General features: G+C 53.8%; 57 protein-coding genes, 1 pseudogene and 1 riboswitch (2 of these 59 running past the window's edge). Of the genes and pseudogenes, 38 read left to right on the top strand and 20 right to left on the bottom strand.

The window, feature by feature from the left end:
• On the bottom strand, nt 1-276 hold the 5' portion of the coding sequence (pyk, locus tag J2X61_RS23135; RefSeq protein ID WP_274472089.1) for a pyruvate kinase. Its footprint begins 1137 nt before the window's first position; only the first 276 of its 1413 coding nucleotides appear in the window; it begins with the start codon at nt 274-276; its stop codon lies beyond the left edge, outside the window.
• Nucleotides 277-396: 120 nt separating this feature from the next.
• Here pyk and J2X61_RS23130 point away from each other — a divergent pair, with 120 nt between their 5' ends.
• Complete coding sequence (locus J2X61_RS23130) at nt 397-1179, top strand: AraC family transcriptional regulator (RefSeq protein ID WP_310190912.1); 783 nt, start codon at nt 397-399, stop codon at nt 1177-1179.
• 7 nt (nt 1180-1186) lie between these two features.
• Here J2X61_RS23130 and J2X61_RS23125 read toward each other — a convergent pair whose 3' ends face one another.
• Nucleotides 1187-1918, bottom strand: a complete 732-nt coding sequence (locus J2X61_RS23125; RefSeq protein ID WP_274472091.1) for a DUF3105 domain-containing protein — start codon at nt 1916-1918, stop codon at nt 1187-1189.
• Between the two features lie 149 nt (nt 1919-2067).
• Between J2X61_RS23125 and J2X61_RS23120 the strand changes: the two genes are divergently transcribed.
• The 4 genes from J2X61_RS23120 (at nt 2068) to J2X61_RS23105 (ending at nt 6662) form a co-directional block, all read left to right on the top strand.
• Nucleotides 2068-3549, top strand: a complete 1482-nt coding sequence (locus J2X61_RS23120) for a methyl-accepting chemotaxis protein (RefSeq protein WP_310190907.1) — start codon at nt 2068-2070, stop codon at nt 3547-3549.
• Nucleotides 3550-3603: 54 nt separating this feature from the next.
• A riboswitch (TPP riboswitch) is annotated at nt 3604-3714 on the top strand.
• A 98-nt stretch (nt 3715-3812) separates the two neighbouring features.
• Complete coding sequence (locus tag J2X61_RS23115) at nt 3813-4400, top strand: ECF transporter S component (protein WP_310190904.1); 588 nt, start codon at nt 3813-3815, stop codon at nt 4398-4400.
• 5 nt (nt 4401-4405) lie between these two features.
• Nucleotides 4406-5893 carry an ABC transporter ATP-binding protein gene (locus tag J2X61_RS23110; protein WP_310190901.1) on the top strand — a complete coding sequence of 496 codons (1488 nt, stop codon included), beginning with the start codon at nt 4406-4408 and terminating at the stop codon, nt 5891-5893.
• The gene (locus J2X61_RS23105) at nt 5868-6662 is read left to right on the top strand and encodes an energy-coupling factor transporter transmembrane component T family protein (protein WP_310190899.1); all 795 of its coding nucleotides are present in this window, start codon (nt 5868-5870) and stop codon (nt 6660-6662) included. The genes J2X61_RS23110 and J2X61_RS23105 overlap by 26 nt, the downstream gene beginning before the upstream one ends.
• A gap of 14 nt (nt 6663-6676) precedes the next feature.
• On the opposite strand, the gene J2X61_RS23100 is transcribed toward J2X61_RS23105, so the two are convergent.
• Both J2X61_RS23100 and J2X61_RS23095 read right to left on the bottom strand, forming a co-directional pair.
• Nucleotides 6677-7162, bottom strand: coding sequence for a YuzC family spore coat inner layer protein (locus J2X61_RS23100; protein WP_274472096.1), 486 nt, complete (start codon nt 7160-7162; stop codon nt 6677-6679).
• Between the two features lie 134 nt (nt 7163-7296).
• Nucleotides 7297-8901 carry an S-layer homology domain-containing protein gene (locus J2X61_RS23095; RefSeq protein WP_310190894.1) on the bottom strand — a complete coding sequence of 535 codons (1605 nt, stop codon included), beginning with the start codon at nt 8899-8901 and terminating at the stop codon, nt 7297-7299.
• Between the two features lie 625 nt (nt 8902-9526).
• On the opposite strand from J2X61_RS23095, the gene J2X61_RS23090 reads away from it, so the two are divergent.
• From J2X61_RS23090 to J2X61_RS23060, 7 genes are all read left to right on the top strand, one after another.
• Nucleotides 9527-10843, top strand: coding sequence for an ABC transporter substrate-binding protein (locus tag J2X61_RS23090; protein ID WP_310190892.1), 1317 nt, complete (start codon nt 9527-9529; stop codon nt 10841-10843).
• Nucleotides 10844-10932: 89 nt separating this feature from the next.
• Complete coding sequence (locus J2X61_RS23085; protein ID WP_310190889.1) at nt 10933-11853, top strand: carbohydrate ABC transporter permease; 921 nt, start codon at nt 10933-10935, stop codon at nt 11851-11853.
• 12 nt (nt 11854-11865) lie between these two features.
• Entirely contained in the window at nt 11866-12678 is an 813-nt protein-coding gene (locus J2X61_RS23080) for a carbohydrate ABC transporter permease (protein ID WP_310190887.1), read from the top strand.
• A gap of 49 nt (nt 12679-12727) precedes the next feature.
• A complete protein-coding gene (locus tag J2X61_RS23075) occupies nt 12728-14551 on the top strand; it encodes a sensor histidine kinase (RefSeq protein ID WP_310190885.1) in 1824 nt (607 codons plus the stop codon).
• A 10-nt stretch (nt 14552-14561) separates the two neighbouring features.
• A complete protein-coding gene (locus J2X61_RS23070) occupies nt 14562-16115 on the top strand; it encodes a response regulator transcription factor (protein ID WP_310190883.1) in 1554 nt (517 codons plus the stop codon).
• A gap of 95 nt (nt 16116-16210) precedes the next feature.
• Nucleotides 16211-17437, top strand: coding sequence for an ABC transporter substrate-binding protein (locus J2X61_RS23065; RefSeq protein WP_274472103.1), 1227 nt, complete (start codon nt 16211-16213; stop codon nt 17435-17437).
• Nucleotides 17438-17641: 204 nt separating this feature from the next.
• Entirely contained in the window at nt 17642-18217 is a 576-nt protein-coding gene (locus J2X61_RS23060) for a nitroreductase family protein (protein WP_274472104.1), read from the top strand.
• 85 nt (nt 18218-18302) lie between these two features.
• Here J2X61_RS23060 and J2X61_RS23055 read toward each other — a convergent pair whose 3' ends face one another.
• The 5 genes from J2X61_RS23055 to J2X61_RS23035 form a co-directional block, all read right to left on the bottom strand.
• Nucleotides 18303-19214 (bottom strand): pseudouridine-5'-phosphate glycosidase, encoded by a 912-nt coding sequence (locus J2X61_RS23055; protein ID WP_274472105.1) that lies wholly within the window; start codon nt 19212-19214, stop codon nt 18303-18305.
• Between the two features lie 2 nt (nt 19215-19216).
• Complete coding sequence (locus tag J2X61_RS23050) at nt 19217-20323, bottom strand: carbohydrate kinase (protein WP_274472106.1); 1107 nt, start codon at nt 20321-20323, stop codon at nt 19217-19219.
• A 135-nt stretch (nt 20324-20458) separates the two neighbouring features.
• Nucleotides 20459-20848 carry a hypothetical protein gene (locus J2X61_RS23045; RefSeq protein ID WP_274472107.1) on the bottom strand — a complete coding sequence of 130 codons (390 nt, stop codon included), beginning with the start codon at nt 20846-20848 and terminating at the stop codon, nt 20459-20461.
• A gap of 103 nt (nt 20849-20951) precedes the next feature.
• Nucleotides 20952-21569 carry a PH domain-containing protein gene (locus J2X61_RS23040; protein WP_274472108.1) on the bottom strand — a complete coding sequence of 206 codons (618 nt, stop codon included), beginning with the start codon at nt 21567-21569 and terminating at the stop codon, nt 20952-20954.
• A 131-nt stretch (nt 21570-21700) separates the two neighbouring features.
• Nucleotides 21701-24292, bottom strand: a complete 2592-nt coding sequence (locus J2X61_RS23035) for an Ig-like domain-containing protein (RefSeq protein ID WP_310190873.1) — start codon at nt 24290-24292, stop codon at nt 21701-21703.
• Between the two features lie 185 nt (nt 24293-24477).
• Between J2X61_RS23035 and J2X61_RS23030 the strand changes: the two genes are divergently transcribed.
• The 7 genes from J2X61_RS23030 to J2X61_RS23000 all read left to right on the top strand — a co-directional run bounded on the left by J2X61_RS23030 (nt 24478) and on the right by J2X61_RS23000 (nt 30687).
• Nucleotides 24478-24693, top strand: coding sequence for a hypothetical protein (locus J2X61_RS23030; RefSeq protein ID WP_310190870.1), 216 nt, complete (start codon nt 24478-24480; stop codon nt 24691-24693).
• Nucleotides 24693-24893: a hypothetical protein gene (locus J2X61_RS23025; RefSeq protein WP_310190868.1), complete on the top strand. Its 201-nt coding sequence runs from the start codon at nt 24693-24695 to the stop codon at nt 24891-24893. The genes J2X61_RS23030 and J2X61_RS23025 overlap by 1 nt, the downstream gene beginning before the upstream one ends.
• Nucleotides 24894-25338: 445 nt before the next feature.
• Nucleotides 25339-26334, top strand: coding sequence for an ABC transporter substrate-binding protein (locus tag J2X61_RS23020; protein ID WP_310190866.1), 996 nt, complete (start codon nt 25339-25341; stop codon nt 26332-26334).
• 68 nt (nt 26335-26402) lie between these two features.
• Nucleotides 26403-27413: a FecCD family ABC transporter permease gene (locus J2X61_RS23015; RefSeq protein WP_310190865.1), complete on the top strand. Its 1011-nt coding sequence runs from the start codon at nt 26403-26405 to the stop codon at nt 27411-27413.
• Nucleotides 27410-28450: a FecCD family ABC transporter permease gene (locus J2X61_RS23010; protein ID WP_274472113.1), complete on the top strand. Its 1041-nt coding sequence runs from the start codon at nt 27410-27412 to the stop codon at nt 28448-28450. Before J2X61_RS23015 ends, J2X61_RS23010 begins: the two co-directional genes overlap by 4 nt.
• A 14-nt stretch (nt 28451-28464) precedes the next feature.
• Nucleotides 28465-29046, top strand: a complete 582-nt coding sequence (locus J2X61_RS23005) for a nitroreductase family protein (RefSeq protein WP_310190863.1) — start codon at nt 28465-28467, stop codon at nt 29044-29046.
• A 96-nt stretch (nt 29047-29142) separates the two neighbouring features.
• Entirely contained in the window at nt 29143-30687 is a 1545-nt protein-coding gene (locus tag J2X61_RS23000; protein ID WP_310190860.1) for a helix-turn-helix domain-containing protein, read from the top strand.
• Nucleotides 30688-30747: 60 nt separating this feature from the next.
• Here the strand turns inward: J2X61_RS23000 and J2X61_RS22995 are convergent, their stop codons facing one another.
• Entirely contained in the window at nt 30748-32037 is a 1290-nt protein-coding gene (locus J2X61_RS22995; protein ID WP_274472116.1) for a glycoside hydrolase family 18 protein, read from the bottom strand.
• Nucleotides 32038-32253: 216 nt separating this feature from the next.
• On the opposite strand from J2X61_RS22995, the gene J2X61_RS22990 reads away from it, so the two are divergent.
• From J2X61_RS22990 to J2X61_RS22965, 6 genes and pseudogenes are all read left to right on the top strand, one after another.
• Nucleotides 32254-33027, top strand: coding sequence for a hypothetical protein (locus J2X61_RS22990; protein WP_274472117.1), 774 nt, complete (start codon nt 32254-32256; stop codon nt 33025-33027).
• Nucleotides 33028-33037: 10 nt separating this feature from the next.
• Nucleotides 33038-33493: a hypothetical protein gene (locus tag J2X61_RS22985; protein WP_274472118.1), complete on the top strand. Its 456-nt coding sequence runs from the start codon at nt 33038-33040 to the stop codon at nt 33491-33493.
• 129 nt (nt 33494-33622) lie between these two features.
• Nucleotides 33623-33820, top strand: a pseudogene (locus J2X61_RS22980) (YiaA/YiaB family inner membrane protein); the annotation flags it as partial.
• Between the two features lie 39 nt (nt 33821-33859).
• Nucleotides 33860-34063 carry a YiaA/YiaB family inner membrane protein gene (locus J2X61_RS22975; protein WP_274472284.1) on the top strand — a complete coding sequence of 68 codons (204 nt, stop codon included), beginning with the start codon at nt 33860-33862 and terminating at the stop codon, nt 34061-34063.
• 89 nt (nt 34064-34152) lie between these two features.
• Complete coding sequence (locus tag J2X61_RS22970) at nt 34153-34650, top strand: CBO0543 family protein (RefSeq protein ID WP_310190856.1); 498 nt, start codon at nt 34153-34155, stop codon at nt 34648-34650.
• Complete coding sequence (locus tag J2X61_RS22965) at nt 34643-35131, top strand: CBO0543 family protein (RefSeq protein ID WP_310190853.1); 489 nt, start codon at nt 34643-34645, stop codon at nt 35129-35131. Before J2X61_RS22970 ends, J2X61_RS22965 begins: the two co-directional genes overlap by 8 nt.
• A gap of 69 nt (nt 35132-35200) precedes the next feature.
• Here the strand turns inward: J2X61_RS22965 and xylA are convergent, their stop codons facing one another.
• Nucleotides 35201-36517 carry a xylose isomerase gene (gene xylA, locus J2X61_RS22960; RefSeq protein WP_274472121.1) on the bottom strand — a complete coding sequence of 439 codons (1317 nt, stop codon included), beginning with the start codon at nt 36515-36517 and terminating at the stop codon, nt 35201-35203.
• Nucleotides 36518-36689: 172 nt separating this feature from the next.
• Here xylA and J2X61_RS22955 point away from each other — a divergent pair, with 172 nt between their 5' ends.
• From J2X61_RS22955 to J2X61_RS22945, 3 genes are all read left to right on the top strand, one after another.
• A complete protein-coding gene (locus tag J2X61_RS22955; protein ID WP_310190850.1) occupies nt 36690-37865 on the top strand; it encodes an ROK family protein in 1176 nt (391 codons plus the stop codon).
• A 162-nt stretch (nt 37866-38027) separates the two neighbouring features.
• The gene (locus tag J2X61_RS22950; RefSeq protein ID WP_310190847.1) at nt 38028-38456 is read left to right on the top strand and encodes a hypothetical protein; all 429 of its coding nucleotides are present in this window, start codon (nt 38028-38030) and stop codon (nt 38454-38456) included.
• Nucleotides 38457-38518: 62 nt separating this feature from the next.
• A complete protein-coding gene (locus tag J2X61_RS22945; RefSeq protein WP_274472124.1) occupies nt 38519-39025 on the top strand; it encodes a Crp/Fnr family transcriptional regulator in 507 nt (168 codons plus the stop codon).
• Here the strand turns inward: J2X61_RS22945 and hmpA are convergent.
• The gene (gene hmpA / locus J2X61_RS22940) at nt 39020-40249 is read right to left on the bottom strand and encodes an NO-inducible flavohemoprotein (protein ID WP_310190844.1); all 1230 of its coding nucleotides are present in this window, start codon (nt 40247-40249) and stop codon (nt 39020-39022) included. The genes J2X61_RS22945 and hmpA overlap by 6 nt on opposite strands.
• Before the next feature lie 188 nt (nt 40250-40437).
• Nucleotides 40438-40713, bottom strand: coding sequence for a hypothetical protein (locus J2X61_RS22935; protein ID WP_310190841.1), 276 nt, complete (start codon nt 40711-40713; stop codon nt 40438-40440).
• 160 nt (nt 40714-40873) lie between these two features.
• Here J2X61_RS22935 and J2X61_RS22930 point away from each other — a divergent pair, with 160 nt between their 5' ends.
• Both J2X61_RS22930 and J2X61_RS22925 read left to right on the top strand, forming a co-directional pair.
• A complete protein-coding gene (locus J2X61_RS22930; protein ID WP_310190838.1) occupies nt 40874-42364 on the top strand; it encodes a dihydroorotate dehydrogenase in 1491 nt (496 codons plus the stop codon).
• A gap of 23 nt (nt 42365-42387) precedes the next feature.
• Nucleotides 42388-43119, top strand: a complete 732-nt coding sequence (locus J2X61_RS22925) for a metallophosphoesterase family protein (RefSeq protein ID WP_274472127.1) — start codon at nt 42388-42390, stop codon at nt 43117-43119.
• 368 nt (nt 43120-43487) lie between these two features.
• Here the strand turns inward: J2X61_RS22925 and J2X61_RS22920 are convergent, their stop codons facing one another.
• The gene (locus J2X61_RS22920; protein ID WP_274472128.1) at nt 43488-44123 is read right to left on the bottom strand and encodes an FMN-dependent NADH-azoreductase; all 636 of its coding nucleotides are present in this window, start codon (nt 44121-44123) and stop codon (nt 43488-43490) included.
• Between the two features lie 235 nt (nt 44124-44358).
• Between J2X61_RS22920 and J2X61_RS22915 the strand changes: the two genes are divergently transcribed.
• The 3 genes from J2X61_RS22915 (at nt 44359) to J2X61_RS22905 (ending at nt 46964) form a co-directional block, all read left to right on the top strand.
• Nucleotides 44359-45393: an agmatine deiminase family protein gene (locus tag J2X61_RS22915; protein WP_274472129.1), complete on the top strand. Its 1035-nt coding sequence runs from the start codon at nt 44359-44361 to the stop codon at nt 45391-45393.
• Nucleotides 45394-45399: 6 nt separating this feature from the next.
• Nucleotides 45400-46275, top strand: a complete 876-nt coding sequence (gene aguB, locus J2X61_RS22910) for an N-carbamoylputrescine amidase (protein ID WP_310190834.1) — start codon at nt 45400-45402, stop codon at nt 46273-46275.
• 260 nt (nt 46276-46535) lie between these two features.
• A complete protein-coding gene (locus J2X61_RS22905) occupies nt 46536-46964 on the top strand; it encodes a DUF1232 domain-containing protein (RefSeq protein ID WP_310190831.1) in 429 nt (142 codons plus the stop codon).
• A gap of 342 nt (nt 46965-47306) precedes the next feature.
• Here the strand turns inward: J2X61_RS22905 and J2X61_RS22900 are convergent, their stop codons facing one another.
• Nucleotides 47307-48377 carry a branched-chain amino acid aminotransferase gene (locus tag J2X61_RS22900; protein WP_310190828.1) on the bottom strand — a complete coding sequence of 357 codons (1071 nt, stop codon included), beginning with the start codon at nt 48375-48377 and terminating at the stop codon, nt 47307-47309.
• A 129-nt stretch (nt 48378-48506) separates the two neighbouring features.
• Here J2X61_RS22900 and J2X61_RS22895 point away from each other — a divergent pair, with 129 nt between their 5' ends.
• Together J2X61_RS22895 and J2X61_RS22890 are read left to right on the top strand one after the other, a co-directional pair.
• A complete protein-coding gene (locus J2X61_RS22895; protein WP_274472133.1) occupies nt 48507-49388 on the top strand; it encodes a LysR family transcriptional regulator in 882 nt (293 codons plus the stop codon).
• Nucleotides 49389-49401: 13 nt separating this feature from the next.
• Nucleotides 49402-50361 carry a TRM11 family SAM-dependent methyltransferase gene (locus J2X61_RS22890; protein ID WP_310190825.1) on the top strand — a complete coding sequence of 320 codons (960 nt, stop codon included), beginning with the start codon at nt 49402-49404 and terminating at the stop codon, nt 50359-50361.
• On the opposite strand, the gene J2X61_RS22885 is transcribed toward J2X61_RS22890, so the two are convergent.
• Together J2X61_RS22885 and J2X61_RS22880 are read right to left on the bottom strand one after the other, a co-directional pair.
• A complete protein-coding gene (locus J2X61_RS22885) occupies nt 50358-50972 on the bottom strand; it encodes a DUF3298 and DUF4163 domain-containing protein (protein WP_274472135.1) in 615 nt (204 codons plus the stop codon). The genes J2X61_RS22890 and J2X61_RS22885 overlap by 4 nt on opposite strands.
• A 536-nt stretch (nt 50973-51508) precedes the next feature.
• Nucleotides 51509-51676: a hypothetical protein gene (locus tag J2X61_RS22880; RefSeq protein WP_274472136.1), complete on the bottom strand. Its 168-nt coding sequence runs from the start codon at nt 51674-51676 to the stop codon at nt 51509-51511.
• A gap of 167 nt (nt 51677-51843) precedes the next feature.
• On the opposite strand from J2X61_RS22880, the gene J2X61_RS22875 reads away from it, so the two are divergent.
• Nucleotides 51844-52413, top strand: a complete 570-nt coding sequence (locus tag J2X61_RS22875; protein WP_274472137.1) for a pyridoxamine 5'-phosphate oxidase family protein — start codon at nt 51844-51846, stop codon at nt 52411-52413.
• 3 nt (nt 52414-52416) lie between these two features.
• On the opposite strand, the gene J2X61_RS22870 is transcribed toward J2X61_RS22875, so the two are convergent.
• Nucleotides 52417-52809, bottom strand: coding sequence for an acyl-CoA thioesterase (locus J2X61_RS22870; protein WP_338000780.1), 393 nt, complete (start codon nt 52807-52809; stop codon nt 52417-52419).
• Nucleotides 52810-53032: 223 nt separating this feature from the next.
• Here J2X61_RS22870 and fumC point away from each other — a divergent pair, with 223 nt between their 5' ends.
• Nucleotides 53033-54421 (top strand): class II fumarate hydratase, encoded by a 1389-nt coding sequence (fumC, locus tag J2X61_RS22865; RefSeq protein WP_274472139.1) that lies wholly within the window; start codon nt 53033-53035, stop codon nt 54419-54421.
• A gap of 279 nt (nt 54422-54700) precedes the next feature.
• On the opposite strand, the gene J2X61_RS22860 is transcribed toward fumC, so the two are convergent.
• Nucleotides 54701-55114 (bottom strand): hypothetical protein, encoded by a 414-nt coding sequence (locus J2X61_RS22860; RefSeq protein WP_310190820.1) that lies wholly within the window; start codon nt 55112-55114, stop codon nt 54701-54703.
• 40 nt (nt 55115-55154) lie between these two features.
• Nucleotides 55155-55904 (bottom strand): YtxH domain-containing protein, encoded by a 750-nt coding sequence (locus tag J2X61_RS22855; protein ID WP_310190817.1) that lies wholly within the window; start codon nt 55902-55904, stop codon nt 55155-55157.
• 230 nt (nt 55905-56134) lie between these two features.
• Between J2X61_RS22855 and J2X61_RS22850 the strand changes: the two genes are divergently transcribed.
• A protein-coding gene (locus J2X61_RS22850) for a PP2C family protein-serine/threonine phosphatase (RefSeq protein ID WP_310190815.1) crosses the window boundary here: on the top strand, nt 56135-56377 show its start. 894 nt of this gene lie beyond the right edge of the window; the window shows 243 of its 1137 coding nt (coding positions 1-243); it begins with the start codon at nt 56135-56137; its stop codon lies off the right edge, out of view.

Here is a 56377-nt window from a genome sequence, read left to right as displayed (position 1 = left end):
AAGGACGAGGCGGTCACCGGTTTTCAAGTCATAAGAAGCATCCTTCAGTTGGCCGATGCGGATCTCCGGTCCTTTGATATCCATCAGAATCGGAACGACAACACCGAGCTCGGATGCCGCTTGACGCACGCGTTGAATGCGCCCGCGGTGCTCATCCAAATCGCCATGCGCCATATTCAAACGGGCAACGCTCATACCGGCGCGAATTAATTCCTTAAGTGTAGGGACGGAATCGCAAGCAGGTCCCATGGTGCAAATGATTTTCGTTTTACGCATTGTACAGGACTTCCTTTCATCATGGACAAATCAATTTTGGCTTCATTATATGCCTAATTTCGACAAACTTCTATGAAATATAGTATTCTATATGTACTATAGTATGTGGGTGATTCGAGGATGAAGCTTACAAGCTTTACTTATGACAAGAGCAGCAATTGGTATTCGGAAGCGCAGGAGGGGGCGGCGGATTGGACGCTTGTCCTTGTTACTTACGGGCGCTGTGTATATTGGATCGAAGAGAAGAAGCAGGTGCTGGAGAAGGGGCAGTGGCTGCTTATACCGAGCCGGACGGCCTACTACGGCAGAAGCGTTCCGACGATGCTGCATGAGAAATATGTTGTCCGGTTTATGCCGGAAGCCGCCGAGGCCGCTTTCCCGCTGCTTCAGGGTACGGGCTTCGCCAGCCGTATAACGGGCAAGTACGAACTCATTGTGGACCGCTTGCGCCATATGCACCAGCAATGGCAGGACGAACAGCCCTATTATCAGGCGCTGTGCGAAGCGCTGTTAACAGAGCTGTTCGTTTATTTACACCGGGAGTGGGATAAGGAGGACGTGCCGGGCGTCACCTCGCAGCTGGTCGAGCAGATGAAAGGTTATATCCAGAATCACTACCGGGAACATGTGACCAAGGAGGAGCTGGGTGCCTGCATCAACCGTTCGCCGAATTATGCGGCCACCTTGTTTCGCAAAGCGACCGGCCAGACGATCAGTGAATTCGTGCATGTTTCCCGGATCAAAACCGCCATTTACATGCTCAAGCATTCGGCGTTGACGGTATCCGAAATCTCCGAATTCATCGGATATAACGATCCGTCCTATTTCTACCGTGTGTTTCGAAGGCTGACGGGTCTGGTGCCGACCGATTTGGTTTCCGACCGCGAGACCGTCCGCAAGTAACCTTCGCTTACATTGTTCCCCCGCCGCGCCGCACTTCGGAAGGAATCTTCTCAGGCCCGTTGTCGATGTTCTGGTAAATGAAAGTGCCGACGCTGGCCTCGTCGAACTTCGGTAGCTGCATCGTCTTGGTCCATGCCGTGACGACAACCTCCATGTCCTTCGGCACGTCCGGATTCGCAACGGCTAATACACCCGCCCCTGCTTTCTTGAAATGACTCAAATACGCCAGCTTATCCTGAAGCTCCTTAGGAGCATCGGGATGGAAATATAGAATAATATCGCCGTGCTCCAGATTATGGACGAGCATCGCGTAGGTCGGACGCTCTGTGTAAAATCCGAATTTCAAATCATGCGGGCTGTGCGTACCCGAGGTCGGAATGGTCATCTCGTAGCTTAGCATGTCTTCGCTATGGTCCCGGCCGTAGTCTTTATCCGTTGTGACTTGGATAGGCGCATTATAGTTCAGCTTCTCGACACTGTATTTGCTGGAGGAGTATTGAATCAATGAGGTCCCAAACGAACAAATGGACAGGATGAGAAGCGTGTGAGAGAGAATCAGCCAGGTTTTAAGCTTTTTCTGCAGCGTTTGCTTTTCCGCTTTCTTCAGCTTGCTTGTGTTGGCTTTGCGCGTCTTAGCGGCAAATACGTAGCCGATAACGGCCAAGATGAAAAGGGCCAGCCCGATGTAGAGCAAGATGGCTATAACGCCGGACCCGTCCTGCAGCGTGGAGTGTTCCATAATAAGATGAGCTCCTTTATGAGTAATCTATTAGACACTACATATTGTAGTTTTAAAATGAACCATAAGTCAAATGCAATATAGGGAATATACAATTTGGCATTAGGCAAAAGAGGATTACGTCGGTATATGTTGAATGATGTAATAAAATGTCTAATTTTGTTTGCGACGAGGGGGAAATGCGTTTGTCGGATCATCTTTTGGAACTACATAGAAGAAACGGGCTGATGGTGAAGCTGCTCTGGGCATGCTTGGCGCTTGGCATGGGAGCGTCTTATCGATTGGCGGACGTGGTGCTGACGTTATTGGCATTCGGAGCGCCTATTGCGCTCGTGTGCACCATTATAATCTGGAGGAAAATCTGGATTTCTTACACGAAATACATCATTGCGATAGGCCTTAATGTGATCTCTTATTTCTTTATGGCTCATAGTACGTCGCTGTCCGGCATGCTGATTCTGTACTTAAGTTTGGCCTTGGTATCCTTGTATATGGATTTCCGTCCACTGCTGCTTACCGGTGTGATCGGGCTAGTGAACATGAACCATTTCTGCAGCACCTTGTCAGGACCTATGGACTATATTTCAATCAATGCTTTCTATGTGCTGACGATTATCGCGCTGATCGGTCAAGGGCAGATCGGCATGCGGATGCTGGCCAGTGTGGCTCGGAGTGCGAAGGAATCCGAAGCCTCTCGCTTGAAGACGGAACAGATGCTGGCAGGGGTGCGGACAACGACAGATGTGCTTGGGTCCTCCAGCACAACTTTGCATGAGAATGCTTCCGTTACCGGCCGCATTACAGAGGAAGTTGTTGCAGCTTTCCAGGAAATTTCGATTGGCATCGAGTCCCAAGCTTCCTCCATTACCGATATTACTTCGGCGATTCAAGAGGTGAACGAGACGGTCGAGCTGACCTCGTCCGCATCGGATACGATGAGCGGCCGGTCCCGGGATACGGCGAACATGACGAACGAAGGCAAGAACCAGATGGGGGACTTGTCGCACAAAATCAAGGACATCACGGAAATCGTCACGGAAACGTCGAGCATTATGAATGAAGTTAACGATGAAAATGTGAAAATCGGCCATATCGTCACCACGATCGCCGACATTGCCAATCAGACGAACCTGCTGTCGCTTAACGCTTCTATTGAAGCCGCGCGCGCCGGCGAACACGGCAAAGGTTTCGCGGTCGTCGCCGGTGAAATTCGCAAGCTTGCGCAGAACGCGCATGTAGCGTCCGCCGATATCTCCGAAATTCTCGGCTCGATTCAGCAGAAGGTGGAGACAGCCGTTGCAAAGGTTGCAGCGGGTAAAACAGCGGTAGAGTCCGGCAAGAAATCAGCGGACAGCGTGGACCTGCTGTTCGAAACCATCAACACGAACACAGCAGAAGTGATGGAGCAAGCGGAGAATTTGCAGCGCATGAATCAGCAGCTTCAGCGCTCCTCGCAGAAGGTTGCGGAGGAAATGACGTCCGTTGCAGCAATTACCGAGCAGTCTGCCGCATCGGTGCAGCAAGTGCTGGCAAGCGCGGAAGTGCAGCAGAAGCGAGTGGAGGATATTGTCGACAGCATCCGGCAGCTGAACGGTTTGGCGCAGGATTTGCAGCACCTGATCGAGAAATAAAATTCGCGAAACCCATTGCCAAATACCGGAGAATGGGCTACAGTTAAGCCAAATGAATAGCAACACGGGTGCTTGATGAAGTCAGGCTGAGATAGCGGCCTTATGCCGCTGACCGTTTAATCTGATCTGGATAATGCCAGCGTAGAGAATTCGAGTGCCTTCGTCTGCACTAATTTTATGCCTGCCGCATTCCGGCGGGCTTTTTTGCGTGTTCGCCTATCTCATTTTACATATTCGATACAAGAGAAGGAGTTGGAAAGCAGATGGCAGCAGGGGTTAAAGGATTGAAATTGACGGATATTCTGGTCACCATCGTGATCGCGGCGGTATTTGGGGTGATTTACCGGATTTGGGGACCGATGTACGATTTGATGAAGCCAATCGGTTTGCATGCGGAGCAGCTCAGCTATGGCATGTGGTTTATGGCAGGGACGTTCGCCTTCCTCATTATCCGCAAGCCGGGGGTCGCTTTGCTGGCGGAAGTTGCGGCAGCGACGATTGAGGCGTTGCTCGGCGGGTCTTGGGGCGTATCGACATTGGTGTATGGGATTCTTCAAGGACTCGGCGCGGAGCTGATTTTTGCACTTTTCCTCTATCGCAAGGTCAACGTCGGCGTGACGGTCCTGGCGGCCTTCGCTTCCGCGGCGCTGTCGCTGCTCGTCGATCAGTACTACGGCTATATCGATCAGTTGACGTTCTGGAACTACTGCTTATTTATCGGACTGCGCCTGGCCGGATCGGCGATTATCGCGGGTGTGTTCGCTTATTATTTGGCAGGAGCGCTCGCGCGTACCGGTGTGCTTAGTCTGGTCCGTCCCGTTTCGAAGAAAGATTACGACGCATTGGGGTAATGGGCATGAGCGGAAAATTCGGCGTTACGAACCTGAAGTTGAAATATCCCGGAGAGGAGGTCCCCCTGTTGTTTCAGGGGGTTTCCTTGTCGGTGAGACCGGGAGAGAAGGTGCTGCTGCTCGGTCCGAGCGGCTGCGGCAAATCTACGCTGCTCCAGGTACTGAGCGGGATCGTCCCCGACATTATCGAACTCCCGCTCAAGGCGGATCATGTTGCGGTGCCCAGCCGGTGGGGCTATGTGTTTCAAGACCCGGATGCTCAGTTCTGCATGCCTTATGTCGATGAAGAGATTGCGTTCGTACTGGAAAATATGCAGGTGCCGAGAGAGGAAATGCCGGCGCAAATCGAACACTATTTGCAGCTGGTAGGATTGCGGCTGGAGGATTCGCATACCTTGATCAGCCAGCTATCCCAAGGGATGAAGCAGCGGCTCGCCATTGCCAGCGTGCTGGCGTTGGAGCCGGAGGTGCTGTTCCTCGATGAACCAACCGCCTTGTTGGATGAAGAGGGCACGCAGCTGGTATGGGAAACGATCCGGTCCGTCAGCGCCGACAAAACGCTGGTCATCGTGGAGCACAAAATTGACGGTATTCTCGATCTGGTCGATCGGCTGATCGTCCTCTCGCCGGAAGGGGAGCTGATGGCGGACGGTTCGCCCAGCGCGGTGTTCTCCACGTACCGGCAGCAGCTTGCCGATTACGGCATCTGGTATCCCGGGGTATGGGACGATATGGGGTACCCTGCGGCGTCGGCCAGATCGGCCGCAAGGGCTGACCATCAGCCGATCATGCGATTGGACGGCTTCATTGGGCTTCGCGGCGGGACCATCAGGACCTCTGTGGATAACTTGAACGTGTATCCCGGCGATTGGATTGCCGTAACCGGCGGCAACGGTGCCGGCAAAAGCTCGCTCCTGCTGGCCATGATGCGCCTCATTCCGACACGCGGCAGCTGCCGCGTCGAAGGCGCGAAGGGCGGCAAGATCGAGCAGCTCGCCGAGCACGTCGGCTTCGTGTTTCAAAATCCCGAATTCCAATTCGTAACGAATTCGGTGGAGGAGGAGCTGGCCTACTCCTTGCCGGAGGGAGGCGGAAGCGCTGCGCAGCAGGCTCATATGCATGAGCTGTTGCGGCAATACGACCTGCTCGGGCTGCGCAAGCGGCATCCGTTCCAGCTCTCGATGGGCCAGAAGCGGCGCTTGAGCGTAGCGACCGCGATGGTGCGCGGCCCCCGCATCCTGCTGCTGGATGAGCCCACCTTCGGGCTCGACGCACACGGCACGATGCGCATGCTGGAGCAGCTGGAACGGCTGCGCGCAGCCGGGACGGCCATCGTGATGGTGACGCACGATGACGAGATCGTGCAGCGCTGTGCGACGCGCGTCTGGCAGGTGGAAGCCGGCCGGGTCACGGAGACGCCTATTATGGCGCCTCCGGTCGCACAGGCCGGGAAAGCGAGGCGATCGTATGCATATAACGTTCACGTTCCGTGAAACTTGGCTGCATCGGGTTAACCCCGGGGTGAAGCTTGTCCTTTCCTTGCTTCTCTTCATCCTGGTCGTCTTCACGCATAATCTGAATACGATGGTGTATTTGACAGCGGGGACGCTGCTGCCGCTGCTGCTGTTCTCGGGGCAGCCGCTGCGCCGGCTGCTGTTATACGCTTCCCCGTTCCTTCTCATCTTCCTCTCGTCGGCGGCGGGGATGATGATGTTCGGAAGCGGGGAGACGCTGTGGTTTCGGGCGGGTATCATCCGAATCACGGAAGAAAGCTTCTACCGCGGCTTGCATCTCGGCTTCCGGGGCTTGCAGGTGGCAGCGGTAGGTTTGCTGTTCAGCTTGACGACAAGGCCCGTATCCTTGTTCTACGCTTTGATGCAGCAATGGAAAGTGGCGCCGAAATATGCGTACAGCTTCCTTGCCGCTCTGCGCATGCTGCCGGTGATACTGGAGGAGCTCCAGACGCTGCGCTATGCGCTCAAGGTGCGCGGCCGCAAGAAGCGCAAATGGTTTAGCGGCTGGTACACGACGCTGCGGATGTATGCCATCCCGCTGCTGGCGCAAAGCATTCGCCGCGCCCACCGCACGGCGGTCGCGATGGAAGCGAAGCGTTTCTCCGCTCAGAGGAAACGAACCTACTATTACTTTTCTTCCTATTCCAGATTGGATGTTTATTATATGGCTTATTGGGGGCTGCTTGTCGCTTTGACCGTGTGGAGCGGGACGGCGTGGCCGATTTGGGATGCTGTGGATGTTCGCTAACCGGGCACCGGTCGTTATTCACCCCATTTGAGCATTAGCGTGATTTCGCAGTAAGGAGTGTTTAACGACCTAGAATCCATTGTGAACTTCACCGAGCTTGGGGAGTACGTAGTGACAACCGCAGCTGAGCATCCGAAGGATTGGACGATGCGGTCCACTTCTTTTTGATTGCCTTGTTGGGCGTTCGCCATCAGACTACGGGCTATTTCGGGATCCTGCAGCTTATGGGTGACAAGCGAAGCATCCTTGAGCAGACTTTGCGAGGCTGCAAGGGAGTGGGAGAGCATCTTGGTATCGACTTTCGGATAGTCGCGCGGCTCCCAGACCTTGTATCCCGCCCCTATGGAATCGTACTGCTCCCATAGATGGCAGTCATTAGTGAAATGGAAGTTGTCTCCTAATCTATGTGTGGAATAATACGGTTGATAATAAGGGGAATAAGCGGGATCATGCAGGCGGATGGGCTGGGAATAACCGTAGTAAGCAGGGTAGCTGAACATCGTGGAACCCCTTTTCCTGGGAAGTTAATCATCGAAGCTGCATTAGCAATATATGTAGAATAGGCGCGAAGGTGCAAAAAAAGGCTATCCCAGAAGCAGCAAACTGCTTCGGGATAGCCTCTTGAAGTTTGCAATTAGCGGGTTAACGTGACGTAGCTGACTGCTTTTTGACCGGATGGCGCTACGGCCGTCAGTTCGAAGGAAGTTACGTTGCCTTCAACATGCACGAGGCCATTGGAGTCGACAGTTGCCGTACCTACCGCACCCAGAGCATCGTTACCATTGATATGACTGATGGTGAACAGAGTGCCTAATGCGAAGTTATAATCACGGATTTCGGTGTTCTCATACTCGATACCGAAGCTGTCAGTCAAAGTCAAATCCATGGCTGTATAGGCATCGAAATCTGCCGTGTAGGTGCTGCCTGATACGGTCATCGCTTTCTTAATCGATGTTTCACCGGCTTTGAATTCTTTCACTGAAATGGCATCATTTGTTACAGTCACTGTGACATGCAATTGCTTCGCGTCGCCGCTGCCGACTTTGACCATTAGCGTAATATCCGCTGTTCCAGCTTTATTACCGATCACGTAAGCGTGGTGGTCTGCGGACAAGCCGACTTTGGCCACTGCAGAATTCGACGAGAATACGGACTGCACGATACCAGGAGTTGCAACAACGTCCCCGTTAGCCGCGGTTACTTTCACTTTAATTTCCTTGGCAAATTTACTTTGCGTAGGATCTTCGGCGATGGCTTTCGTAATTGTACCTGTTGCACTGCCTGTCAAACCGCTGTCAATGACAGCAGCTAGCGTGTAAGGATCGGGTACCGTAACATTGCCTGTGTTATCTGAAGCAATCGTGAAGCTTCCCGTTGCCGTGCGGATCGTAGAAGCATCCAGACCGCCAAGCGTTACCGTGTAATCTCCGGCTGCCAGTGCAGTGTCAACGGCAAGCGTTGCCGTCAGGCCGTCTGTCGACCATGTCGTTTTGGCGGAAACGGCCGTTGTGCCGTTCTTCAATGTCAATGTGGCTTTAGCTGTATCGACAGCTTTGTTAAGGGAAACCGTTACTTGTTTCTTATCTGTTGAAGCTTGAGCCTTCGTGATCGAAATCAACGTTTGGTTGTCATGAGCTTGCTGTGCCGTGTAGGAGCTGGATACCAGATCCGCACGGTTGGCAGGCTGGTCGCCCGATTTACCGGCTGGGTGAATGCCTAGCTCCGTCGCTTGTTTGACGGCATCCGCGTACCAAGGCGAACCGCTTACGTTCACTTTCTTGCCGAGGCCTTTGAGAAGCAGTGTATCCAACTGACCTGCAGTAACAGAATCTCCCGGAACGAAGGTTGTATCCGTCACGCCGTCGATCAGGCCGGCTTTCTTCGCAGCTTCGATGTAAGGAACAGCCCAGCCGTTAGCGGCATCGTCCGCATGAACGTCGGAGAAGCTGGACACCTTAACCGTAAGGTCAACAGGAACGTCATAGATGAGTGTCGCTACTTTGGCGAATTGTGCGCGCGTCATATTTTGCGTAATCCCGAAAGTGGTGTCGGACACCCCTTCGAAAATGTCGGATGCCAGCATGGCATCGATTTTCGTTTTCAGCGCGGCGTCGATGTTCGCGAGATCCGTGAAGTCAGCGCTTGTTTTGCCTGCTGCGGAAGCAGGGTTCGTTAATGCTGTTGATGCGAACAAAGAGAACGCCATAGCGGCTGTTGCGATCATAGTAAGTTTTTTCATGGGTACCTCCTAAGGTAATGAAATTTATCAATGCGATTCTATTAAGCTACCAAACTATCGTGCATTGTGCTGTTGCTATAACTATACCTTGCAATAAAGAGTGTGTCATTGTCAAATTCTTGGCACTCAAGGAATGAGAGTGCTAGTTGAATGCTGTTATTTGCAAAGTGATGCTAGATAGCTTGCCGGTTAGCCTCGTTCCTTTCAATTAGACGCTGATACTCTCGGAAATGTTGCGCTCATTATGACGAGCTTTTCTGACGGACAGAGAAGCCCTTATTTCGAAGGAAAAGGTCCTCGGCGAATATGTAACGGACACCGCCGCCGTTATTTGCTCGTCTTGTGCGGGATCTAGCCTGATATCGGCAAAATAAGGTTTCCTGTGTCCATTAGATCAGGCGTGGGGTTTTCGAAAACCGTACATTTGAACACCTGCCGTAACATTTTCCCCCGCGTTATGCTGAACGCGCTTACATATCGTAAATTTGTTCCCCTAAGATGTGCGGTTTATCGGTTCAGGGCAGTGCTCGGAAGCTGTAAAGTTGTAGACAGGGAGCCGAGTCAGTCATCAAGCATTACGGCTTACCGAATCACATTCATCGTCAGAGAGAGGGTTGTACTTACTATGCAAAAGAAGTTAACAAGCCTGTTAACGGCCAGTGTGGCGCTTGCCCTAGTCGTTGCCGGTTGCTCGAGCACAAAAGAAAGCGCTCCCACGACAGGCGCGGCCTCGGCAACGGAAGCCCCGAAGACCACGGCAGCGGATAAAGCCGCTAGTCCGGTTGAAATCACATTCTGGAATATGTTCGGCGGGGGCGAAGGCGATTTCGTCGACCAAATCATCAAAGGCTACAACGAATCCCAGAAGGAAGTTACGGTGAAGCAGCTGCGTTTGGAATCCAACGAGTACTACGCGAAGCTCAGCACAGCGCTATCTTCCGCCAAAGGACCTGATGTTGCGGTAGCGCATGTCGACCGCATTTCGCCGTTCGTGAAAGCGAAACAAATCGTACCGATCGACCAACTGGCGAATAAAGTCGGCTTCAATCTCAAGCAAATTTCCGATGCGAATATGCAGAGCGTCTCTTACGATGGTAAACCGTACGCAGTTCCGTTAGACACGCATTTCCACATGTTCTATTACAACAAAGACTTACTGAAAAAGGCGGAGCTGCTGAATGATGACGGGACGCCGAAGCTTGGCGAACTGACGCCGGAGGGCTTTAAGAAAACGCTCGCCCAGATCAAAGCCAAAGTACCGGATGTGCAGGCGCTTGCCGTCAATACGCCGTATTTCCAGGAACCGTTCTTGAATCTCTACTACGAAGCCGGCGGAGACCTGCTGAATGCGGAAGGTAATAAAGCGGCCATTAACAATGACAAAGCTTTAAGCGTCCTGAAATTCTATATGGATCTGTATAACAACAAATATACCGATCTTAATGACAAAACGCCGTGGGATTCGTTCCATAACGGTAAAGCGGCGCTGTGGTTCGGCGGCGTATGGGAAGCCGGCCTGCTGCTCGGCGAGAAGTCACCGAATATCGGCGCTATGCCGCTCCCGGCCATTTTCGGATCACCGGCACATTGGGGAAGCTCGCACTTGCTTGTTGTTCCTTCTTATGTAGCGGCTGAGAAGCAAGAGGCTGCGGCGAAATTCATGAAGTATTTCTCCGAGGTCGGCGGTAAGACCTGGGGCCAAGCCGGTCACGTTCCGGCGAACAGCGCTGTAACGGCAAGCGATGACTATAAGAAGCTGCCATACCGCAATTTCTTCGTCGATGCACAGAAAACGGTGAAATTCGCACCGAAAACCGATAAGTACACCACCCTCATCACGACGGTTTCGGAGTCGCTGCAAAACATTATTTTCGGTAAGCAATCCCCGGAAGACGGGCTGAAAACGATGGAGAAACAGATGAACGACATTTTGTCCAACTAGCTAACCATGAAGCGGGCGGGACTGCTTAAGAAAGAGAGAGGGCGGTCCCGGCCAGTTGGATCGGAGCGCAATTCGAAGGAGATTACCTTATGGAGACTAAAGTGAGAAGCCAAGAAAGGACGGGAGTCCTTCGTAAACCATACGCCTTATCATTCATCACGGATTTGAAAGCAATCGTGTACCTGCTGCCGTTCCTTATCCCATTCGGCGTATTCTATCTCTGGCCGGTATGGAGAGGAGCTTGGATGAGCCTGCACGTATGGAACATTCAAGGCATGCAGAAATATGCCGGATTGGTCAATTATAAGAAGATTTTTACGGACTCCGACTTTTATTTGTATATGTGGCATTCGTTTTATTTTGTTCTGCTGTGTGCGCCGACCGTCATCGTACTGGGCTTGATACTGGCGCTGCTGATCAATCAAAATATTGTATTCCGCACGACGATACGCTCGATTTTTTTCTTGCCTTATGTATTGTCCGTATCGGTCATCAGCTTTATCTGGCTGCGTATGTTCGATTCCAAATACGGTCCGGTGCAGGCTTTCCTGAAGCTGATCGGCATCCCTGGGGAAATTCACTGGCTGACCGACAAACATTTTGCTTGGTGGGCCATTACCATAACGACTGACTGGTGGACGGTGGGGTTCGTGATGGTGCTGTTTCTCGCGGGCTTGCAAGAAATTCCGGCCGATCATTATGAAGCTGCGAAAATGGATGGCGCTGGCGCTTGGAAGCAATTTTGGCACATTACGCTGCCAGGCTTGTCCAGAGTCATGAAAATACAGGTGTTTTATCAGGTCATTGCTTGTTTAAAATTGTTCGGCCAGGTGCAGATCATGACCGGAGGAGGTCCGGGCGATTCGACCAACACGATGATCCGTTATATATATGTGACGGGGTTCAAGAAGGATATGTTCGGCTTGGCATCCGCACAGTCCATCGTGTTCTGTCTCATCATGCTGCTGATTGCCCTGATCCAATTCAAACTGACGAACCGTCAAGATTAACGGAGGCTATTGATGAAACGATTCATGCTGAACGCGTGCGCCATCGTTCTCGCGCTGCTGTTTATTTTCCCGCTCATCTGGATGCTCTTGGTGTCCTTGAAGCCGAATGGCGTCAATGTATTCACGCTAGCGGACTGGTTGAAATGGTCCGATTTGACCTTAGCCAACTATGCCAAAGTGATGAAGGATTCGCAGATCGTGAGATGGACGTGGAACTCCGCGATCATCGGTGTGCTGACGACCGTCATCTCGCTTGTTTTCAGCTCGCTGGCGGCGTTCGCTTTCTCCAAAATGCCGTTTAAAACCAAAGGCATATTTTATCTCGTCATCGTATCGGGTTTGCTAATCCCTACGGAGGCGATCCTGATCCCGCTCTACGAAACTGTGCTGCATCTGCGTCTGATCGATAACATTTGGGCGATTATTTTGCCGGGCTTGACGAATCCGATCGGCATCCTGCTGCTCAAGCAGTTTATGGACGGGGTGCCCAAAGAATATATAGAGGCCGCGCAAATCGACGGATGTCGCAGCACCTCCTTATGGCTGCGTATCTGCTTGCCGCTGACGAAGTCGGCGATGGTATCGGTCGGCATTTTCTACTTCATCCTGTCATGGAACAATTTCTTGTGGCCGTACTTATCGATTACCTCGCAGGAGAACATGATTCTATCGGCAGGACTGCCGACCTTTTTGTCGAATAATATAATGTCCTTGAACATGATTATGGCAGCAAGCTCAATAGCGGCCGTTCCAACCATCGCGGTATTCATTCTGCTGCAGCGCCACATCGTGCAAGGGGTGGCGATGTCGGGGATTAAAGGGTAAGAAGGAGTCTTCTTCCCCCTCTTTTGCCAAGACAGAAAGGATTGTCAGCATGAAGCTTTTACCGGGGAAAACAAGCAGAAGATTAGCGATATGGCCCAGCAGCATACGTTACAAATGGATGCTGCTGTTGTTTCTATTCTCCCTTACGCCTCTGTTAGCGATGGGGTTTATTTCCTTTTCCATTTCCAAATCGACGATCAATCAGAAGGCGACGGAGTACTCCGAGCAGTTGTTGAAGCAAACTGCCGATAATATTGATACCCGGCTGGGTATATACAAAGATATGATGATGCAAGTCGTGAATAATAATGAAATCGTTTCCATGCTGCGGACGTTAGATCGGGCGGACAGTACGCAGTACGATCTGGACAGCTTGTCGTTGACGACGAAGCTGTCGACGATTATCGCCATCAATCAAGATTTCCAATCGATCTCGTTTCTGTCGGAGACGCATTACATCAAAGGCATCTATCGCTGGAGCGACCGTTCTGCGGGCATCGTATCCCCGTTTCTCCAGACACTGGAGGACGGCAGCCATTTCCGCTGGTTCCCAACGCGGCTGGGTGCCTATGTCGATAGCCTGAATACGCAGAACGTGCATGTATTTTCGTTGGCCAAGCAAATTTATAAGATGTCCGACGACAGCCCTGTCGGCATCATCGCCGTGCTGGATATTCGCGAGGACGTGTTGAAAGAGATCGTCAGCAAGGTGACGAAGAGATCCTCCGATCTCCAAAGCTTCATCATCGACGAGCAAGGGCGAATCGTTTCTTATCCGGACAATGGGTTCCTGGGCAAGAACGTGCGGGACGTGTTGGGTGAGCAGGGCTCCGCTCAATTGCTGCAAGCCACCGGCGAAACGTACGGGTTCCCGCTAACGCATGCAGGCCAGCATTGGATTGTGGGCGCGAAGAAGCTGCATACGAACGGCTGGACCGTCGTGAATGTGATCTCGGAATCCATGCTGTACAAGGATTCCAATCGCATGCTGCAAATTATTATAGTGATTGCGCTGATTTGCATTGGATTCTCCATTGTAACGGCGCTGTTCTTGACCAATTCCATCTCGAAGCCGATTCTGCGAATGATTCGGTTGATGCGGCAGGTCATGTCAGGCGATCTCAGCGTACGGTTTCAAGCGAAGAGGCGAAACGACGAGTTTGATATATTGGGTGAAAATTTCAATTACATGGTATCCCGGCTGGATGAGCTTCTGAAAGCAGTCTATGAAGAGCAGAACGAGAAGCGCGTGGCTGAGCTGAAAGCGCTGCAGGCACAGATCAATCCGCACTTTCTGTACAATACGCTGGATATTATCAAATGGACCGCTTTGCTGCAGAAGGCGAACAATGCAGCCGAGATGGTCAGCTTGCTGTCCCGGCTCCTGCGGATCTCTCTGGGCAAGGGAGAAGAGACCGTCACCGTCGAAGAAGAGATAGAACACGTCCAGTGCTATCTCGGTATTCAGAAATTCAGGTTTAATTTCGATATCCAAACCTATTTTGACATCGACGATCGTGTCCGCAGATATAAAACGCCGAAGCTTATTTTGCAGCCGATTGTAGAGAATGCCATTCTGCATGCGTTCACCGACCGTGAATCCGGGGGAGACATTCATATCCGGTGCTCGCTTGAACCGGAGGGCTGCCTACGGTTCGTCGTAGCGGATAACGGTCGGGGGATGGATGCCGTCCTCGTGAAGAGCTTGCAAGCGCCGCCTAAGGGGGCGACGGCGGATAAAATGGGCGGAATCGGCTTGGCCAATGTCGATGAGCGGATTAAGCTGATCTGCGGGAAGCCATACGGCCTAGACATCGAGAGCGCTATCGGAGCGGGAACGAGCATCGGGATCCGGCTTCCTGCGATAGAGTAGGAGGGACATCATGTTTCGAGTTGTCATCGTGGAAGATGAATATATCGTCAGGTTCGGGATCCGGTCGATGATCGATTGGGAGAAGCTGGGCTTGACTGTCATCGGGGAGGCCTCCAACGGTCAAGAAGCTTTGGAGCTTATGAGCAAGGAGATGCCGGATATTCTGATTACGGATATCAAAATGCCGCTTATGGACGGAATCGCGCTCATTACGGAGGTTCGCAAGCGGAATCCGCAGATGAAAATCCTCATCCTCAGCAATGTTGAGGATTTCGGTTATGCGAAGGAAGCAATCCGCTATGGGGTCTCGGAATATTTGATCAAATCCGACATGATGCCGCGGGACTTCGAGATGACCCTGTTGAAGGTGAAGGAAGCCATCGAGATCGCTGCACCTGACGGGGCGGTGCTTCAGGAGTTCCGGAAGGGGCCGGTGTGGAAGGAGAAGCTGCTGCAGGAGCTGGCCGAAGGTGCGCAGCGGGAGACGGACCTTCTGCAAAGTGTTTGGAAGGGGGAGGAAGGCGGCTGGCTGTCCTTGCTCCATATTGGCAAGGACGCGCAAGCGCAGGGAACGGCAGACGAGCAGGCCCGCCTGCGCCTAGCGCTGGATGGCTTGTTGACGGCGGAACGGCTCGTCTATGAGATGTTTACCGACCGTCAAGGGGAGATGAATGTCGTCTTATCGACAGCAGCGCCGTCAAGGCGGAGCCAGCAGGCAGTACGCGAGCTCGCCGAGACTTTCCTTGCGTCAGTCGGTCCGGGCTGCACGGTCGGGATCAGCGAGCCTTTCCGGGCATGGGCGGATCTGCATGCTGCCTACGAACAAGCAAGGGCCGCAGTGAAGTACAAAATGTTCGTCGGAACCGGCAGAGCCATATGCTATGGCACGGACGATATGCCTGGGCGGGGCGAGGCTGGGGAGCCGATCAAAATCAGCATGCACCGTATACATTCCATGGTGTATGCGTTTCAGGCGAAGGAACTGCAAAGTTACTTGGAGGGGTTGTTCGGGCAATTAGCCGACCGCAAAGATTATGATATCGTGCAAATTATTTCTCTAGAGCTTTTAATTATGCTGACGACATTATGGTCAGACGTCGCCAGCGATCAGCAAAGCATTTTGCTGCTGAAGAAGCAATATTTTGACGAGCTATCCAAATTAGAAACACTGAACCAGAGCAAAACTTGGTTCCTGGGCGCTTTCGACGAGCTGCTGCAGCATATGATTCACATCTATAACAGTGACCGCAACAGTATTATCAAGGCCGCGCAATACATTCAGATGAATTACCAACAGGAAATCTCCTTGCAGTCCATCGCTTCTCTCGTGCATTTAAGCAAAAATTATTTCGCTAATCTGTTCAAGAAAGAGATGGGGGAAAGCTTCCTTGAGCACTTGACGCGCATCCGCATTGAGAAGGCGAAGTCGCTGCTTGCGGGGGAGCTGAAGACGGCGGACATCGGCCATATGGTGGGCATTGCGGACCCGAAATATTTCTCCAAGGTGTTCAAAAAAATAACCGGGGTCTCGCCATCAGAATACAGAATACGCGCGAAGGGCTGAGATGGACGGATAGTGACGGGGGTGTATGCCTTGTGCTGTTTAAGCGGAGCGAAGGCTGGATTAGGGGTGTGTTGTGCGTAGGAGGACTGAGTCTCTTGGTTGCGGGATGCTCAGCTGCGCCGAATGCCAAGCCTCCGATCTCGCAGGAAGTGGTCCAGCCGGAGGAAATCTCCTTCTGGAATCCCTTTGGGGGCGGAGAAGGGGAGTTTGTGGAGCAGCTGATCCGAGATTTTAACGCTTCCCAAACGTCGGTTTATGTCAAGCAGCTGCGATTGGAGTCCAATGAATACTATGTGAAGCTGAGTACGGCGCTGTCTTCAGGCAAAGGTCCGGATGTCGCCGTTGCGCATGTTGACCGTATATCGCCGTACATCAAAGCGAAGCAGATTATGCCGTTGGATGGATTGGCTGCAGAGACCGGGTTCCGGTTCGATGAGATTGAAAGCTCCAATGTCCAAAGCGTAAGTTATAACGGCAAGCCTTATGCGGTTCCTTTGGATACTCATTTTCATGTGCTTTATTACAATAAGGATATTTTGGGTAAAGCGGGTCTGCTGCAGACGGACGGCACCCCCATGCTTGGCGAGGCTACGCCGGAAGGCTTCGTTCGGATGCTGGAGCAGATCGCGGCCCGTGTGCCCGGGGTTCAGCCGATTGCCGTGAATACGCCGTACTTCCAAGAGCCGTTCCTGAATTTATATTATGAAGCGGGCGGCGACCTGCTCACGCCGGATATGTCCCGAGCGGCTATCCATAATGAGAAAGCGCTGCGGGTGCTAACCTTTTATCAAGAGCTGTATGCCAAACGCTTGGCCGATTTGAGTGACCGGACCCCGTGGGACTCTTTCCATAGCGGGAAGGCCGCCCTCTGGTTCGGCGGTGTCTGGGAAGCCGGGCATCATCTCAGCGAAAAATCGCTGCCGGTCGGGCTGATGCCGCTTCCGCCGATTTTCGGAAGCTCGGCGCACTGGGGCAGCTCGCATACACTTGTCGTCCCCAGTTATGTAACCAAAGAAAAACAGAAGGCAGCGATGGCCTTCATGTCTTATTTCTCGGAAACGGGCAGCATGCTCTGGGGACAGGCCGGACACGTTCCCGCCAACAAGGCGGTCTTGCAAAGCGCCGCATACCGGCAGCTCCCCTACCGCAGCATGTTTATAGAAGCCAAACAGGATGTGAAGTTTGCGCCGCGAACCGATAAGTACAGGGCGATTTTCACGGCGCTGTCGGAGGACCTGCAGAGCATCGTACTAGGCGGGCTGGATCCTGAACAAGGTTTGGCCGCGCTGGAGAAGAAGATTAATGAGATTATCACGAACTAAGGTATGAGTCGGTGTGAGAATGGGCGATCTAATGGCAAGGATTGGGCGGCAAGCCGATACGTTTGCTGTTGCAGCATCTCCCATGTCACAATAGACTTAGAGTAGGAACATCATGATGGAGCTGCGGGTACGCGCATGGACCTAACGTGCGCTTATCGTCGGAACAACGAATAGAGCAGCGTCCAAAGACTGGAGTGGGAGAAGATGGACGTCAAAGAAGCGATTCGTCATCGCCGCAGCATCGGGAAGGTTAAGCAGGATCCCGTTGACAAGGCGCTGATTGAAGAAATTTTGGAAGCGGGTACGTGGGCGCCGAACCACGCGCATACCGAACCGTGGCGGTTCTGGGTGATGACCGGCGAAGGCCGGGGGCTGCTGGGCAGAGGGTATGCCGACGTAGCGGCGGCAGAGGCGGATCCTGCCCTGCCGGCGGAGGAGCTGGCCAAGCTGAAGAGCGCTCAGGAGAAGAAAGCGTTCCGCGCGCCGGTCGTCATCGCGGTAGCCGTCACCCCGTCGGCAACGGCTGTTGTGCCGGAGGTGGAAGAATACGCGGCGGTGCATGCCGCGGTACAGAATATGATGCTGACCGCGCACGCACTCGGTTTGGGCACGATCTGGCGGACGGGCGCGCCGACCTACCATCCGAAGATGCGCGAAGCGTTCTCCCTCGAAGCGAAGGAGGAACTGGTCGGCTTCGTTTATATCGGCTACCCGGACATGGCGCCGCCGAAGGCATCCCGGAAGCCGTTCGCGGAGTCAACGCTTTGGGTTAGCGAGTGATTCACATCATAAATAAGCCTCCCAACGGTGAATTGTTGGGAGGCTTGTTTGACGTTCCGTGCCAAGCGGGGATGTGCCTCTGGCATTACTGCTTGAGCGCAACCGCGATTCTAGCGGCGGTTTGGGCGTTATGGTACACGAGCGCGATGTTCGTCTCCAGGCTGCGGCCCTCCGTTAGCTGCTTAATACGCGCGAGCAGGAAAGGCGTGACTTTCTTGCCGGTCACGTTCTGCTCTTTGGCTTCCGAGAGCGCCTGCTGGATGAAGCCTTCGATCTCGGTATGGTTCATGGCGGATTCCGCCGGAACCGGGTTGGCGATGACGGCGCCGCCGGCCAGGCCGAGCTCCCACTTCGTGCGGAGCATGGCCGCAACGTCCGCAGCTTCATCGAGGCGGAAGTCTACGCCGTAGCCGCTCTCGCGGGCATAGAAGGACGGGAACTCGCTCGTCTTGTAGCCGACCACGGGTACGCCGTGAGTCTCCAGGTACTCGAGCGTGCGGCCGATGTCGAGGATCGATTTCACGCCTGCGCAGACGACGGCGACATTCGTTTGCGCCAGCTCCGTCAAATCGGCCGAGACGTCCATCGACACCTCGCCTTCGCGGTGCACGCCCCCGATGCCGCCGGTAGCGAACACTTCGATGCCCGCCAGTGCAGCGCCGATCATCGTTGCGGCGACCGTCGTTGCGCCGATTTGGCCGGATGAGAGGATATACGGGAAGTCGCGGCGGCTGACTTTCTCCACGTTCGGATTCGTCGCGAAAGCTTCGAGCTCCTGCTCGTTCAAGCCGATCTTGATCTTGCCGTCCATGATACCGATGGTAGCCGGAACAGCGCCGTTATCGCGGATGATTTGCTCGACCATTTTGGCCATTTCGATGTTTTGCGGGTAAGGCATCCCATGCGAGATGATAGTCGTCTCCAGAGCGACGACCGGTTTATTATTCGCCAAAGCTTCTTTCACTTCATCTGTAAACGTTAAGTACGATGTATTCATAATCAGTTCTCGTCTCCTTCAGATAAGTTCATAATCGTGTGCTGAAGCCGCTCTTCCGTCAGCTCGCGGGCGACGGATTGATCGGTTTGAAGCGTGATATGCGCTGCGGCAAGACCGTATGCGCAGGAGTCCATGTAGCTGAGCCCGCGCATCACGCCGTAAGCGAGACCGGCGACGAAGGCGTCCCCTGCGCCTGTAACCTCCACGACCTTGGTCGGAATTGGCGCGAACATCTTCTCGCCTTCCTCACCGGCATATAGGACACCTTCACTGCCAAGCGTAAGGAAGACATGGCGGACACCACGGCCGCGAATTGCGCCGGTGATCCGGCTGTAATCGCGGCTGCCTCCCGGCGTCATGCCCGCCAACTGGCAGGCTTCCTCCAGATTGGGGAAGATCGCCGTAACGCCATGCAGATCGGGCGGTAGTTTCTTGGCCTTCTCCGAGGACACCGGATCGATGAACAAGGGCAGGTTGTCCGTCTTGCATCGTTCCATCAAGTCACTGAGCGTCTCGGCAGGTAAGTTGGTATCTGCGATCACCAACCGGGATGAGGCGACATGCGGCCACTTATCCCGCAGCAGGGCGGGCGTAAATTTATCGTAGATGTCCATATTGGCAAAAGCCAGGAACATTTCGCCGGAAGCATCCAGCAGCGCGGTGTACGTTCCGGTGTTCTCGCCTTGGAGCACAATCGCCTGACTGACGTCGACGCCGCGCTTCCTCGTTTCTTCCAATACCCATCCGCCCGCTTTGTCATCGCCTGTTACCGTCAGCAGCGCGGTCTGGCAAGCAAGCCCTGCCAACGTTTCGGCGATATTCCGCGCAACGCCTCCGCACGATTCCGACACGGTGACGGGGTTGGAAGACGCCAGCCGGATAGGCTGTTTGCTGGCCGCTTTGCTGTCCAGATTCGCGCCGCCGATGCACGTGATCGTCTTGTCGTCGGCAGTCACATAAGCGCGTCCGCGGATCGTCCCTTTCTTGGTTAAGGCGGCGATATACCCGGCTACAGCCGAGCGCGAGATGCCGATGCTAGCAGCCATTTCATGTTGGGATATGAATGGATTTTGACGGATAAGCGCTAAAATTTGCTGTTCACGATCCATGCAATGGCTCCTTTCGATCGTTGACTATCTCTAGTTTAGGACAAATACAAACAAATGTCCATATAACAAACTTTTGTCCAAATTGACCAAATGAAAAGGAGCCTGCCCGGAAGGGGACAATGCTCCTTGTATGCATTATTCCGAATAAGACGTTTCCCTCCGGGAGCTGAGCCCAAGCAAACCCAACAGGCCGAGCAGCCCGATATAATGCCATCCGGACCAGTGTTTGTCTTTCGTCTCCTGCGTATGAACCATGAGAGCTTTCATGGATGTCGGCGGTGTAAGTCCGTAGGAAGCGGCGTGCTGATTCATGTTGTCCAGCTTTTTCAACCCGGCGTCTGCCCCCGGCATGCCGAACGGATTCGTTTGGAAAAAAGTAGGCGATCCCTGCTTCGCAGCCTCCCAACTTTCGGGCGTCGCGGCCATCTGTCGGTCGTGCGGATGCGTACGGTAATGATGAGCCCCGAGCAAGGCGGTTATGCAAAGGAAAGAAATCAAAGCAAGCTTCATAAATCGCGGAAACATGATCCATACCTCCAAGATCTTGTTGAATAGTAGTCTGTAAAATGCAGGTATGGATATATTCCCCTATGCGCGGAAACTTATGTATGAGAGCCGGCTATTTTTATTATTGATTAATGAACTTCTCGAAAACAAAACCGAAATCTTTCACTTTGTACTGTTTGTGCGTGCTTACGAGCCACTCGAATGCGCCTTGGCTGACAGCTTTGAACTCTTCGGAAACCTTCTGCCCTTCGGTCTTATTCGTCCGGTTCAGGGTGGAAGAGGCGATTTCGATGCTTTGCTTCGCATAGTCGAGGAAATGTTCATTTTCCTGCGTAATATCGGCGATTTTGATCAGAGCTTTGTATAGATCCTTGAGTTCCTCAACATGCTTCTTATGCACATCGATCGTGAAGGGAACGGAGCCCAGCGCGAATTTGATTTCCACATCCAGATCCACGGTACCGGCCGTCTCCAGAGCGACCTGGGACACGGCATATTTGCTATAAGGGTAGCGGTGCAGCACGCGCTTCTTGCTGACTGCGCTTGTGCCGTCGAGATGAATAAGCGCCTGGTTCGTAAAGCAGTACTCATCTGATTTGGACTTAATCAGGAAGAAAATCTTCTCACTATCCTCATGCAGCACGTAATCGTCGGCATCCACCTTGTCGTAATTCTCAGGCTTGATAACGGATCCTACATCGCTTAATCCCAGAATATCTGCCGCTACTCTACCGAACATTCGATCCATCCACTCCTCAACAGTAATTAGGTATAGTACAAAATATGGAAACCATGCGAGTCCTATGCCCGATTAAAAAAAGAGCATAACGCTTCTGAAAAACGGAAGCATCATGCCCTATAATAGACTGCTTATTTGGTAACCGTCACTTGAACGGTCGTTCTCATGTTGGAATACGTCACTGTAATTCTGGCGGTTCCTTTGCCTGTCGCTTTAATGATGCCGTCCTTCACGTCAGCGATCATGATATTGGACGATGTCCACAAGGCAGGCTTGGTTACATCCTCTTCCGATCCGTCCGTGTAAGTGGCCAGAGCCTCGACCTTGGCTGTACTGCCTTCTTTCAGCTCGACTTTAACGACATCCGTTTTCAAATATTTCAAGGAATCGATGTCCACCGGGATCGCGACCATTTTGCCGCCGAAGGAACCGGTGATCGTGGTTTTGCCCGAAGCTGTCGGGGTGAAAAGTCCGTTCGTAACCGTCCCCAATTTATAGGCGTTCACTTTCCATGTCGCTGCTTCGGTTACATCCTTGGTTGTCCCGTCGGATAACGTCGCCGTCAATTTCACTTGAACTTGCTCGCCTCTTTTGGTGACGATGTAGGTCTTGTCTGCAACCAGCCCGGCAACGACGCCGATTTCCACCGGAATCGATACGCTCTTGCCGCCATAGGTAGCTGTGATGGTCGCTTTCCCGCGGGATACCGGGGTTACGACCCCTTTGGACACGGCGGCAATAGCGCCGTTGCTCGTCTTCCATTCGGCCTCATTGGTGACATTACGCGAAGCGCCGGAGGAATCCGTAGCCGTCAGCACGACGGAACGCGTCTCATTCAGGTCGAAAACGAGATTCACAACACTCGCGGAAAGATCGCTGGCCATATCCACTTGAACCGGAATGGTGACCGTTTTGCTGTCCAGCTGAGCTGTCAGTGTGGATTCACCTGAAGCCACAGCTTTCACTTTCCCGCCGTCCACAGTGACGGCTTTGACGTTGCTGCTCGTCCAGATGACGTCCGAGGAAACGTCTTTCTTCGTATCGTCGGTGTAGAGAGCTTCCGCAGTCAATGTAACGGTATCGCCCTTCTTCATCACGAGCTTCTCTTCGCTGACGTTCAAGCTTTTCAATACCCCTACGGAAACTTGAATGACCGCCGTGCGCGTGCCGTACTTCGCGGTGATGGTTGCCGCGCCGGTCGCAAGGCCGGTGATATCTCCGCTGCGGGATTCGGCAATATCTTTGGAGCTGGTTGTCCATTCGGCTTTGCTCGTGACATCGACTTCTCTTCCATCTTTGAAGGACGCTGTCAATGTCACTTTATCCGTGCCGCCGATTTGCAGGTTGACGATTTTCTTGCTTGCTTTGATGATCGTCGGCACATCGACCTCGACTTTGGTCGTCGTCTTTTTGCCGCCGTATGCTGCCGTAACCGTCGCGATGCCGGCTTTGTAGGAGGTGATCTTCCCTTTGGTGACGAATGCCACGTTCTCTTCGTCTACGCTCCACTCGGCGCTATCCGTAACGTCGGCGCTCGTACCATCGGCATAAGTGGCGTGCAGAGTAAGCTGCTGCTCCTGTCCGGCTTGCATAGCAACCAGATCCGTATCGACAACGAGACGGCGTGGAACTTCAACGTCTACATTCGCGGCAACCTCTTTCTCCCCATACTTGGCGTAAACCTTCGCTTCGCCCATGGCGATGGCGGAGAGCTTGCCCTTCGTGACTTGGACGACGTCTTCATCGCTGGATGCCCATTCGGCGCGGTCCGTGATGTCTTCCGTCTTGCCGTCGGCGTAAGTAGCGGTCAGCTTCAATTCGCCTGTGGCATTTCTCTTCAAAAGAATGCTTTGCTTGCTTAACTCCAGCTTCAAGGTGCTGTCGACATCAACGGTCACCGTCGTAGACTTGGTGCCGTACGTTGCCGTCAGGTTAGCCGTTCCGACGCTGTAGCCCGTGACTTTCCCTTTGATGGCGTCAGCCACATTGGCTTTGTCCGTTGTCCATACGACCTTATCCGACACGTCGGCAATGTCGCCGTTCGGGTAAGTGGCCATAATTTTGATATCCTCGGTGCCGTTCAGCAGCAAGGACAGGCTGGACTTCTCAGCGTCAATCCTTCTCACAACCTCGACATCAACCTCAATTGTCAGAGATTGATTCATATATTTCACTGTGATCTTAGCGCTTCCAGGATTTTGCCCCTTCACCAGACCGTTGGTCACTGTCACGATGGAGCTTGTATCTACCGTGTAATCCGCTTTGCTCGTCACATCCTCGGATGTGCCGTCATCGTAGTAAGCGTTGATTTGAAGCTGTTCGGATGCATTCAGGCGCAGATCGAGCGAACGTTTGTCCGTTGTTAACGATTTGACCTTCTTGCTGACGGTTACGTTGACGATTTCCGTTTTGCCCATGTAGGTGGCTGTAATAACGGCTTTGCCTTCTTTCTTGGCCGTTACTACGCCGGCGTAGACGGAGGCCACGTCAGGCGTTCCCGAATTCCAGTCTGTCTTGACCGTTGCGTTCTCGGTAGCGCCGCTGACGAATATAGCGGTAGCTGTCAGATTCGCCGTATCGCCAACTTGCAGTGCAAGCTCATTCTTGTTCAGGACGAGTTTGGAAATTTCCTCAGCGGCGAGGGCGCTTCCTGCGGCTAAGGTTTGTGCGGCTAAAATAAAAATGAATACCAAGGAAAACCACTTGCTGTGCCTAAACTTCACGTTAATATCCCTCCGATACCGTCCTCTTAAGTTGACATGAAAATTATGGAACTGATAATATATCGGTTTCTGCGAATCCGAAATGAATAGCTGCCACATTATTTACATGAAATTAACCGGAGGTGAAAGGGGGCTCCCCCTGAGCGCCGCGCTTGGAAGGCAGCCTGTTAGGCGGGGAGCGGAGGATGGAGGAGAGTGAGGGAGAACGGAGGAGGACGAGGAGAGTGGAGGAGAGTGAAGGAAAACGGAGAAGGACGAGGAGAGTGGAGGAGAGTGAGGGAAAACGGAGGAAGACGAGGAGAGTGGAAGAGAGTGAGGGAGAACGGAGGAGGACGAGGAGAGTGGAGGAGGATGAGGATGAGGATGAGGGAGAGCGGTGCAAAGAGAGAATAGTAACGTGATGAAGTGTGGAACAACAGACGGGAGGCGGGTAACGAGACAAAGAGTGGAAGCGAGCAGACTAGCGTCGGCGATTCCCCACCGCGCTAACGGACACAGAAGCCCTTATTCGATGAATAAGGGCCTTTTTGGCGATGTAACGGACACCAGCGCCGTTATTTGCCCGATTTTGCCGGATTTCGACCCCGAATTCGGCAAATAGGGTCTGCTGTGTCCGTTAGAAAGGGCACGGGATGCTTTTCACGCGAATAACGGCTGCTGAGTCCGTTAGAATGATAAGTTGGCTCCCCGAGCAGACGTCACGAAGATTAGCGGGCTCCCCGCCGTGCCAACGGACACAGGAGCCCTTATTCCTCGATAACGGACACCATCGCCGTTATTTGCTCATTGCAGCCGGATTCCATCCCGATCCCGCCCCAATCCCCCGCTCTTGGCGATGATCACTCAGTGCCCTGCCTCCCCCTGCCAGCCAGAGGATAAAATCAGTCATTAAAACGGATAAGATCGGATATGTACAAATCCAAAATCCGACCCTTATAATGAGACTGATAATTATTATCAATTAAAAAGGGTCCAGCATTCGCATTCAAATAGAGATGACTCGCTCATCACCTGTGTTTGCATGCTGCATAAGGAGGAAGAAACAAATGAGAGTTTTACAATTGATGCTTGCCATGGTGTTGACGCTTGCACTATCGGCCTGCGGCACATCGTCAACGACAACGACCGGAAGCGCAAGCAGCAGCCCTGCCGCCCCGGCAGCAAGCGCCGCACCACAGACGGACGCGGGAGAGAAAACGATCAAGCATGCGATGGGCACCGTCACACTGAAGAAGAAGCCTGAGCGCGTCGTCGTTCTTTTCAACGGTATGACGGACATTACCGTCCACCTGGGCGTGAAGCCGGTAGGCTCCGTGCAGTCCTGGGAAGAGAAGCCATGGTACAACTATCTCCGCGCCAAAATGGAAGGGGTAAAGGATCTTGGAGAAGAGACGCAGCCGAACGTCGAGGCGATCATCGCGCTCAAGCCGGATCTGATTATCGGGACGAAACCCCGTCATGAGAAAATTTACCCGCAGCTCAGCAGCATCGCGCCAACCATTATGACGGAAGAAATTTTCGACTGGAAAGCGAATTTGAAGTATGCCGCCGACGCGCTGTACAAGAAGGAAGAAGGCGACAAAATCCTCGCCGATTGGGATAAGAAGGTTGCTGAGTTCAAGCAAAAGGCAGGCGACAAGATAGGGAAGACGGAAGTCTCGATCGTCCGCTTTGAGAGAGACGGCAGCGCGCGCTTCTACGCAACGGGCTTTGCCGGCACCATTTTCAAAGAATTAGGGCTGGCGCGTCCGAAAGCGCAAATTCTGGAGCCGGGCAAGGCGGTTCTGAATTTGACGACCAAGGAGCAAATGCCGCAGCTGGACGGGGATTACATTTTCGACATTACGAGACTGAATGCGGGAGAGCCGTCCGTCGAGAAATCCCAAAACGATTGGACCTCGCACCCGCTTTGGAAAAATCTGAAGGGTGTTAAGAACGGCAAGTACTTCAAAGTCGACTCCATTACGTGGAACTTGGCGGGAGGCTCGATGGCGGCTCAATCCATGTTGGCCGACCTCTACAAATACTTCGAGATTAAATAATGAAATGCATAAAGGAATGAACGATACGAGATCGTTCATTCCTTTATGAGCATGGGGAGACTCTCAAGATGAACCTTACTAAAACGAGCTTATGGAGAGCCGGCTGGCTGCTGGTTTTCGTTCTTATTATGCTCGGCTGCTTCGTGGCGAGCATTCTGTATGGCGCTACCCGGTACGAGTGGGCGACGGCGTGGTCGTCGATTGTTCACTATGACGAGAATGTGAATGAGCAAATTATTTTGCGCACGACAAGACTGCCGAGGGCTTGCATAGCATCCGCCGTCGGAGCCAGCTTGGCGATCGCCGGTGCTCTAATGCAGACGCTCACCCGCAATCCGCTGGCATCGCCAAGCGTATTGGGGGTAAATGCGGGCGCGTCCTTCCTGGTCGTGCTGGCGGCGGTTACGTTCTCCGTTTCATCGCTGCAGGTGCTGATGTGGATCGCGTTTATCGGAGCGGCGCTGGGGGCCGTCACGGTCTATATGCTGGGCTCGATCGGGAGGGACGGTCTGACACCGCTTAAGATCGTGCTGGCCGGCTCTGCGATGAGTGCGCTGTTCGCCTCCTTCACCCAGGCCGTCCTCGTATTGAATCAGCAGGGGATCGGCACCGTACTCTTCTGGCTGACGGGCACGGTCGCCGGCCGCTCTCCCGAATTCCTCATGACGGTTCTGCCGTATATGGCCGTCGCGGGGGCCGCCGCCTGGCTGCTGTCCAAGGACATGAATTTGCTGCAGATGGGGGAGGAAGCGGCCAAAGGCTTAGGGCAAAAGACGGTTCTTATCAAATCGCTAGCCGGTATTTTCATTGTTATACTGGCCGGATGTTCGGTCTCGGTAGCAGGTCCGATCGGTTTCATCGGCATTGTAATCCCTCATATATCGCGGTTCTTCGGCGGTACGGATCACCGGTGGGTCATTCCGTATTGTGCGGTGCTCGGCGCGATTCTGCTGATGCTGGCGGACTTGGGCGCACGGTTCATTGCAATCCCGGAGGAAATGCCGGTGGGGGTTATGACCGCAATCATCGGCGTCCCTTTCTTCATCTACATCGCGCGGAAGGGGCTGTCCAAAGTATGAAGCTTTATCATACGGTTCGTTCCAAAAGCGGAGCGTTCTCTTTCCTGGTGCACCGGAAATCGTTCCGCATGACGTTCATCCTGCTCGCAGCATGCCTGATCGTCGCGATTATCAGCACAGGGCTCGGGGAAATCGTTATTTCTCCGCTCGATGTCATTCGCAGCATCTTCGGTGTGGGAGCGGACGATCACGCCATGGTGATTCAGAAAATCCGCCTTCCCCGCATTATCGTAGCTCTGTTGGTCGGGGCGTCCTTGGCGGCGGCCGGGGCGATTCTGCAAGGTATTATTCGCAACCCGCTGTCTTCGCCGGATATTATGGGCGTCACAGGCGGAGCTTCCGTCGGTGCGGTGACATTTCTGACGTATTTCCTCGGCACCCTCAGCATCCGCTGGCTGCCGGTTGCGGCGATGCTGGGGGCGGCGGTTGTATCCATCGTTCTCTATACGCTCGCCTGGAAGAAAGGAATCACGCCGGTCCGGCTCGTGCTGGTCGGCGTCGGCATGGCCGCCTTGATGTCGGCTGCGACAACGATGATGATCGTGTTCAGTCCGACGAATGACCCGGCTCAAGTGTATCTGTGGCTGACGGGCTCAGTCTATGCCTCGAACTGGGAGAATGTCCTCACGGTACTGCCCTGGACGATGGTGCTGCTTCCGCTTACCTTCCTCATGGCCCGGCATGTGAATATCGGGCAGCTGGGGGATGATCTTGCGGCAAGTGCCGGCAGTGCGGTGGAACGAAACCGCCTGATCCTGCTGCTGATCAGCGTGGCGCTGGCCGGCTCGGCCGTATCCGTAGCGGGCGGCGTCGGATTCGTCGGTCTGATTGCGCCGCATATGGCCCGGAAGCTGGTTGGCTCCAGCTTCGAGAATGTGCTGCCTGTCGCTGCCTTACTCGGCGGCACGCTTGTCATGCTGGCGGATCTTGTAGGGCGCACGCTGTTCCTTCCGCTTGATATTCCGGTCGGGGTATTCACTTCTGCCATCGGTGCGCCTTTCTTTATTTATTTGTTGTATGCCAGAAGGAATTCATGAGAGGAGCAATCCAAATGAGTATATCTGAATCAAAAACGATCCAAGCGGGTTCAATCGCTAAGATCATCCAAGAAAGAAGAACGATCCGAACGTTCAAAGAAGATGCGGTATCCGACGAATTGCTGCTGGAGCTGCTGAATGTAGCGATCTGGGCACCGAATCATGAGAACAGACAGCCTTGGCGCTTTGTGTTGTACAAAGGAGAGGGGCGGGCAGCGCTGGCCGATGCGATGCTCGAGACCTACTCGGGCGAGGAGCGCGAGAAGTATGGGAAGCGCAAGCGCGAATATTTCCTGGAGGTACCCGTTCATCTGGTTGTGGTTCTGAAGGAGGATACCCGCCAAAAGCAGTGGGATGAAGACTATGCAGCTGCATCCGCGCTCATTCAGAACTTCCAGCTTGCAGCTTGGGAACAAGGCCTCGGCGTCGTATGGAAAACGAATCATTACAATTATGTGGCGAGCTTCCGCGAAGCGATCGGCATTCAATCCGATGAGAAAATCGTCGGTGTGCTGCATATCGGCTATCCTGCCATCATTCCTCCCGTACAGAAGCGCACGCCTGCAGAGGAGCTGCTGACGATTATTGATAAATAATTACCCAAACACCTTTTCAAGTCGAGAGCGAACATATATAGTTAATTTATATGATAATGATTCTCACTCTCCGACTTGAAAAGGGGGAAGTTGTGCATGCTTCCGGCTTCTGGATCCGAATTTGATTTCGTGTATTTCTCTTCCATTCATAAGCGTCGGTATGATAAGCGGAATATTATGCTCACCAGGACAAGTCCCGGTGAGCTGCTTGTCGTGGTGGCGCAGGGCGCAGGGCATCTCTATGCCGGACAGCTAACGGCTCCCGTCAAGCCGGGGATGTGCATATGGCTGATGCCGGGTCAGACATTCGACGTGCTGCAGGAGTCTGACACGTTGGAAGTATATCTCCTAGCCGTCCGTGAGTTAGCCGTGGCCAGACGCCAAGGGGGCTGGAGCTGCTCGCCGCAGACGGCCAAACCGCCGGGCAGACTGAATGCTGTCATGATGAAGCCGATGTTAGAGGGCATTAAGCGTCTGTACGAGGAAAGCAGAGACGGCCGGGCGGCCGGTGCCGGGCTGCAGATGCGCTTGCAGGGGCTGCTCTACGAGCTGAAGGAGCAGCTAGGTGCACAGCATGAAAGCGGAGAAGCCGTCGGCATTGACAGGACTCTGAGCTACATGCATAAGCATTATAGAGAAAAGATCAAGCTCGAGACCTTGTCGGATCTCGTAGGTCTTACGCCTACCTCGTATTCGAGGAGCTTCAAGAAAGCGAAGAAGATGTCTCCGGTTGAATATCTCAACCGGATCCGCATCGATTACGCCAAGCGGCTGCTGGAACAGCCTGGCTGCTCGGTCAAAGCTGCCGCAAGCGCCGTGGGTATGGGCAGCGAGTTCTATTTCTCCCGGATGTTCAAGAAGACGGTGGGCTTGCCGCCAACGCTCTATGTCAAGAGGAGGCAATTGAAGGTGGCATCCGCTTCCTGTTTCCGGTACAAAGATTGTTTGCTTTCTCTGGGCGTAGAGGATGCCTTTGAGCTGAACGGATATCTAAGCATCCAAACGGGAGAGGACGAGCGGGTTGTGGAGCTTCAACTGGAGCAAATGCGGGAATTCGGACCGGATGTTATCGTCGCCGATGCCAGACACCTGTCGCTCTATGAGCGGCTGAGGCAGATTGCCCCAACGGTTGTCCTGCGTCTCAGCATGGACTGGCGGAAGGGATATATGCAGCTTGCCGAATTGGTCGGCAGAGAAGCGGAGGCCAGGTCTAACTGCCTTCAGCTTGCGGACAGAGTGAGCTTGGCGAGAGAACGCCTGTCTCACACGATCGGTATTAAGACGATTTCGCTGATCCGGCTGATGCATAACGGGAACGTTCGCGTCCAAGGGAAAGTCGATCATCCGCTGAACGATCTCCTGTACGCGGAGCTGGGGCTGCAGCCCGGCAGCTGCGTGCCGCGGGACCGAAGGATCAAGGAAGTTGCGCTGGAGAGCCTGACATCCCTCGAGACGGACTACTTGTTGGTGTGCGACAATGCGGAGGCGGACCGCCGCTTGCTGAAGGGGGCGCAATGGCGGCAGGCCGCCGGCGGAACGCAAAGCCGGGAGCCTCGTCTGATCCCGAACTGGGTCAGCATGAGCTGGGCTCCATCGGGGCAGCATCAAATTATTGACATGCTGGAGCAGTGGGAGGACTAAATAACGAAACCGTCAGGGAGAGTATCCCTGACGGTTTTTCGGCGTGTCTATAAGCCCTCGTTATCCCCGCTTGACGATCTGGAAATTCTCCTCAAGCAGCAGCCAATTTTGCGGGAACTTCAACCCCAGCTTCCAGTAGCTGATGCCTCGCAAGCCAAGCTCCTTCAGCAGACGGAACTTCGCTTGAATGGAACGGGCGTCCTCGAACCAGACCGTATGCTCCTTGCCGGCGTCGTCCCAATAATTGAAATGCGGAGCTTGGGCCGTATAGTCATATAAGATTTGGGCGTTGTATTTGCGTGCCAAATCAATAGCGGCTTGCGGCGAGACCGCTTTGGCGAAAGGGCCGCCTTTGACGAAGGGCAGGGTCCAGTCGTAGCCGTACAGGTTCTGGCCCATCATGATTTTGGAGGCCGGCATTTCGCTCACGGCATATTCCAGCACTTTGCGCACGGGACCGATCGGGGAGACGGCCATCGGCGGACCGCCGCTATAGCCCCATTCATACGTCATGATGACGACGAAGTCGGAGATCTGGCCGTGCGCCCTATAGTCGTGTGCGGAGTACCACTCGCCCGCTTGAGCGGCACTGGTCTTGGGCGCAAGCGCCGTAGACATCAGGTAGCCCTGCTGATGAATCTGATCGGCCGCTTTCCGCAGGAAGCGATTGTAGGCATCCCGATCGGTCGGATACAGATGTTCGATATCGAAATGGATATCTTTGAAGCCAAGCTCCTTCGCCGTGGTTAGGATGGTCTCGAGCAGGCGGTTCTGTACCGTCTGATCCGTGAGAATAATGTGGCCGAGTTCGGCGCTGAATTGGTCTTTCTCGAGATTGGTGACGACCATCATCAGGGTGGTCCCATGCTGCGCAGCGATGCCCCGCAGATCGTCCAGCGGCGGCGCTTGCAGGGTGCCGTCTCGTTGAATGCGGAAGGAGAAGGGCGCTAAGTATGTGAGATGCGGAGAAGCTTCTCTGGAGGCTTGGATCAAGACAGGTGACACTTCATTGCCTCTCGGCTCCAGATAGGCATTCACTTCAGCTTGTTTACGCGGAGCAGGCGGGATATAGAGCCGGAACCCGACAGGCAGCGTTTGATTCAACGAAAGGCTATTGATGGATGCAAGCTCATGGAGATCGAGTCCTAACTTCCTGGCTATCGCATAGAGGTTATCCCCGGGCTGTACCCAATAGTACGAGCCTACAATGGGAATAACCAATGCCTGTCCGATCACCAGCGTTTGGCTCGGTGTCATCTCATTGGCGTCGGCAATCGTATCCACGGATACGCCATACGTTTGCGAAATGCGATACAACGTCTGTCCCTTCTGGACAACGTGGATTTGCATAGGAATTCCTCACTTTCTTATCGTAAGCAAGGAACCGTATCCGAGCCTACTTTTTTCTTTACCATATTCGAGAAGTACACAATGGGTGTATGTCTACTCCCAAACAAAATGGCGTATGCGGAAGGCAAGCTGATGGATGCAAAGTCGATGCATATCTTGACGTCCAATGAAGATAATAGAATAACTGGAAACTTATTCTTCATAAGGATGCTGTACATGCCACAGAAACCCCGCAGACAAATTGCTTTCGTCAGCCTGTTAGGCACCACTCAGCTGCATAAGCGCAATCCGTTTATCATTGCCTGGTGGTCCGCGGCTTTTCCCGGCTTTGGCCATTTGCTCCTGTCCAAATACTTCCGCGGCTTCATGCTTATTGGCTGGGAAATGCTGATCAATAGCCAGATGCATTTGAATGAAGCCATGGTGTACACGTTTACAGGCCAATTCGATAAAGGCAATGAGGTGCTCGACATCAAATGGATGTCGTTCTACGCGCCTGTTTATTTATTCTCCATCTATGACAGCTATCGCACTTCCATCGATATGAATCACCAATATATTTTGGCGAAACGAGAAAATGCCCCGATTGATACGTTCACGATATCCGGTATGGAAATCAATTACCTCGATAAGCGTTCGCCTTGGCTCGCGATTGCCTGGTCGTTGCTGATGCCCGGGATGGGCCAGCTGTATACCCATCGCATCATTAACGCTTTTTTCGTGCTGGGGAATTGGATTGTCGTTTCTTACTGGTCGCATTTGCTGCAGGGGATTCATTACCTGCTGTACTGGGATTTATCGCAGGCGGGTCATGTGCTTAGCATGAAGTGGGCTTTATTCTTACCGTCCATATACGGTTTTGCCCTCTATGATGCCTATGTACATACGGTGGAATATAACCGGCTTTTTGACCATGAGCAGGCCGTGATGCTGAAGAACGAATACCAACACCCCCGCTTTGCATTTCCTAATTCATCGCAGCGAGAGTGAGGAGGACCCTATGCATGTCATAGCGTCATTTGAACATTCGATCTATTTGGAGATGGCGATTACCGCTATTGAAGAGGAAGGTATTCTGAAGGAAAATATTTATGCGGTGCCGCTGCAGGAGCGGCCGACGAAGCCGAAGATGTTCGATACGATTCACAATTCGGATGGTGTCAGCCTGTTCGATGCCGGTGTCGCGATGGCCACGGCGTTCACGGTGATCGGGTCGACGTATGGCTTTGTCTTGAAAGGCGGAGCCATACTATGGGGGCTGATCGGCGCCGTTGTCGGCTTCCTATTAGGCTTCGTCATCGATGTCCTGCACAAAAAGAGAAAAGGCGAAAAGTTCGCGGCGCCGGGCAAAAAAACGGAAGTCATCGTTCTCGTCAACTGTACCAAAGAGGAAGCCAAGTACATCCAAATGACTTTCTGGGAGCATATGGCGCTCGGCGTGGCGGTTTGCGATTAAAGGCTTATGACCAGGTACTATTGGTAAATAGTACTATTTGAAATGAAGGTGTTCTCCTATAATAAGTATCAATAGCAAGATACTACAGAGGCTGCAGCAAGCAGCCGCAGGAGGACGAAGATGATGACAATTCGGAAACGCAATACAGCAGCTTTCACTTTTATGGCATGGGCATCCTTTATCGGTGCATTTCTGGCGATGTTTATCGGGATCTATACGTTGGATGAGTCACTCAGCGTCAAAGGCTATTTCGCCGTGTGCGCTTTATTCCTGACCATGTCGGCGTTCGTGCTGCAAAAGGTGATTCGCGATAATCTGGAAGACAGCTTCGATGCGCGCAAACGGAACACGTCGGCTTTCACCTTCATGGCCTGGAGTTCCTTCGCACTCGCGCTGCTGGGGATGTTCATCGGCATCATTAACTTAGAGCAGCTGCTTTCCGTTAAAGGCTATTACGCGGTTACCGCATTGTTCCTGACCATGTCTTCGTTCGTGCTGCAAAAAACGGTTCGCGACAACAATGACGATGCCGCCTTGCAGCCGGTAGATAAAACGTTTGAAGAGCTGTAGCAAGCACATGTTTCGATTTCTGGCGGATAAATGGAAGTATTTGGGGTATATTGGTCAGTAGGACATATTTGTAAGAAAGGTTGGGTGCTATGACAGTGGAACGAGTTGTATTGATCGCCGTATGGGCGGTCTGTCTTCTGCTCATACCGCTCATGATCCCGAGGCATCGGATCCGGGAAGCCGTCCTGCTGTTCCTTTTCACCCAAATGATTACGTGGGTCATGAGTTTGCTGTTCGTTGAATGGCGCTTCATTGAAAACCCGATCCGTGAATTCCCGGCGGCTACCCAAAGCAATTTTACGAATAATTATTTGCTGTTGCCGCTCGTATCGACGTTGTTCTCTATCTACTACCCCGCGCAGAAGCCTGCTTCCGTCAGGTTTCTTTATCATTTACGCATCGTGCTGGCGATTGGGGTTTACTTGGCTTTCGTTTCCAGCTACACAGAGATATTGAACTATGTTCATTTCAATATTTATGCTCACATCCTTGTTGTATGGCTTGTAATAAATGCCGTAAGAAGCTATGCTTCTTATTTTTTCAAGAAAGAGATCCGGAAGGAAGGGCAGCCAGCAGGCTATGAATAATAAGATCGAATATAGCATCCTCTTGGCCGTGTGGGCGATCGCCTTGACAGGTCTGCTCTTGGTGCCCAAACGCCACCGCCGTAAAGCGCAGGTTGCTTTTCTTTTTCAACAGTTTATTTGCTGGATTCTGGGACTTATCGTTGTGCAAAATAATTGGCTGGACTATCCGGTCAGAGAGCTGAAGCGCAATTATTCCAGCTTGACCTTCGAATTCATCGCCTACCCGGCGATTGCCGTTTATTTGAATATTTACTATCCTGCGATGAAAACAAAGTGGACACGCCTGCTCTTCGTGCTCGCCTTTCCGGCGGCCATTACAGTGGTCGAAATCATACTTGAAAAAAATACGGAGTTGATCGACTATCACTCGTGGAGCTGGTATTGGACATTTGCCAGCATCCTGGTGACGCTTGGTTTGTCTCTCGTCTTTAACCGGTGGTTCTTCCGCGAAGGGAAGAGCGCGGCAGGGGAGACATCTTAGTCCCCATGCGTCAAGGGGGACATAGAAAAGCGGGACCAAGGATATCTCCTCAGCCCCGCTTGATGTTCATTAAGCGTTAATCAGGTATTGGTTAACCGTAGCCTTGATCAATTCCAGGCGGCCCGATTGGTTCACGATGTTGTTGTTGGCAAGCGCGTAAGCTTCGAGCGATTTGAAATCCGCTTTACCAGATACGATATCCGCGCCGATGCCGGACTTGAAGGAAGCGTAGCGCGTGTCGAGAATGTTGTCAAATACGCGGTCTTCGATCAATTTGGCCGCAACCTGCAGGCCGCGTGCGAAGGAATCCATACCGGCGATATGAGCGTACACCACATCGATCGGCTCGAAGGACGTGCGGCGAACTTTCGCGTCGAAGTTCACGCCGCCGCTGCCGATTCCGCCTTCATTAAGCAGAATCTCGTACATTGCCATTGTCGTCGAGTACAGGTCTGTCGGGAATTCGTCGGTGTCCCAGCCGAGCAGCAGGTCGCCTTGGTTCGCATCGATGGAGCCCAGCACACCGTTGATACGCGCAACACGAAGCTCGTGCTCGAACGTGTGGCCGGCCAGCGTAGCATGGTTAGCTTCCAGGTTCAATTTGAAATATGGAAGCAGGTCGTATTTCTGCAAGAAAGCAAGCGTTGTTGCCGCATCGAAGTCATATTGGTGCTTGGAAGGCTCTTTCGGCTTAGGCTCGATCAGGAATTGGCCTGTATAGCCGATTTCTTTGGCATAATCAACAGCCATGTGCAGGAAGCGGGCAAGGTTGTCAAGCTCCAGGCCAAGGTCGGTGTTGAGCAGTGTTTCATAGCCTTCACGGCCGCCCCAGAAAACATAGTTCTCGGAACCAAGCTCTTTGGCATGGTCAAGAGCTTTCTTCACTTGTGCCGCAGCATAAGCGAAAACATCGGCATTATTCGTTGTAGCCGCACCGTGTACGAAACGCGGATTCGTGAACATGTTCGCTGTGTTCCACAGCAATTTTTTGCCGGATGCTTGCATGTTGTCTTTGATCAGCGCAACGATTTCGTCCAGGTTGCGGTTCGTCTCTTGCAGCGTGTCGCCTTCAGGCGCGATGTCGCGGTCGTGGAAAGCGAAGTAGTCGACATCCAGAATGTGCAGCAGCTCGAAGCAAGCTTCAACACGCGCTTTGGCCAGCTCCATACCGGAGTATTGATCCCAGTCGCGTACCATCGTACCACTGCCGAACGGATCTGCGCCGTTAGCGGAGAAGGAGTGCCAGTAAGCGATTGCAAAGCGCATATGCTCACGCATTGTTTTGCCTAGAATCACTTGGTCAGGGTTATAAAATTTAAAAGCCAGCGGGTTCGTGGATGTGCGGCCCTCGTACTTAACTTGTTGGACGTTCTCAAAGTAGCTCATGCATTCAGCCTCCAAAATGGATTATTAATTGCCTCTGAAGTCATCATAGCATCATTCGATAAGTTTGTAAATTCATTAAACAAACTTAGTTCGTGCATGCTGCGTTCTTTCGTGATAGAATCAGGGCAAACATATAGAAATATAGCAATTGGAGCAGTGTGGGGGCTATTGGATGAAACAAACCGGCGATTTGAATCTAGTGAAAAAAATTAATAAATCGATCGTACTCCATCATATTCGGACGGACTCGCCCATCTCTCGGGCGCGCATCGCAGAAATGACAGGACTCACGAAGGCGACCGTTTCGAGTCTTGTGAATGAGCTGATCGAAAGCAGCCTTGTCGAGGAAATCGGCGCAGGCGAGTCGAGCGGCGGACGCAAGCCGATGATGCTTCTGTTCAATGGGACGGCCGGCTATGCGATTGGGGTCGATCTGGGGGTGCACGACATTCTGGCGGTGCTGACGGACTTGAACGGCAAGGTCGTGAGCGAGAAGCGAGCCTTGCATGACAACGCCTCCGCCGAAGCGGTCATTCAACTGCTCAAGCGGACGATCCGCGAGCTGATCGACAGCGCGCCTGTGAGCGCCTATGGGATCATCGGCATCGGCATCGGGGTGCCCGGTATATGTGACGAGGAAGGCAATCTGCTCTTCGCGCCGAACCTGAGCTGGGAGAACGTGCCGCTCCAGAAGCTCATCGAGGATACGTTCCATATTCCCGTCGTGATCGACAACGAAGCGAACGCAGGCGCTGTCGGCGAGAAACAGTTCGGCGCGGGGACAGAGACGACGAATCTGGTGTATATCTCCATCGGCATCGGGATCGGTGCCGGAATCATCATCAAAGGCGAGCTGTACCGCGGCGCAACGGGCTTTGCCGGCGAGATCGGGCACATCTCGATCCAACATGACGGGCCGAAGTGCCGCTGCGGCAGCTTGGGCTGTTGGGAGCTGTACGCGTCCGAGCATGCGCTGCTGGAGCAGGCGCGAAGGGAGCTGGGCGAGCCGGCCCAGCTGGACACGCTGCTCGCCAGGGCGGAAGCGGGGGACAAGACGGCCATTGCGCTCTTCGAGCGGCTGGGCTATTACCTCGGCGTCGGCGTAGTGAATATTATCAACGGCTACAATCCCGAGTTCATCATTCTCGGGGGCCGTTTGGCCGGAGCGGAGAAATGGCTCATGAAGCCTTTGCAGGATCTGCTCGAGAAGCGTTCCCTGCCTCTTCCGCGCAAGCTGCTGAACGTGGAGTTCTCGAAGCTGAGCGACCGTTCGACCGTGCTCGGGGCGTCTTCCTTCGCGGTTGCGAAGTTTTTTGCCTCCACAACGGTTTCCGTAGACAGTAATTAACAGGAAATTTCGAATTGACCTTCCGTTCATATGTTATGTAAAATAAGAAAGGCTATCTTATTACTTACATATAAAGGACGGGAACCAACGATGCTTCTGCGTTCAATCATCATTTGCTGTTACCTGATGGGAGCTTATTGGGCGTCCTATCATTATCCATCAATGAAGATGGTATTTTATCCGACACTCGGTGCGTTCAGCTTCCTGTTCATGCATCGTGTGGATCAATTTAAAGATGTCGGCCGAATAACGATCGGAGCTATTATTGCCGTTACGATCGGCAGTGTCATGTACGCGATCAGCCACGGAGCTGTCTCCTTTTTCCTGACGGCAATTGTTACGATTTCCCTTATCCAGCTTTTCAAATGGAACGCGGCTCCGATACTGGCCGTTTCCTTCGTCCCTTTTTTCGCTCACCCGACTTCGATCTGGGCATTGCCGGCGGCCGTTTTCGTCTCGCTGCTCGGTCTGATGGTATCTGTGTGGCTGATCGGGAAGATGGAGCAGGTGCCGGTCGTGACAAGAATCACTATGGTTCTTGAAGATCTCCGGGCCAAGACAGCAACCGCCGCGATGAAGAAAGAACTTTAAAACGAAAAAAAGCGACCAGCATGAACCTGCTGTCGCTTTTTTCTCATAAAGGAGACTTGCGTATGAAGCTGCATAAAGGAGAGACACTATTCCGGCAAGGTGAAACGGGAGGTCTGTTCCGGTTAAAGAGCGGGCTGCTCAAAATTGTCCGCGTTCACGAGGACGGCCACGCTACGCTCGTTAACATTATCGTGCCGGATGAAACGATCCCGCATCATTCGCTGATCAGTCCCAAGCCGTACCATGGGACGGCGGTGGCTCTTGTGTCTTGTGAAGTAGAAACGATCCCTGCCGAAGCTTGGTACCGGGATTTGGAGATGAACCCGGAGAAGTTCAGAGTCATTGCCCAGCAGCTGCAGGACAAGCTCCGGATGATGCAGCAGCGCATCGACCAGCTGGCGGAAGTCACTCCTGCGGGCAAGCTGAAAAAGCTGGAGAACTGGGTGCGCACCTATCTCGGCGACACCGTTCTGACCGATATATTGACGCAGGAAGAGATCGGCCAACTGGTCGGGCTGCGGCGGGAGACCGTGAACCGCCTCTTGCGTGAACAGTCGTTGAACCTATAGCGTACCGGCAGGACCGAAAAATTCGTAATGCCGATCCCCATCCGGAACTCCCCAATCCCGCAAAGCGCTGTTGACGCCTTTCATGAACGGAACGGGACCGCAGAAATAGAAGCTTGCCTCGCGCGCGGGCACAATGCTTTGCAGCCAATTGAGATCGATATACCCCTCTTTGTGATAAGCGTTAGCGGCACGGTCCGCCTCCGTCGGCTGATTGTAACACCAGTACGCGCTCAGCGAAGGGCGCTCCGAGGCCAGCTGCTTCACGTGCGCTTTGAAAGCGTGGTGATGGCTGTTTTGCGCCGCATGAATAAAGGTGATGGGACGGTTCGAGCCGGCCTTCACTAATGTATTCAGCATGCTGACCATCGGCGTAAGGCCGACGCCTCCGCTGATCAGGACGACCGGCCGGGTGTCCGTTTGGTCCAGCGTGAAATCTCCGGCCGGCGCGGAGAGCAGCAGCGCATCGCCTTCCTTCATCGCTTCATGCAAGTACACCGACACTTTCCCTCCGGGGCGGTCTGCCAGGCTGTCTTCCCGTTTCACCGAAATCCGGTAATAAGGCTTGCCGGGAGCATCGGACAAGCTGTACTGACGAATATGCGTATATTCTTCCCCCGGGATCTCCAATTTGACGCTCACGTACTGACCGGGTTCAAAGGCAGGGAGAACCGCCCCGTCTTCCGGCATTAGATAAAAGGAAGTAATCACATCGCTTTCCTCCACCTTGCGGGCGATGCGGAATCGTTTGAAATCTTTCCAGCCGCCGCCTTGCGCCTCAGCCGAGTGATACATATCCGCTTCCATGCCGATGAAGGCATCGGCAATGACGCCGTAGGCTTCGCCCCAGGCTCCCAGGATTTCAGGCGTAGCGGCATCGCCAAGCACATCTTGGATGGCGGCAAGCAGATGCTGGCCGACAATCGGGTAATGCTCCGGCTTCACGCCAAGGCTGCGATGTTTATGGGCAATCTGTTTCACCACAGGCAGGATCGCCTCAAGCCGGTCGATATGCAGGGCGGCCGCGTATACGGCATTCGCCAGCGCCGTCTGCTGCCTGCCTTGCTTCTGGTTGGCATGGTTGAATATGTTCAGCAGCTCGGGATGAGAAGTAAAGAGCATTTCATAGAACCGTTTCGTAATGGCTGTTCCATGAACTTCCAAGACGGGAATCGTGGATTTAATGGTGGCAATTGTATGTTGATTTAACATAAGGACACGCCTCATTTCAGTAAGTTTTGGTGTTTATGAGCAAAGTATAATAAAAGACGGGTGAGCGGATTGTGATTATAATCACACCAAAAGACAACAATCTGTGTCTGTATCCATCCGAGACCGTTTCGCGGTATACTAGAATGTAGAAATTTCCATATCCTTATAAAAGACAGGTGAGCGTGGATGCCTGACTGGTCTTATCATTCGATATTTAGGCCCTTGCTGTTCCGTATGCCTGCCAAGCTGGCCAGAAATTTGACTTTACAAGCGATGGGCGGCCTCAGCCGCTTGCCGGGGGGCACCTTCGTGATCCGCACGATGGGCCATGTCGAGCTGCGGACCGAGCTGCAGGATGAGCTCGCCGGTGTACGCGTCTCGTGCCCCGTCGGCTTATCCGGGGCGCTGGATCCGCACGGGACGGCGCACCAGGCGCTCGCGCAGTTCGGGATCGGCTTCATCGAGCTCGGTCCCGTCACGGTGCGCGAGGTGCGCTGCGACGCGCCGATCGAGCGCGCGTCGGACCAAGAAGCCATCGTGTACCCCGATGGCTATGCCAACGATGGCGCGGACGCAGTCGCTGCGCGTCTGCGCAAGGGCACGGGGCATCGCCTGCCGCACTTCGTGCGGCTGCGGCCGATGCCGGGCAGCTCGCCGCGCGAAGCGCTGCTTCAGCAGCAGGAGCTGCTGGAGAAGCTGGCGCCGTACGCGGCGGGCTTCTACATCGACGGCCTCGCCGAAGGCTGGCCGCCGGAAGAAGCTGTGGCGTACCTCCGCGAGGTACGCCTGTTAGCGGCAGCGGCCGGCAGGCCGGCGCTGCTGGTTGTGCCGCCGCGGCTGCCCGAAGGGACGCTGCGGATGATCGCCGCCCAGCTGGCGAGCTGGAGCGGGGTTGTCGCCGGCGAAGCGCTGCCGGCGGGCGGGCGCCGCGTGTGCGTCGGCGGCCGTGAGGTGCTGCGCGCGCAGCTGGATCTGGTGCGCGAGCTCCGCGCGGCGGGGGCGCACACGATTATTGCGGCGGGAGCGGTGAGCCAGCCGCAGGATGCGCTGGAGCTGCTGGCCGCCGGCGCGAACGGCATCCAGCTGCACAGCGGGCTGGTGTACGCCGGGCCGGGGCTGCCGAAGCGGGTTAACGAAGCGATCCTGTATGAGCGCATTCGGGAGACGGAAGAGCTCAGTCCACCGTCCTTTTGGGCGAATTGGGGCTGGATGAGTCTGCTCGGCACCGGTATGATCATCGGCGGCGTGCTGGCGCTGCTGGTCGCGCTAACCACCGTGCTTCTGCCCTATGACGAAAGCTTCCTTGGCGTCACTCGCAGTGTCATCAACAGGTGGAACGGGCATCTTCTACATTTCATGTCCCATGACCGAATCACACTTGCCGGCACGATGATGTCCATCGGCATTTTCTATAACCAGTTGGCCAGGCACGGTCTGCGCACCGGCTCCCATTGGTCGCGTACGGCCCTGTTAGCCTCGTGCACCGTCGGTTTCTCCTCTTTCTTCCTGTATCTCGGTTACGGCTATTTCGATCCGCTGCATGCCGTCGCGGCGGCGGTTCTGCTGCCGATGCTCCTGCTGACGATCCGGGGGCTGAAGGATCTTCCTTCGCGGAAGCCGCCTGGGCTTTATAATGACGCCGTTTGGCGCAGAGCCCAATGGGGGCAATGCTGCTTCGTCATTCTGGGCGCCGGCCTCGCCGTGGGAGGCCTTACGATTGCTTGCGTCGGGGTGACGACGGTGTTCGTCCCGACCGATTTGGCCTTTCTGGGCGTGACCGCGGAGGAACTCGCCGCTTGGAACGAGCGTCTCATCCCGCTCATCGCGCATGATCGGGCCGGCTTTGGCGGTGCGTTGTTTTCGCTGGCTGTGGCGATCACGGCCTCTGCGCTCTGGGGGGTAGCCCAAGGCGAAGATTGGCTATGGCGGACATTCCTCTGGGGAGGCATTCCGGGCTTTGCATCCGGGCTTCTGGTTCATCTTCATATTGGATACACGGATTTCGTTCATTTGCTTCCCGTATATATCGCTTTGCTGCTGTATGCGGCGGGCCTGTACCTGCTGCATCCGTTCCTCGTCCTGAGGGCGGACCGGGGTCTGGACCGGGCGGCATCGGCGGAACCATTTTAAACGTCAAAGGCAGGTGCGGCTTGGTGGAGAAACTAGCCCTTATTTCAGATATCCATGGCAATATGCCTGCATACGAAGCGGTTATGAACGACATTCAGGGTCGGAACGTCACGCAAATTCTTTGTCTTGGCGATCTCGTCGGCAAGGGACCGCATTCCGAGCGTATTGTGGATCTTGTACGGGAAACCTGCGATGTGGTCATCAAGGGGAATTGGGATGATTTCATTGGCAATCCGACTGTGGATCCAGTCTTGCTGTGGCATCAGAACAGGCTCGGGAAAGAACGGACGACCTATTTGAAGGAGCTGCCGTTCTGCTACGAGTTCTGGATGAGCGGTAAATTCGTAAGGCTGTTTCATGCTTCGCCGAGAAGCGTATATGAGCGCATTCAGCCTTGGGATTCCATGGAGAGCCGGAGCTCGATGTTCGAGTCCTCCGAAGCCTGCGATGAGCGGCGGGAGGCGGATGTCGCCGGCTATGCCGATGTGCATAACGCTTTCTTGCAAATTCTAAAAGGCCGGATGCTGTTCAACACGGGGAGCGTCGGCAATCCGCTCGATATGACGCAGGCTTCCTATGTGCTGCTGGAAGGGGATTACCATAGCAAGGAGGCCGGAGTGTTCAATCTGCAGCATATTCGCGTTCCTTATGACATTGAGCTTGCCGTTCAGCAAGCGAAGGAGGAAGGGATGCCGGATGCAGACGCTTATATTCTGGAGCTGCGGACGGGGCAGTATCGGGGACGTAAGAAATAACACGTTACTGGGCGCGAGTTGGAGTCCTCTAACGGACTGGAAAGCCGTTATTCCTCGAATATAGGGGCAATTTCTGATGTAACGGACTCACGTGCTCTTATTTGGCGAGAAATCGTGCGAAACTCGAGGAAATCGATAGAATAGTGGCACCACAGTCCGTTACATTTGAATTCGGAGCCAAAAATAAGAAATAGCGGCAGCTGTGTCCGTTAGGGAGGGATGACTGTATATGTCTAGCCTATACCACCTATCTCTGTCGTTTGCCTGCATATATAAACAAGGCCTGCCCACTCATGGTGGAACAGGCCTTGGCGTTTTTATTGCTTACCCACTCTTGGGAGAAGGTCAGACAGGCTTGGACACTCACGTTAAAAGCTCTTCGCCAATTCCTTCGCGCGCGCGATCGCGTCTTCTTTGATTTGCTGCGCCTTATCCGGGAACTGATTATGGCCCTCTACGAAAAGGCCTTGGAAATCGGTAATCCCGAAGAAGCTCATGATGGCGCCGATATGACGATGGCCCATTTCCATGGCTGCTGCCGGGCCTTCCGTGTAGACGCCGCCTCGGGCTTGAATGTGCAGCGATTTTTTGCCGGGGAGCAGGCCAACAGGACCATTCTCCGTATATTTGAACGTTTTGCCGGCTGTACATAGCGAATCGAGATAAGCTTTCATAATCGGAGGGTAGGAGAAGTTCCACATCGGCGTTACGAAAACATATTTGTCCGCGGCGACGAACTGGTCGGTCAATTCACCCAGCCGGGCCACCTTGGACTGCTCCTCCTTGCTAAGCGTTGAGAAATCTTGGCCGCCTCGCAGCTTGCCCCATCCGCTGAACACGTCGGCATCGATGTGCGGTATGGATATGCTGTACAGATCGAGTGGGATCACTTCGTCGTTTGGGTGGGCTTCTCTATAAGCGTCGATAAAAGCTTTTCCTACAGCCATACTATAGGAAGTTTGATGGTCGTGCGGATGAGCGGTAATGTGTAAAATAGTAGCCAAGATCGTCCTTCCTCCCTGTTGTGTGCTGCGCTTTTTTAAGCCTTTTATAATGTTGATTAAAACGAAGCCGGCTATACCTAGCGAATTCTGGATGGCCTGAATCTTTGCTAAAATTGTAAAGCTCTGCTCATTGAGCCCGGGCTTCTTTTGAGTTATGATGAAAGACGGTGCTTTTTGGCTATACCAACAAATAAGATGCATACAATAAAATTTATATAAAGCGAGATGGATGAACATGAAACCTCAAGATTTAGGCTACAGAATGCCCGCCGAGTGGACAACTCACGAACGTACTTTCATTTCCTGGCCGGTTCAGGACTCTATGGTATACCCGGATGATTACACCGTCGTAACCAAAGGCTACGCGGACCTGGTGAAGGCTATCGCCGAGTTCGAGCCTGTGACTGTGATCGTCAATCCTGAGGACGCTGAGCAAGTTAAGGCTATGTTTACGGAGTCTAACGTTGACTTTGTGACAATTCCGCATAATGATGCTTGGTTCCGCGATAACGGACCAACGTTCTTGCTGAATGAGCAAGATGAGCTGGCCGCTGTAAACTGGAAGTTCAACGCGTGGGGCGGCAAGTATGCTCCTTGGGATTTGGACGATAACGTCGCTCCGCAGATTATGGAACGCCATGGCGTGAAGCGTTTTGACGCTCCGCTTGTCATGGAAGGCGGCTCCATTCATGTGGACGGAGAAGGCACGCTGCTGACGACAGAGGAGTGTTTGCTGAACACCAACCGCAATCCGGAGCTGAGCCGAGAAGAAATTGAAGCGCATGTGAAACAATATGTGAACGTGGATAAAATTATTTGGCTGAACAAAGGGCTGGACGGCGATGAGACGGATGGCCACGTGGATAACATCGCATGCTTCGCGGCACCGGGCAAAGTAATCCTGCAGGTGTGCAACGATCCTGAGGATGCCAACTATGCGATTACCCAGGAGAATTTGCAAATTTTGCGCAATGCGACGGATGCTCAGGGGCGTTCCTTCGAGATTATCCAAATCGAGCAGCCGCCGGTCGCTTTCCATGAGGAACAGCGCTTGACGCTGAGCTATTTGAACTTTTATTTTGTGAATGGCGGCATCATTTTACCGGTATTCGGGGGAGCTGCCGAAGCAACGGACCGCAAGGCGGAGGAAGTGCTGAGCGCGGCGTTCCCGGACCGCAGAATCCGGACAATCAACGGTATGTCGATTATCAAAGAAGGCGGCAATGTGCACTGCACGACGCAGCAAATGCCAGCCGGCAAGAAAGGGTGATTTGTAGTGAGAAAAGTAACAGTAGCAGCTACACAAATGAGCTGTTCCACTAACATAGATGAAAACATTCGCAAAGCGGAAGCTTTGGTGCGCCAAGCGGCAGCTAAAGGTGCGCAAATTATTTTGATTCAGGAGCTGTTCGAGACGCCGTACTTCTGCCAAAAGGAAAAGTCCGACTACTACAGCTACGCAACGGAAGTGGAAACCAACAAAGCGATCAATCATTTCCGCGAAATTGCCAAAGAGCTTCAGGTCGTCCTGCCGATCTCTTTCTATGAGAAAAAGAACTGGGCCCGCTACAACTCGTTGGCTGTCATCGACGCTGACGGGCAGGTGCTCGGCACGTACCGCAAAAGCCACATCCCGGACGGTCCGGGGTATGAAGAGAAGTTTTATTTCAATCCGGGCGATACGGGCTTCAAAGTATGGAAAACACGCTACGCCAAAATCGGCGTAGGCGTCTGCTGGGATCAATGGTACCCGGAAGCTGCCCGCGTAATGGCGCTTATGGGCGCTGAGCTGTTATTCTACCCGACGGCTATCGGTTCCGAGCCTCAGGATGGTTCCATCGATTCGAAGGATCACTGGCAGATGTGTATGCGCGGCCACGCCGCTTCCAACCTGATGCCGGTCATCGCATCGAACCGGATCGGCAGAGAAGAAGATGAGGATTCCAGCATCGATTTCTACGGCTCTTCCTTCATTGCCGGCCCGCAGGGCAACATGATTGAAGAAGCAGGCCGCACGGAAGAAGCCGTGCTTGTCGCCGAGTTTGACCTGGATCAGTTGGAAGTTCAGCGGATCGAGTGGGGCATTTTCCGTGACCGCCGTCCGGAATTGTATAAGGCAATCGCCACTTACGATGGCAATCAGGTGCTGTAAGAACCAGCGTTGGTGGTCGGTGTTTGTGACGGTTCCGCGTTGTTGCGCCTGAGGGCTCAGCTTCGCGATTGGCCTGTCGCGGGACCGTATTCACGTCGCGGTTCACTTCGGGCTGTTCCTTAGGGAGCAGCCTTTTTTTGCGTTTCGGCGTGTGTGCCTATCGTGCCCTTGCCTTACATCGAGCTCCGCCACCTTCCCATGCATTTAGCTCCCCGGCGCGGCAAATGTTATAATAGGAGTAAGAATGGAGTGATCATGAGATGGACGCTTCCAAATATCAAAAATACTTCAACCCGGACGATTTCTGGTCCAAGCTGAAAAAGGGCGCTAAAAAAGCCGGCAGCAAAGTGATTTATAGCGGTTTGCTGCTCTTCTATGCCATGGAAAGTCCCAAAACGCCGCTAAAAGCAAAAGTGCAGATTTATGGAACGCTCGGCTATCTTATTTTGCCGCTGGATCTTGTGCCCGATTTGCTGCCGATAGTTGGTTACGTCGACGATCTGAGCGCGCTCGGCCTCGCTCTTGCCGCGGTCGCCAAAAATATTGACGATGACGTAAGGCTCAAAGCGAAAAATAAGCTGCGCGATTTCCTCGGAGACGATGCGGTCAAATCGAAGGATATCATCGACATTGACGGGCAAGTGGTGGCCGATCAAGAGAAGGGGGAAGCTCCTGAGCAGCACTCGTAGCAGGTGAGAGTAGTCAGCAGCGATGAGTGGTATCGCTAGCGCTGCGTCGCCACCGGTGCCCGGCTATCGGACACAGCGGCGCCTATTCGGCTCATACCAGCGGGTACGAATTTGTAACGGAAACCGGCGCCGCTATTTGCTGGATCCATCGCGATTTTGCCCGGAAGTCGCACAAATAAGGTCTCAGCAGTCCGTTAGATCCGAAATGGGGCGATTTTTGGACCAATAACGGCGCTGGAGTCCGTTAGAATTGCCCGGAGACGCCGCCGCCGGAAGCTACCCCGGGCACAACGCCAAAAAAGAACCTTTCCATCCACATTCGGATCGAAAGGTTCTTCTCTTTTAGCAAGTGACCATCCAGCCATGCGTATCGGCGATACGGCCGTACTGGATGCCGGTGATCGTGTCATAAAGCTTATGAACGAGCTCCCCGATTTGGCCATCGTTGATGACCATCGATTTCCCCTGCCATAGCAGACTGCCGATCGGTGAGACAACGGCTGCCGTACCGGTGCCGAAAGCTTCCTCCAGGGTGCCGCTTTCATACGCCTGCACGATTTCGTCGATGGAGATTCTCCGCTCTGTAACGGGAACGCCCCAATCGTTCAATAGGTGAATGATGCTTTTGCGCGTGATCCCTTCCAGGATGGAACCGCTAAGGCTAGGCGTCACGACTTCCCCGGCAATTTTGAAAAAGACGTTCATACTGCCGACTTCCTCAAGGCTTTTCTTGTCGATAGCGTCGAGCCACAGCACCTGTGCACAGTCGTGCTCCTTAGCGAGCACTTGCGCCTTCAGGCTTGCCGCGTAGTTCCCGGCCGCTTTGGCACCGCCGGTACCGCCTTGAACGGCGCGGGCGTAGTGGCTTTCTACGAGGATTTTGACTGGCTGCAGCCCTTCCTCATAGTAAGCGCCGACCGGCGACATGATGACGACGAAGGAGTAACGTGACGAAGGACGCACACCTAGAGCTGCTTCAGTCGCAATGACGAACGGGCGAATATAGAGGGACGCACCTTGTCGGTCCGGCACCCAGTCCCTGTCCATGCGTACGAGCTCCTGAATCGCGTTCACGACGAATGCTTCATCGATAGGAGGCATATTCAGCCGTTCGCTGGAACGGTTCAAGCGAATGGCGTTCTGATCCGGACGGAAAATTTGAATGTCACCCGTGTCCGTACGGAAAGCTTTCAATCCTTCAAAAACAGCTTGCCCATAATGAAAAATCATTGCTGCAGGGTCGTAGGAAAGTGGGCCGTAAGGAATGATCCGCGGATCGTGCCATCCTAGTCCTTCCTGATAATCCATTACAAACATATGGTCGGTAAAATGACGACCAAATCCTAAATCCTCATGCAGGCCTGGCTTCTTCTTGCAATGCTCATTCAGTTCCATGCGAATCTGTCCATACATCGCGGGGCAACCACCTTTCGTTTACGTTCATAACTGTTATTCTATACTATAGAAAAATAACAATCATTGATCAATAATCAAATATCAATTACGATCATAGGTAATCGCTATGATTCGGGGGTTACGGGAATGGATTACCGGTTGTTGGAATATTTCATGGCGGTCTGTGAAGAGCTCCATTTCACGAAGGCCGCAGAGAAGCTGGGCATCAGCCAGCCGACGCTTAGCCAGCAAATTCGCGCGCTTGAGCAGAGAATCGGTTCGCCGCTTTTTCAACGCGTCGGCAAGAAGGTGTACTTGACCGAAGCGGGCGGCGTTTTGCTTAAGCATAGCCGGAATATTTTCCATGAGCTGGAGCAGGCCCAGGTTGCTTTCAATGAAATTCAGGGCATGCAGCGCGGCCGGCTGCGGATCGGTTGTTCGGGCAATCATCTGCTGACGGCGACGATCATGGCGTTCCACGCCCAGTTTCCGAAGATCGAGCTGTCGGTAGCGGAGCTCGCAACCGAGGAGACGATCGAAGGGCTGCTTGGCAATCAGTTGGATATTGGCGTCGTGTTTTTGCCGGAGGAGGATGAGCGGCTCGTATGCATGCCTCTGTACCAGGAGAAGCTCAAGCTCGTCGTATCGGCGCGCCATCCGCTCGCACAGGCGGAAGAAATCCGCCTCCAGGATCTCATGCAGCTCCCTGTTGCGATGCTGCCTCGCAAGTTCTACGTGCGGCATATGATCGAGGCGTGCTGCCAGCAGGCGGGCTTGACAGGCAAGCCGGCGCTCGAGCTTTCCACCTTGGAGTCCTTGCTGCAGATGGCCAGAAACGACGTCGTCGGAGCCGTTCTTCCCGGCTCCTATATGGAAAGCGCCATGAGCGGCGACATTCGCTGCATTCCCATTGTGGATCCCGCGCCGCAGAAGGATGTCGGCATCGTATACCGGAAGGACATGTACCTGTGCCAGACGACCAAAACGTTCCTGAAACAGGTCACCGGGCAGTTTCTTACAGAAAGATGAGGTCGCACTGCAGATGACATGTATATATATTTACGCCTGCCACGAAGACGAGCAGGCGCTGTGTGAGTTAGAGCTGCGCACGATGCTGGGCGCAGCTACGATCGTCGGCGCGGGCTACGCCGTCAGCCCGCGCCGCGTGGAGCCAAGCCGCAGCCCGTTCCTGAAGCTGCGGCTGGATGTCCTCTTCGAGGCCTCCAGTCTAGCGGAGCTGGCCTCGCAGGTAGAGACGTTGACCGTGCGCGGGGCAACGTTCAAGGTCGCGTTCGCGGAGACGGACACGCCGGTCAGCTATGACCGGCAGCGGGACGCCGAACGCACGATAGGCCGGCATCTCCGCGGCAAAGCGGAGATGCGCCGGCCGGCGCAGTGGTTCGCCGTGACGGAGCTGCAAGGCCGCTGGCTGTTCGGCGACTGCGCCCACGGCGAAGCCGTCTGGCTGCGGCATCAGCAGAAGCCGCAGAACTACTCCACCGCCCTGAGTACGCGCGTCGCGCGGGCGGTGGTGAACATTGCCGTGCCCGTCACCGAGGGCGCGAGGGTCATTGACCCGTGCTGCGGCATCGGCACGGTGCTGGTGGAGGCGATGTCGATGGGCATCGACATCGTTGGCAGCGACATGAACCCGCTGGCGGTGCGCGGCGCGCGGGTGAATCTGGCCCACTTCGGCATGCCGAACGTGGTGCAGCTCGCGGATATGCGGACGCTGGAGCCGGGCGTGCAGGGCCGTGACCGGGGCCAGGAACAGGGCCGCTACGACGCGCTCATCCTCGACATGCCGTATAATCTGTGCTCCGTACTGCCGGAGGACGAGCAGCTCGAGATGCTGCAAGCCGCTCGCCGGTTGGCCCACCGCGCCGTCATCGTCACGACGGAGCAGATCGATCCGCTCATCGAGCAGGCGGGCCTGCGCATCATCGATCGTTGCGAGGTCCGCAAAGGGAGATTCAGCCGGCAGGTGATCGTCTGTCGTTAACTGATCATTTTACCTAGCGGACCGTCCTCGGCGATGATGTCCTGGATGGCATAGATGGATATCGGGAAATAAAGGAAGCCGTACACATAGGCCGCTAATTCATACACTTGAAAGTAAATGACCAGCGATTTATCGGCAATATAGAAATCCTGATCCGGTCGAATCGCTTGGAAGTCGACCAGCAGCGGAATGTTCCGTTGTTTAAGCTCGGCCTTAATGATTTCGCTTAGCCTGCCGACATAATCGCTGCCGGGTTTAAACAAATCCTTGAGCGCGTAAGCTTTGCCGGTTTCCGTGTTGAAGGTCAAGGCATTCTGAATCGTCAGTCCGTGCGCACCGCCGGAAAAGGCATAATTCCACAAGGTCAAGCTCAGCACGTTGCGTTCATTTGTTTTCAGCTCATAATAGGCCGTTACATCCGTTTGCGGATTCTGGGGATAGCCTTGATCGTGAAGCTGCTTATTAACGGCATTAACAATCGCCGTGTTCATGGCGCGTTCTGCGGTGTAGGGCATATGGTGAATAACAGCGGGGTAGAGCAGTCTTAATTTGTCGCGCAGCACTTGATAGGTCTGTATACTGACCGGGTGCTCCAATTCATCCAACCTCATGCTTATCATCCATCTCTCACGTTTTTAATCCAATTTATTCGGCGGATGGGCGTTTGGTTCTTTCAAGTATAGTGCGGTTATCCTTAGCGGGAGCCGAAGCAGGCTGAGATGCAGCTGTAACTGGATTTTCTCCCTCTATTTCAGCGACATAATGCTCAAGTTGAGGGGGCAACTGGAAAAAATCCCGTTAATTTTGTCGCAACCGCTGGTAGCATCTCGAAAATCACCGATTTAGCTGGAGATATTCCCGTTATGCGCCAAATAAGCGATCTAGACAATGGAATAACAGGAGTTTTTCCAGTTACTGCACGGATCGGCTGGGGGACGGATCACGGAGCTGGGCGTAATGGTATGGGGGCGAGCTAGCTGGCGCCGGAACAACTGGGATTTTTCTCGGAGCGGTTCGGGCAGGGATACGTGTCTCTGAGCGGCGTACAATGGTATATGGAAGTATAGCCGTCGGCGCGAAATAAAAAAGAGCTCTCCCCAACCGCTGCGGGCGGTGGGAAAGCTCTTTTTTGCCTTTTTATAGGTCATTATTCTTGGGAGGATGTATCTTCATTGGCATTGGTGGCATTGGCTGTCGAGCTTTGGAGCAGTGAGCTCAGCTCCTCCACCTGCTGCTTCGCTTGGCTGTCTTCCGCATTCGCCTCAGCTGCATTAATAGCATGGCTTACCACGTCGTTTTGATTGTTCGCTGGCATGTAGAATCACCTCCTCATTTTTCAACTAACTCAGTATGCCTCGGATGGAATCATATCATGCAAGAGTTGGTTATAGATTTTTCCTATAAATGAAGTCTGATTTATGTATTTCACAAATACGGTTATGAAGAGCATAATAGAAGAAAATGGAAGGGTGTGGATGGGGAATGGGGAAATCATTCGAGTCGATCTTACCTGAGCACGAAGCGTTTATTGCCAAGCAGCATATCTTTTTCGTGGGGTCGGCTCCATTATCGGGGGAGGGGCATGTGAATCTTTCGCCGAAGGGGCATGACGTGCTGCGCATTGTGAATGCCAATGAAGTGGCATATTTGGATTTGACCGGAAGCGGCAACGAGACGAGTGCGCATCTCGAGGAGAACGGGCGAATTACCGTGATGTTCACTGCCTTTGAAGGGCCGCCGATGATTCTGAGGTTGTATGGGCAGGGGCGCGTTATTTTGCCGGATACACCGGAATGGGAGGCGCTGGCCCCCCGGTTTACGATGCTGCCCGGAGCCCGGCAAATTATTGCCGTACACGTCCACGAGGTCAAAACCTCCTGCGGCTTCAGTGTTCCATTCTACAACTACGAAGGCGAGCGGAACACGTTGCAGAAGTGGGCGGCCGGGAAGGGCGAAGAGGGCTTGCTTGAATACTGGCAGCAGAAAAATATGACCAGCATGGACGGCATGCCCACACCGCTGGGGCAAAAGTTATCCACAAAGAGCCTTTAACTTCTAGCTAAAATGCTTCCGTAAAGCTTCTGGCGCCTCCACGCTTTTGCGCGTCGTGCTGTCCATGGTCACGCTCGTTACCAGCGCGTCCGCGCACAGTGTTCCCTGCTCGTTATAAATTTCCTGCTTCAGCACGTAGCTGGTTCGGCCGATACGTTCGGGACGGCAAGTGATGGTCAGATGCTCGCCTTGTTTGCATTCTTTTTTGTAATTGATGTTGATGTTGACCGTGACGGTTTGAATGCCCATCGCGCCGAAGGTATCGTAGGAGAGCTCGCTGAGCTCATACCATTCCTCGCGACCCCATTCGAGATATTCCAAATATTTAGCATTGTTGACGTGGCCGTTCACATCGATCTCCGTTGAGCGGACGACGATAGCTAGTTTGGATTCCATGTGTGAGAGCTCCTTTGGGAACCTGCGGGACAGGTGGTTTTGTAGTATGTACTCGCTTAAACTCATTCTTGCTCGATTATAGCTTGATTAACCTATGGAAAACCAGTTTATGGCTCATAGCGCCCCACAATTTGGGTAAACTATCTCTCATGTGTTTGGCCATGGTTCGTGTGTGGTTAACAGTTCATATCGGCTGTTCAAGCCTAATTAAGGAGGATCTATCATGGAGCAGCAATACCGGATTGAACGAGATACGATGGGTGAAATCAGAGTGCCTGTGGATAAGTTGTGGGGGGCTCAGACGCAGCGCAGTTATGAGAATTTCAAAATCGGGACCGAGCGGATGCCGGAGCGGTTGATCGGAGCTTTTGCTTTATTGAAAAAAGCCGCGGCCCAAGTCAACCGCGAGCTGGGCGGACTATCGCCGGAGAAAGCGGATGCTATCGCGCAAGCGGCTGATGAGATCGTGCAGGGACGCTGGCAGGCCGAGTTCCCGCTTGTCGTTTGGCAGACCGGCAGCGGCACGCAGTCGAACATGAATGTCAACGAGGTGATCGCGCACCGCGGTACGGAGCTTCTTGGGGAGGGAGCCGCGCGTATTCACCCCAACGACGACGTCAATCGCTCGCAGAGCTCGAACGATACGTTCCCTACCGCGATGCACGTCGCCGGTGTTCTCGCGGTAGAGCAGGAGCTGCTGCCTGCGCTGGAGCTGCTGCAGGCTACGCTGCACAGCAAGATGATGGCTTATGACTCCATCGTGAAAATCGGCCGCACCCACCTGCAGGACGCCACCCCGCTGACGCTGGGGCAGGAGATCAGCGGCTGGTGGGCAATGCTCGAGCAGACCGGGCGCATGGTCCGCAGCAGCTTGGATGCGATGCGCGAGCTGGCGATCGGCGGTACGGCGGTCGGCACGGGGCTTAACGCGCATCCGGAGTTCGGCGCCCGCGTCGCCGAGCAGCTATCACGTGAGACGGGCACGCGCTTCGTCTCTGCGGCCAACAAGTTTCATGCGCTGACCAGCCATGATCAGATCGTGTACGCACATGGCGCGCTGAAGGCGCTCGCGGCGAACCTGATGAAGATCGCCAACGACGTGCGATGGCTGGCGAGCGGACCTCGCTGCGGGATCGGCGAGATTACGATCCCTGAGAACGAGCCCGGCTCCTCGATCATGCCGGGCAAGGTGAACCCGACCCAGAGCGAAGCGATGACGATGGTCGTGTGCCAGGTCATGGGCAACGATGCGGCCATCGGCTTCGCCGCCAGCCAGGGCAACTTCGAGCTGAATGTGTTCAAGCCCGTGATTATTCACAACTTCCTGCAGTCCGTGCGGCTGCTGGCGGACAGCATGCGCTCGTTCAACGACAACTGCCTCGTGGGCATGGAGCCGAATCGCGCGGTGATTCAGCGCAATCTCGAGCAGTCGCTCATGCTGGTTACCGCGCTTAACCCGCATATCGGATATGAGAAGGCGGCCAGCATCGCGAAGCAGGCTCATAAGGAAGGGCTGACACTGAAGGAGTCGGCTGTGCGCAGCGGCTACTTGACGGAGGAGCAATTTGACAGTTATGTGCGGCCGGAGGATATGGTACAGCCGAAAGCATGACTAACCGGCTGCCGGAAGCTTGAGGTTTGATGCGGTTAGAGGCATCTAGTAGCGGAAATTGAGTGCGTTATTAGGCCTGAAATAGGCTGATTAGCGGTTCAATGGGAAATAGGATGCGCTATTTGGCGGTCTAGGGCTGGATTGCAGGGGAATTGGGCGGAATAAGGCACTGTAGTTCGCCTGCAACCCGAGATAGGCCGGATTTGGCCGAAATAGCGGCTTACAGTTCCCTATGGGCACCAAAAAGGTTGGCAGGATGTGATTCCTGCCAACCTTTTTTTACTGAATCGGATCGGGGATCAGATTCTTCTCCATGAGCTCGCTGTTCGTCTTCATGTGCTTCATCTCGCTGCCGAGCTTCTTCATTTCGTCCAAATCCTGGGCCATGGAGCCATTATTGGCTTCTTCCAGAGATTTGCCGGAGGAGCCGTTGCAGAGCCGCTCCAGCTCGATCAGCTTATCCAGCGCGGCACGGCGCACTTCCAGGGGAACGAATCTGTTCTCCGGGAAGTCGGCCTCGTGGAAGTACACGGTGGTATTGCCGTGCTCCGTGGTAATCGCGGTAAGCCTGAGCGGATAGGAAGCGGCGGTCGCCTCGCTGTAAATGTCCAGTTGATACACGGCTTTCTCCGTATAATCAACACGCCTCAAGCCTTGATCCGTCAGTTGACGGTGCAGCAAGTTTTTATCCATTCGATTCCTCTCCTTTCGATGAGCAGGGGAGACGGGAAGCTTAATGCCTCCCGCTGAAGTAGGCGGGTTTGACCGACTGCATAGACGCAGTCGTATGCTTGGCGGCCTTATCGCCGAACTTGTCGCCAATCTCTTGCGCTTTATCGCCAGCATCGCGTGACAACGCCTGAGCCTTATCGCCGACCTTGTCGCCAATCTCTTGCGCTTTATCGCCGGCCTCGCGAGACAGCGCCTGAGCCTTATCGCCGACTTTGTCGCCAATCTCTTGCGCTTTATCGCCAGCATCGCGTGACAACGCCTGAGCCTTATCGCCGACCTTGTCGCCAATCTCGTGCGCTTTATCGCCGGCCTCGCGTGACAGCGCCTGAGCCTTATCGCCGACCTTGTCGCCAATCTCGTGCGCCTTATCGCCAGCATCGCGTGACAACGCCTGAGCCTTATCGCTGACCTTGTCGCCGATTTCCTGCAGCGTATCTCCGGCTTTCTGGCTCAAAGCCTGAGCGGTCTCGCTGGCCTTCTCAGTGAACTCTTGCATCGTATCTCCGGCCTTATCCGCCATAGCCTGCGCCTTATCGCTGGCTTTTCCGGCAAGCTCGTGCGTTTTTTGCCCTAAGGTGGAAGCGAGTTGGTTCATTTTATCGTTGATAGTCCGATAGGTGTTTGACAAGTCCTGCCGCATCTGTGCCCCCGCTTTAGGGGCTAACAACAACGAGGTTGCAGCGCCAACAGCACCGCCGATCAATAAGCCTAACCATAAACCGCCTCTGTTTGTTTCGACTGCTTCACTCATAAGTCATCTCTCCTTTTATTGGGGTAATGGGATCCTGCTTGCATACCTGCTTGTACCCTGCCGCCATTGTTTTGAAACAACGGCCTTCCCGTCGATCTGTCTTCGCCTGAGTGCATATGATTGAAATTTTCTGAAATGGGTAGTAATTTAGTGGAAGATCTTTTGGTAGTGAACTATGGTAAACTATGGTAAGGGTTTCTGTTAACTTTTGCCCGAAAGGGGTTCTACCGATGAGTATTGTCATTGTCGACGATAACGCCACGAATTTGCTCATTGTCGAGAAAATTTTGCTGAAAGCCGGATATACCGATCTCACGATGGTGTCCTCCGCCAAAGAGCTGTATCAATTACTGGATATGAATTCGCCCAGCCCGGTCGACGTGCAGGTGGATTTGATTCTTATGGATATGATGATGCCGGAAATCGATGGCGTGGAGGCTTGCCGCACGATTCAAGCAGACGCGAGGCTGCGG

It is taken from the genome of Bacillus sp. 3255, assembly GCF_031456485.1.
Lineage (GTDB): Bacteria > Bacillota > Bacilli > Paenibacillales > NBRC-103111 > Paenibacillus_E.
Note: the sequence above shows the minus strand (reverse complement) of the source record. Positions and strands in the feature narration are given on the sequence as shown.

Coding starts and splice junctions, on each gene's coding strand:
- J2X61_RS23130 (WP_310190912.1), top strand. CDS start 397: ATGAAGCTTACAAGCTTTACTTATGACAAGAGCAGCAATTGGTATTCG.
- J2X61_RS23125 (WP_274472091.1), bottom strand. CDS start 1,918: ATGGAACACTCCACGCTGCAGGACGGGTCCGGCGTTATAGCCATCTTG.
- J2X61_RS23120 (WP_310190907.1), top strand. CDS start 2,068: ATGTCTAATTTTGTTTGCGACGAGGGGGAAATGCGTTTGTCGGATCAT.
- J2X61_RS23115 (WP_310190904.1), top strand. CDS start 3,813: ATGGCAGCAGGGGTTAAAGGATTGAAATTGACGGATATTCTGGTCACC.
- J2X61_RS23110 (WP_310190901.1), top strand. CDS start 4,406: ATGAGCGGAAAATTCGGCGTTACGAACCTGAAGTTGAAATATCCCGGA.
- J2X61_RS23105 (WP_310190899.1), top strand. CDS start 5,868: ATGCATATAACGTTCACGTTCCGTGAAACTTGGCTGCATCGGGTTAAC.
- J2X61_RS23100 (WP_274472096.1), bottom strand. CDS start 7,162: ATGTTCAGCTACCCTGCTTACTACGGTTATTCCCAGCCCATCCGCCTG.
- J2X61_RS23095 (WP_310190894.1), bottom strand. CDS start 8,901: ATGAAAAAACTTACTATGATCGCAACAGCCGCTATGGCGTTCTCTTTG.
- J2X61_RS23090 (WP_310190892.1), top strand. CDS start 9,527: ATGCAAAAGAAGTTAACAAGCCTGTTAACGGCCAGTGTGGCGCTTGCC.
- J2X61_RS23085 (WP_310190889.1), top strand. CDS start 10,933: ATGGAGACTAAAGTGAGAAGCCAAGAAAGGACGGGAGTCCTTCGTAAA.
- J2X61_RS23080 (WP_310190887.1), top strand. CDS start 11,866: ATGAAACGATTCATGCTGAACGCGTGCGCCATCGTTCTCGCGCTGCTG.
- J2X61_RS23075 (WP_310190885.1), top strand. CDS start 12,728: ATGAAGCTTTTACCGGGGAAAACAAGCAGAAGATTAGCGATATGGCCC.
- J2X61_RS23070 (WP_310190883.1), top strand. CDS start 14,562: ATGTTTCGAGTTGTCATCGTGGAAGATGAATATATCGTCAGGTTCGGG.
- J2X61_RS23060 (WP_274472104.1), top strand. CDS start 17,642: ATGGACGTCAAAGAAGCGATTCGTCATCGCCGCAGCATCGGGAAGGTT.
- J2X61_RS23055 (WP_274472105.1), bottom strand. CDS start 19,214: ATGAATACATCGTACTTAACGTTTACAGATGAAGTGAAAGAAGCTTTG.
- J2X61_RS23050 (WP_274472106.1), bottom strand. CDS start 20,323: ATGGATCGTGAACAGCAAATTTTAGCGCTTATCCGTCAAAATCCATTC.
- J2X61_RS23045 (WP_274472107.1), bottom strand. CDS start 20,848: ATGTTTCCGCGATTTATGAAGCTTGCTTTGATTTCTTTCCTTTGCATA.
- J2X61_RS23040 (WP_274472108.1), bottom strand. CDS start 21,569: ATGTTCGGTAGAGTAGCGGCAGATATTCTGGGATTAAGCGATGTAGGA.
- J2X61_RS23030 (WP_310190870.1), top strand. CDS start 24,478: ATGGAGGAGAGTGAGGGAGAACGGAGGAGGACGAGGAGAGTGGAGGAG.
- J2X61_RS23025 (WP_310190868.1), top strand. CDS start 24,693: ATGAAGTGTGGAACAACAGACGGGAGGCGGGTAACGAGACAAAGAGTG.
- J2X61_RS23020 (WP_310190866.1), top strand. CDS start 25,339: ATGAGAGTTTTACAATTGATGCTTGCCATGGTGTTGACGCTTGCACTA.
- J2X61_RS23015 (WP_310190865.1), top strand. CDS start 26,403: ATGAACCTTACTAAAACGAGCTTATGGAGAGCCGGCTGGCTGCTGGTT.
- J2X61_RS23010 (WP_274472113.1), top strand. CDS start 27,410: ATGAAGCTTTATCATACGGTTCGTTCCAAAAGCGGAGCGTTCTCTTTC.
- J2X61_RS23005 (WP_310190863.1), top strand. CDS start 28,465: ATGAGTATATCTGAATCAAAAACGATCCAAGCGGGTTCAATCGCTAAG.
- J2X61_RS23000 (WP_310190860.1), top strand. CDS start 29,143: ATGCTTCCGGCTTCTGGATCCGAATTTGATTTCGTGTATTTCTCTTCC.
- J2X61_RS22995 (WP_274472116.1), bottom strand. CDS start 32,037: ATGCAAATCCACGTTGTCCAGAAGGGACAGACGTTGTATCGCATTTCG.
- J2X61_RS22990 (WP_274472117.1), top strand. CDS start 32,254: ATGCCACAGAAACCCCGCAGACAAATTGCTTTCGTCAGCCTGTTAGGC.
- J2X61_RS22985 (WP_274472118.1), top strand. CDS start 33,038: ATGCATGTCATAGCGTCATTTGAACATTCGATCTATTTGGAGATGGCG.
- J2X61_RS22975 (WP_274472284.1), top strand. CDS start 33,860: ATGGCCTGGAGTTCCTTCGCACTCGCGCTGCTGGGGATGTTCATCGGC.
- J2X61_RS22970 (WP_310190856.1), top strand. CDS start 34,153: ATGACAGTGGAACGAGTTGTATTGATCGCCGTATGGGCGGTCTGTCTT.
- J2X61_RS22965 (WP_310190853.1), top strand. CDS start 34,643: ATGAATAATAAGATCGAATATAGCATCCTCTTGGCCGTGTGGGCGATC.
- xylA (WP_274472121.1), bottom strand. CDS start 36,517: ATGAGCTACTTTGAGAACGTCCAACAAGTTAAGTACGAGGGCCGCACA.
- J2X61_RS22955 (WP_310190850.1), top strand. CDS start 36,690: ATGAAACAAACCGGCGATTTGAATCTAGTGAAAAAAATTAATAAATCG.
- J2X61_RS22950 (WP_310190847.1), top strand. CDS start 38,028: ATGAAGATGGTATTTTATCCGACACTCGGTGCGTTCAGCTTCCTGTTC.
- J2X61_RS22945 (WP_274472124.1), top strand. CDS start 38,519: ATGAAGCTGCATAAAGGAGAGACACTATTCCGGCAAGGTGAAACGGGA.
- hmpA (WP_310190844.1), bottom strand. CDS start 40,249: ATGAGGCGTGTCCTTATGTTAAATCAACATACAATTGCCACCATTAAA.
- J2X61_RS22930 (WP_310190838.1), top strand. CDS start 40,874: ATGCCGGGCAGCTCGCCGCGCGAAGCGCTGCTTCAGCAGCAGGAGCTG.
- J2X61_RS22915 (WP_274472129.1), top strand. CDS start 44,359: ATGAAACCTCAAGATTTAGGCTACAGAATGCCCGCCGAGTGGACAACT.
- J2X61_RS22905 (WP_310190831.1), top strand. CDS start 46,536: ATGGACGCTTCCAAATATCAAAAATACTTCAACCCGGACGATTTCTGG.
- J2X61_RS22900 (WP_310190828.1), bottom strand. CDS start 48,377: ATGTATGGACAGATTCGCATGGAACTGAATGAGCATTGCAAGAAGAAG.
- J2X61_RS22895 (WP_274472133.1), top strand. CDS start 48,507: ATGGATTACCGGTTGTTGGAATATTTCATGGCGGTCTGTGAAGAGCTC.
- J2X61_RS22890 (WP_310190825.1), top strand. CDS start 49,402: ATGACATGTATATATATTTACGCCTGCCACGAAGACGAGCAGGCGCTG.
- J2X61_RS22885 (WP_274472135.1), bottom strand. CDS start 50,972: ATGAGGTTGGATGAATTGGAGCACCCGGTCAGTATACAGACCTATCAA.
- J2X61_RS22880 (WP_274472136.1), bottom strand. CDS start 51,676: ATGCCAGCGAACAATCAAAACGACGTGGTAAGCCATGCTATTAATGCA.
- J2X61_RS22875 (WP_274472137.1), top strand. CDS start 51,844: ATGGGGAAATCATTCGAGTCGATCTTACCTGAGCACGAAGCGTTTATT.
- J2X61_RS22870 (WP_338000780.1), bottom strand. CDS start 52,809: ATGGAATCCAAACTAGCTATCGTCGTCCGCTCAACGGAGATCGATGTG.
- fumC (WP_274472139.1), top strand. CDS start 53,033: ATGGAGCAGCAATACCGGATTGAACGAGATACGATGGGTGAAATCAGA.
- J2X61_RS22860 (WP_310190820.1), bottom strand. CDS start 55,114: ATGGATAAAAACTTGCTGCACCGTCAACTGACGGATCAAGGCTTGAGG.
- J2X61_RS22855 (WP_310190817.1), bottom strand. CDS start 55,904: ATGAGTGAAGCAGTCGAAACAAACAGAGGCGGTTTATGGTTAGGCTTA.